49 protein-coding genes are annotated in these 57,671 nt (G+C 55.5%); 12 read left to right on the forward strand and 37 right to left on the reverse strand.

Features of this window, described 5'->3' with window-relative positions; genetic code table 11:
* Window positions 1–157: 157 nt before the first annotated feature.
* The 26 genes from QMG44_RS09265 to QMG44_RS09390 all read right to left on the reverse strand — a co-directional run bounded on the left by QMG44_RS09265 (window position 158) and on the right by QMG44_RS09390 (window position 29,383).
* A complete protein-coding gene (locus QMG44_RS09265; protein ID WP_224212625.1) occupies window positions 158–643 on the reverse strand; it encodes a hypothetical protein in 486 nt (161 codons plus the stop codon).
* Window positions 619–1,341 carry an ankyrin repeat domain-containing protein gene (locus QMG44_RS09270; protein ID WP_269835933.1) on the reverse strand — a complete coding sequence of 241 codons (723 nt, stop codon included), beginning with the start codon at window positions 1,339–1,341 and terminating at the stop codon, window positions 619–621. Before QMG44_RS09270 ends, QMG44_RS09265 begins: the two co-directional genes overlap by 25 nt.
* Before the next feature lie 35 nt (window positions 1,342–1,376).
* Window positions 1,377–2,795 carry a phospholipase gene (locus QMG44_RS09275; protein WP_086532389.1) on the reverse strand — a complete coding sequence of 473 codons (1,419 nt, stop codon included), beginning with the start codon at window positions 2,793–2,795 and terminating at the stop codon, window positions 1,377–1,379.
* A 36-nt stretch (window positions 2,796–2,831) separates the two neighbouring features.
* Complete coding sequence (locus QMG44_RS09280) at window positions 2,832–4,268, reverse strand: serine/threonine-protein kinase (protein WP_086532388.1); 1,437 nt, start codon at window positions 4,266–4,268, stop codon at window positions 2,832–2,834.
* Between the two features lie 24 nt (window positions 4,269–4,292).
* The gene (tssH, locus tag QMG44_RS09285) at window positions 4,293–6,908 is read right to left on the reverse strand and encodes a type VI secretion system ATPase TssH (protein WP_047356830.1); all 2,616 of its coding nucleotides are present in this window, start codon (window positions 6,906–6,908) and stop codon (window positions 4,293–4,295) included.
* Window positions 6,909–6,942: 34 nt separating this feature from the next.
* Complete coding sequence (gene tssG, locus QMG44_RS09290; protein ID WP_025203894.1) at window positions 6,943–7,986, reverse strand: type VI secretion system baseplate subunit TssG; 1,044 nt, start codon at window positions 7,984–7,986, stop codon at window positions 6,943–6,945.
* Entirely contained in the window at window positions 7,983–9,854 is a 1,872-nt protein-coding gene (gene tssF / locus QMG44_RS09295; protein WP_086532387.1) for a type VI secretion system baseplate subunit TssF, read from the reverse strand. The genes tssG and tssF overlap by 4 nt, the downstream gene beginning before the upstream one ends.
* 2 nt (window positions 9,855–9,856) lie before the next feature.
* On the reverse strand, window positions 9,857–10,420 hold the full coding sequence (gene tssE / locus QMG44_RS09300; RefSeq protein ID WP_086532386.1) for a type VI secretion system baseplate subunit TssE: 564 nt from the start codon (window positions 10,418–10,420) through the stop codon (window positions 9,857–9,859).
* Window positions 10,413–11,225 carry a type VI secretion system accessory protein TagJ gene (locus QMG44_RS09305; RefSeq protein WP_086532385.1) on the reverse strand — a complete coding sequence of 271 codons (813 nt, stop codon included), beginning with the start codon at window positions 11,223–11,225 and terminating at the stop codon, window positions 10,413–10,415. Before QMG44_RS09305 ends, tssE begins: the two co-directional genes overlap by 8 nt.
* Window positions 11,226–11,234: 9 nt before the next feature.
* The gene (locus QMG44_RS09310; protein ID WP_020883465.1) at window positions 11,235–12,221 is read right to left on the reverse strand and encodes a hypothetical protein; all 987 of its coding nucleotides are present in this window, start codon (window positions 12,219–12,221) and stop codon (window positions 11,235–11,237) included.
* Between the two features lie 16 nt (window positions 12,222–12,237).
* Window positions 12,238–13,035, reverse strand: coding sequence for a PP2C family serine/threonine-protein phosphatase (locus QMG44_RS09315; RefSeq protein WP_086532384.1), 798 nt, complete (start codon window positions 13,033–13,035; stop codon window positions 12,238–12,240).
* Window positions 13,032–14,834 carry a type VI secretion system-associated FHA domain protein TagH gene (tagH, locus tag QMG44_RS09320; protein WP_086532383.1) on the reverse strand — a complete coding sequence of 601 codons (1,803 nt, stop codon included), beginning with the start codon at window positions 14,832–14,834 and terminating at the stop codon, window positions 13,032–13,034. Before tagH ends, QMG44_RS09315 begins: the two co-directional genes overlap by 4 nt.
* 406 nt (window positions 14,835–15,240) lie before the next feature.
* Window positions 15,241–15,594, reverse strand: coding sequence for a T6SS amidase immunity protein Tai4 family protein (locus QMG44_RS09325; RefSeq protein WP_020883462.1), 354 nt, complete (start codon window positions 15,592–15,594; stop codon window positions 15,241–15,243).
* A complete protein-coding gene (locus QMG44_RS09330) occupies window positions 15,591–16,082 on the reverse strand; it encodes a type VI secretion system amidase effector protein Tae4 (RefSeq protein WP_032678400.1) in 492 nt (163 codons plus the stop codon). Before QMG44_RS09330 ends, QMG44_RS09325 begins: the two co-directional genes overlap by 4 nt.
* 59 nt (window positions 16,083–16,141) lie before the next feature.
* On the reverse strand, window positions 16,142–16,624 hold the full coding sequence (locus QMG44_RS09335) for a type VI secretion system tube protein Hcp (RefSeq protein ID WP_014884229.1): 483 nt from the start codon (window positions 16,622–16,624) through the stop codon (window positions 16,142–16,144).
* A gap of 377 nt (window positions 16,625–17,001) precedes the next feature.
* Complete coding sequence (locus tag QMG44_RS09340) at window positions 17,002–17,496, reverse strand: T6SS effector amidase Tae4 family protein (protein ID WP_025203891.1); 495 nt, start codon at window positions 17,494–17,496, stop codon at window positions 17,002–17,004.
* On the reverse strand, window positions 17,493–17,897 hold the full coding sequence (locus QMG44_RS09345) for a Rap1a/Tai family immunity protein (protein WP_223399073.1): 405 nt from the start codon (window positions 17,895–17,897) through the stop codon (window positions 17,493–17,495). The genes QMG44_RS09340 and QMG44_RS09345 overlap by 4 nt, the downstream gene beginning before the upstream one ends.
* Window positions 17,898–18,246: 349 nt before the next feature.
* Window positions 18,247–19,746: a type VI secretion system contractile sheath large subunit gene (tssC, locus tag QMG44_RS09350; RefSeq protein WP_014170549.1), complete on the reverse strand. Its 1,500-nt coding sequence runs from the start codon at window positions 19,744–19,746 to the stop codon at window positions 18,247–18,249.
* 3 nt (window positions 19,747–19,749) lie between these two features.
* Window positions 19,750–20,274, reverse strand: a complete 525-nt coding sequence (gene tssB / locus QMG44_RS09355) for a type VI secretion system contractile sheath small subunit (protein ID WP_008502644.1) — start codon at window positions 20,272–20,274, stop codon at window positions 19,750–19,752.
* A gap of 75 nt (window positions 20,275–20,349) precedes the next feature.
* The gene (gene tssA / locus QMG44_RS09360; protein ID WP_020883458.1) at window positions 20,350–21,366 is read right to left on the reverse strand and encodes a type VI secretion system protein TssA; all 1,017 of its coding nucleotides are present in this window, start codon (window positions 21,364–21,366) and stop codon (window positions 20,350–20,352) included.
* An 11-nt stretch (window positions 21,367–21,377) separates the two neighbouring features.
* A complete protein-coding gene (gene tagF / locus QMG44_RS09365; RefSeq protein ID WP_020883457.1) occupies window positions 21,378–22,094 on the reverse strand; it encodes a type VI secretion system-associated protein TagF in 717 nt (238 codons plus the stop codon).
* Window positions 22,095–22,110: 16 nt separating this feature from the next.
* Window positions 22,111–25,731, reverse strand: coding sequence for a type VI secretion system membrane subunit TssM (gene tssM, locus QMG44_RS09370; RefSeq protein WP_086532381.1), 3,621 nt, complete (start codon window positions 25,729–25,731; stop codon window positions 22,111–22,113).
* Between the two features lie 2 nt (window positions 25,732–25,733).
* Window positions 25,734–26,972: a DotU family type VI secretion system protein gene (locus QMG44_RS09375; RefSeq protein WP_014170554.1), complete on the reverse strand. Its 1,239-nt coding sequence runs from the start codon at window positions 26,970–26,972 to the stop codon at window positions 25,734–25,736.
* 17 nt (window positions 26,973–26,989) lie between these two features.
* On the reverse strand, window positions 26,990–28,333 hold the full coding sequence (tssK, locus tag QMG44_RS09380) for a type VI secretion system baseplate subunit TssK (RefSeq protein ID WP_040017749.1): 1,344 nt from the start codon (window positions 28,331–28,333) through the stop codon (window positions 26,990–26,992).
* A gap of 28 nt (window positions 28,334–28,361) precedes the next feature.
* On the reverse strand, window positions 28,362–28,865 hold the full coding sequence (tssJ, locus tag QMG44_RS09385; RefSeq protein WP_014170556.1) for a type VI secretion system lipoprotein TssJ: 504 nt from the start codon (window positions 28,863–28,865) through the stop codon (window positions 28,362–28,364).
* Between the two features lie 23 nt (window positions 28,866–28,888).
* Complete coding sequence (locus QMG44_RS09390; protein WP_014170557.1) at window positions 28,889–29,383, reverse strand: hypothetical protein; 495 nt, start codon at window positions 29,381–29,383, stop codon at window positions 28,889–28,891.
* A gap of 1,002 nt (window positions 29,384–30,385) precedes the next feature.
* Here QMG44_RS09390 and QMG44_RS09395 point away from each other — a divergent pair.
* Entirely contained in the window at window positions 30,386–32,674 is a 2,289-nt protein-coding gene (locus tag QMG44_RS09395) for an FdhF/YdeP family oxidoreductase (RefSeq protein ID WP_086532380.1), read from the forward strand.
* 23 nt (window positions 32,675–32,697) lie between these two features.
* A complete protein-coding gene (locus tag QMG44_RS09400) occupies window positions 32,698–33,600 on the forward strand; it encodes a LysR family transcriptional regulator (RefSeq protein ID WP_020883452.1) in 903 nt (300 codons plus the stop codon).
* A 12-nt stretch (window positions 33,601–33,612) separates the two neighbouring features.
* Here QMG44_RS09400 and QMG44_RS09405 read toward each other — a convergent pair whose 3' ends face one another.
* Together QMG44_RS09405 and QMG44_RS09410 are read right to left on the reverse strand one after the other, a co-directional pair.
* Window positions 33,613–34,365: a phosphate/phosphite/phosphonate ABC transporter substrate-binding protein gene (locus QMG44_RS09405; protein WP_086532379.1), complete on the reverse strand. Its 753-nt coding sequence runs from the start codon at window positions 34,363–34,365 to the stop codon at window positions 33,613–33,615.
* Window positions 34,358–35,329: a fatty acid desaturase gene (locus tag QMG44_RS09410; RefSeq protein WP_086532378.1), complete on the reverse strand. Its 972-nt coding sequence runs from the start codon at window positions 35,327–35,329 to the stop codon at window positions 34,358–34,360. Before QMG44_RS09410 ends, QMG44_RS09405 begins: the two co-directional genes overlap by 8 nt.
* 165 nt (window positions 35,330–35,494) lie before the next feature.
* Here QMG44_RS09410 and QMG44_RS09415 point away from each other — a divergent pair, with 165 nt between their 5' ends.
* Window positions 35,495–36,475, forward strand: coding sequence for a GlxA family transcriptional regulator (locus tag QMG44_RS09415; RefSeq protein ID WP_086532377.1), 981 nt, complete (start codon window positions 35,495–35,497; stop codon window positions 36,473–36,475).
* A gap of 78 nt (window positions 36,476–36,553) precedes the next feature.
* Window positions 36,554–37,564, forward strand: a complete 1,011-nt coding sequence (gene gap, locus QMG44_RS09420) for a type I glyceraldehyde-3-phosphate dehydrogenase (protein ID WP_040017756.1) — start codon at window positions 36,554–36,556, stop codon at window positions 37,562–37,564.
* Window positions 37,565–37,634: 70 nt separating this feature from the next.
* Here gap and QMG44_RS09425 read toward each other — a convergent pair whose 3' ends face one another.
* Entirely contained in the window at window positions 37,635–38,822 is a 1,188-nt protein-coding gene (locus tag QMG44_RS09425; protein ID WP_032678410.1) for an MFS transporter, read from the reverse strand.
* A 115-nt stretch (window positions 38,823–38,937) separates the two neighbouring features.
* Here QMG44_RS09425 and QMG44_RS09430 point away from each other — a divergent pair, with 115 nt between their 5' ends.
* Both QMG44_RS09430 and QMG44_RS09435 read left to right on the forward strand, forming a co-directional pair.
* Complete coding sequence (locus tag QMG44_RS09430) at window positions 38,938–39,894, forward strand: AraC family transcriptional regulator (RefSeq protein ID WP_086532376.1); 957 nt, start codon at window positions 38,938–38,940, stop codon at window positions 39,892–39,894.
* A gap of 362 nt (window positions 39,895–40,256) precedes the next feature.
* A complete protein-coding gene (locus tag QMG44_RS09435) occupies window positions 40,257–41,942 on the forward strand; it encodes an alpha,alpha-trehalase (protein ID WP_063156551.1) in 1,686 nt (561 codons plus the stop codon).
* Between the two features lie 70 nt (window positions 41,943–42,012).
* Here the strand turns inward: QMG44_RS09435 and QMG44_RS09440 are convergent, their stop codons facing one another.
* Together QMG44_RS09440 and QMG44_RS09445 are read right to left on the reverse strand one after the other, a co-directional pair.
* Window positions 42,013–44,115 carry a TonB-dependent siderophore receptor gene (locus tag QMG44_RS09440; RefSeq protein ID WP_086532374.1) on the reverse strand — a complete coding sequence of 701 codons (2,103 nt, stop codon included), beginning with the start codon at window positions 44,113–44,115 and terminating at the stop codon, window positions 42,013–42,015.
* A gap of 111 nt (window positions 44,116–44,226) precedes the next feature.
* Window positions 44,227–44,481 carry a GlsB/YeaQ/YmgE family stress response membrane protein gene (locus QMG44_RS09445; RefSeq protein ID WP_010432765.1) on the reverse strand — a complete coding sequence of 85 codons (255 nt, stop codon included), beginning with the start codon at window positions 44,479–44,481 and terminating at the stop codon, window positions 44,227–44,229.
* A 207-nt stretch (window positions 44,482–44,688) separates the two neighbouring features.
* Here QMG44_RS09445 and QMG44_RS09450 point away from each other — a divergent pair, with 207 nt between their 5' ends.
* The gene (locus tag QMG44_RS09450) at window positions 44,689–45,420 is read left to right on the forward strand and encodes a flagellar brake protein (protein WP_020883443.1); all 732 of its coding nucleotides are present in this window, start codon (window positions 44,689–44,691) and stop codon (window positions 45,418–45,420) included.
* Between the two features lie 37 nt (window positions 45,421–45,457).
* Here the strand turns inward: QMG44_RS09450 and emtA are convergent, their stop codons facing one another.
* Window positions 45,458–46,069 (reverse strand): membrane-bound lytic murein transglycosylase EmtA, encoded by a 612-nt coding sequence (emtA, locus tag QMG44_RS09455; RefSeq protein WP_014170571.1) that lies wholly within the window; start codon window positions 46,067–46,069, stop codon window positions 45,458–45,460.
* Between the two features lie 107 nt (window positions 46,070–46,176).
* Here emtA and ldcA point away from each other — a divergent pair, with 107 nt between their 5' ends.
* Together ldcA and QMG44_RS09465 are read left to right on the forward strand one after the other, a co-directional pair.
* On the forward strand, window positions 46,177–47,091 hold the full coding sequence (gene ldcA / locus QMG44_RS09460) for a muramoyltetrapeptide carboxypeptidase (RefSeq protein ID WP_014170572.1): 915 nt from the start codon (window positions 46,177–46,179) through the stop codon (window positions 47,089–47,091).
* Window positions 47,092–47,187: 96 nt separating this feature from the next.
* Window positions 47,188–48,921, forward strand: coding sequence for a potassium/proton antiporter (locus QMG44_RS09465; protein ID WP_014170573.1), 1,734 nt, complete (start codon window positions 47,188–47,190; stop codon window positions 48,919–48,921).
* Window positions 48,922–48,981: 60 nt separating this feature from the next.
* On the opposite strand, the gene dadX is transcribed toward QMG44_RS09465, so the two are convergent.
* Both dadX and QMG44_RS09475 read right to left on the reverse strand, forming a co-directional pair.
* A complete protein-coding gene (gene dadX, locus QMG44_RS09470) occupies window positions 48,982–50,052 on the reverse strand; it encodes a catabolic alanine racemase DadX (RefSeq protein WP_040017760.1) in 1,071 nt (356 codons plus the stop codon).
* Between the two features lie 9 nt (window positions 50,053–50,061).
* Complete coding sequence (locus QMG44_RS09475; protein WP_020883441.1) at window positions 50,062–51,360, reverse strand: D-amino acid dehydrogenase; 1,299 nt, start codon at window positions 51,358–51,360, stop codon at window positions 50,062–50,064.
* 321 nt (window positions 51,361–51,681) lie between these two features.
* On the opposite strand from QMG44_RS09475, the gene QMG44_RS09480 reads away from it, so the two are divergent.
* A complete protein-coding gene (locus QMG44_RS09480; protein WP_020883440.1) occupies window positions 51,682–53,214 on the forward strand; it encodes a SpoVR family protein in 1,533 nt (510 codons plus the stop codon).
* Window positions 53,215–53,281: 67 nt separating this feature from the next.
* Here QMG44_RS09480 and fadR read toward each other — a convergent pair whose 3' ends face one another.
* The gene (gene fadR / locus QMG44_RS09485; protein WP_025203875.1) at window positions 53,282–54,001 is read right to left on the reverse strand and encodes a fatty acid metabolism transcriptional regulator FadR; all 720 of its coding nucleotides are present in this window, start codon (window positions 53,999–54,001) and stop codon (window positions 53,282–53,284) included.
* A 201-nt stretch (window positions 54,002–54,202) separates the two neighbouring features.
* Between fadR and nhaB the strand changes: the two genes are divergently transcribed.
* Together nhaB and dsbB are read left to right on the forward strand one after the other, a co-directional pair.
* A complete protein-coding gene (gene nhaB, locus QMG44_RS09490; RefSeq protein ID WP_020883438.1) occupies window positions 54,203–55,741 on the forward strand; it encodes a Na(+)/H(+) antiporter NhaB in 1,539 nt (512 codons plus the stop codon).
* A 143-nt stretch (window positions 55,742–55,884) separates the two neighbouring features.
* Window positions 55,885–56,415 (forward strand): disulfide bond formation protein DsbB, encoded by a 531-nt coding sequence (gene dsbB / locus QMG44_RS09495; protein WP_020883437.1) that lies wholly within the window; start codon window positions 55,885–55,887, stop codon window positions 56,413–56,415.
* 27 nt (window positions 56,416–56,442) lie between these two features.
* Here dsbB and QMG44_RS09500 read toward each other — a convergent pair whose 3' ends face one another.
* Both QMG44_RS09500 and QMG44_RS09505 read right to left on the reverse strand, forming a co-directional pair.
* Window positions 56,443–56,886 (reverse strand): YcgN family cysteine cluster protein, encoded by a 444-nt coding sequence (locus QMG44_RS09500; protein WP_020883436.1) that lies wholly within the window; start codon window positions 56,884–56,886, stop codon window positions 56,443–56,445.
* 93 nt (window positions 56,887–56,979) lie between these two features.
* A complete protein-coding gene (locus QMG44_RS09505) occupies window positions 56,980–57,639 on the reverse strand; it encodes a fumarylacetoacetate hydrolase family protein (RefSeq protein WP_020883435.1) in 660 nt (219 codons plus the stop codon).
* Between the last annotated feature and the right edge of the window lie 32 nt (window positions 57,640–57,671).

A 57,671-nucleotide genomic window follows, 5' to 3' on the forward strand; every position in this document is an offset into this window, starting at 1 on the left:
CATCGCCTCGCGACCTGTGAGTTTCCAGAACAGAAGCCCCTCCACCGGGAGCTGAACGGTAATTCGGTTGAGCATAACTTTATTCCATATGGCTTATGCGATGCAAAGACTCACGGCACTAAATGTGTCATGGTAATACTATGCAGTGTCAGATTGGTTATTTAGCGCGAACTGTTTTGATTATATATATGAGAGAGCCAATCTTTAATATTTCCGATAATATAAATAAAGCAATATTAATGGAAATAACGCTCAATCCTAAACCAGCGATCGCCATAGGGAAAAGTGTCACTGAGCAACTGAAGATGATAACGCGCAGCACTTCTTGTATAAGAGCAAAACCGACCGCATATCGATGTTTTGTGAAAAAAAACCAGGCAGAAAAAAGCAAGGAAACTGGCATGAGGAGATAAACAAGATAAAAAGCACCTGTCACTATTCCGTTTACGCCACCTGCTATCAGCATAAAGATAATTACACCCGGATTTCCTCCGGTGGAAACCCACCATGACTCAAGTAAATGGTATGGACCAATCGAATAAAACACAATCCCGATGACATCCATAACACCCCAGAAATAGAAGATTTTATTTTTCGCGGTCATGTTCGCCCTAACCTTTACTTGACTGGTGCTGGCGGCCATTTACCACCATGTTGAATAAGCGTCTCTTTGATTTCAGTTAGTTTTTTATATTCTTCACTGCCTTCTTCTGTTCTGTTCAGATAACGTTGCAGTTGATTGCCCATCGTCCAGCCATTAACAGTCTTAATCTCAGGGTTAGTACCGCGTTTCAGCAAAAGGAGCACGTGATCGTAAGCGTGGTAATCCAGCGCGGCTACTAACAATGTACTACCCAGTGAGTCGGTAATATTAATATCCGCTCCGCCGTCAAGCATCGCCTTGAGTGTCTCGGTATTTTTCGCTTCGATACTTTCGAATATTATAGGCTCACCAAACGTTTTGTCTTTCGCATCTGGAGATAATCCGCCGTCCAGCATCGCCTTTATCCACACGTCGTTGTCCGCTTTTAATACTAATTCTGCAGGCGAACTTTTTCCCTGCGGCCTCGGCTGCAGCGGATCTGCGCCAGCCTTAATCAGAGTAGTGATAATTTTTAAATGTTCAGGCGTTTTTTTATCGTTAAGTGAATTCATCACCGCCCAAAACAACAGGGTCATGTCCTCTTTACCGGGTTTGTTTAAATCAGTTTTCGAAGCTAGCTTTTTCACCTCATCGCCGTCACCATTCTCAATTGCGCGCGCTAATGTGAGCTGGTCACCATTAAAGTAATTATCTGGTTGTAAATCCATATTTTGCTTGCACCCCTGAACCATAAACATTAAACAAAGCGCTACCCAGCCAATAATAAGTGATTTCACGCGCGGCTCCTGATAATAGAGATATCCTCATCCTTCTGTTGTTCAATACAGTTTATCGCTTGATCTATTCCATGTCGGTCAAATGCACTCCCCATTCCACCAGGAAGGTCGTGAGCTATTCCGGCAGCATTGGGCATAATGGCAGAAATCTCTTCTTTCGCTATAAGTGCTGGCACGTGCCCTTTTACCATTTTAAAATCTTCCCAAACATTTATTTCCTGAGCCCTGGTCAGCAGTTCACCCTCGACGCGGTAAGCCTGAATGTTATCCGTGCTGCCCAATATGCTTCCGCCATATTTCTCGACGGTACCGGAATTTAGGCCAGAAGCATTAAACGTCCATCCCGCCATACCGCTTGCCATAGAGGTGGCTGATGCTAAACCTCCCCCAAGAGAGTGCCCCGCAATGTCTATTTTTTGACCTGATTTGGCGAGCTGCTCGCCCATACTTACAGCTCTTCGGTAATAATCCGACTCCAACCCAAGCCCCTGCGCACCGTTATTTTTCCAGTCAGTCATGTTCTTCATGGGGAAAAACTCTGGTTGCCTCGACCCTCTGAACACCAGCGTAGGGTTCATATCGCCACCAAAAACGTCAGGGTCAGGCTGATAGACGCGTGCCAGAAAATCAGGATCCTCACTCTTGTCATAAAGCGTTTTACTTTTAAGACCTAACTTCTTTAGCACCGATGCATCGTTGCTTATATCCTTCCAGCCCTCTGGCACTCCCGGCGTTGTCTCCAGCGGATTCACTGTCTTATAAACATTCTCAGCAAGCTTCGCTTTCTCCACCGCAATATTATTCGCCGCCAGTCGTTTAGCGGCGATCTGCGCATCCGGGTAAAGGCTATTACGACCCTTCGCGATCAGATCCTTACGCGCCTGCCAGCGTTCCGCCTTGGTCATCTGCTGTAGCTGCGAAGCATAGGTTTTACCGTCTTTGCCCGGCGTGGCCTCATCCGGCACCTGTGCCGCTTTGGATTTCACCACCTGCTTCGGCAGTACCGTCGGCGCAGGACGGGCACCGTAGGTTCGCACCATGGTTTCGTAGCGATCGACGATTGTGCTTACCGGATACCAGCCCAGACCGGTAAGCGAGGCCGCCTGCAGTCGGCCATCGGCATTGATATAAAATATCTCCGTTACCGATGACCAGTTACGGAAACTCTCGTCGATGGCAACGATCCTGCCGATATCGAGATCCTGCACGATCAGCTTACGGGTATCGCGTCCTGACTGATAGGGATTCGCCCCGGTGATGGAATGCAGCAAATCGTAACGCGTAAACAGCGAGCGCAGCGAATTGTCGGGAACTGACATTATCCACTGCCCGGCTACGGACGGGCGGATAATTTTCGCGAAAAGCGCTGGCGAGACATTCTCGCTGAAAAGATAGACAAACTTGAGGTTATACATTCGCTCCGTCCTGTTACCAGTCCCTGCTTACCTTACTTACGGATTCACCAGCCAGGTGCCAGGCTTCGCAATATCCAGCGTCTGGGTACGCGTTTTCCCGTTGCCCTGCAGTTCAATTCTGGCCTCGCCCGCAGGTAGCTTGAGCGATGCATAACCGTTATTTGCCGGACGCAGTGTTTTTGGCTCACCGTTCACTTTCAGGGTCTCACCGTCAAGAATACGGATATAGACCAGTGCAACCGGGCTGGCATCCACCGGCGGGGTGGCCGGTTGCGCTGTCGCAGTCGGTGCAGCCTGTTCACTGGCTTTCGCCGTTTCCGGTTTCACTTCCGGCGCGTTCGATGCGGTTTCAACGGGGCGCGTCTCAGCGGGGGCCTGCGCCGCCTGCTCTGGCGCATCATGGTCGCCACTGCTAAACAGCATCGCTCCGGCGACGACGCCAACCAGCACGCCCGCAGCAACCATTGCCGGGATTTTGTACCGGTGCCAGTCCAGTGCAGAAGCCGGTGCCTCTTCCTCTACCGGTACCAGCATCGTGCCCGGTTTTTTCGCGCTCAGTACATCGTCGATACCCGCTACCGGCATCTCAATCAGCGCCGCGAATTCATCGATGGACTGCGGTCGGTCTTCCATGTGCAACGCCAGCGCCCGGTCAATGGCCTGCAGCAGCGAGAGTGAATAGCCCTGTGGCTGCAGTTCCACCAGCGGTTTGCAGGTGTCCTGGATTGAGCGCACCACGCTAACCGGCGGCGGTGAGCCGACAATCAGGGTGCGCAGCACGGCGCCGAGGGCATAAATATCCGTCCACGGGCCCTGCTCGCTTTCGTTGTCGTCAGTGTACTGCTCGATCGGCGCAAAGCCCGGGCGCAGCATGGTTTCCGTCTCATCAGAGAGATTACCAATGGTGCGGCGCGCTGAGCCGAAATCGAGCAGAACCGGCAGGCCGTTGTCCTGAATCTGGATGTTATCCAGAGAGATGTCGCGGTGCAGATAGCCTTCGTCATGAATTGTTTTAATGGCACCGAACAGCATGGGCAGCATACGACGGATCCAGGCTTCGTTAATCAGCTCCGGTTTTTGTTCGCGCAGGCGGGAGAGCGTGGTACCGCTATAGAACAGCGTTCCCATATAGGCCGTATCGTTTTGCACCCAGAAACGCAGCACGTGAAGCAGGTTCGGGTGGTTGAAGCGCGCCAGCAGGCGGGCTTCCTGAATGAAGCTGTTCAGGCCGGCGGAAAACGCTTTGCCAAAACGTTCGCTGCGCAGTACCAGCGTCATATCGTCGCCGCGCACGGCGAGCGAGGCAGGCATAAATTCTTTGATAGCGATAGTGCGTTCGAGCTGATGATCCCACGCGCGATAGACGATGCCGAACCCGCCGCCGCCGATCACCTCTTTAATTTCAAACTCGTTGAAGCGATACCCGACCGGGAGCGCGTTTGGGACAGTCCGATTGTTATCATTATCCGTCATCTTTTACAGTTCTCTTGATGATTATTACGCGGCAAACTGACAGTGAAACTCGCCCTGCTCACAGGTGACGTGCAGACGTCGGTACTGCTCATCGCTGCGGCTGGCGGTAAGTAATATCTGGCTCATCTGAGGCAGCAAGGTGTTTGTCAGAATAGCGTCCACCATGCGGCCGCCAGACTCCACCTCGGTACAGCGCTGAACAATTTGTTCCACCACGCTGTCATCAAACTCGGAAATAATATTGTGATTCTCTTGCAGACGACGCTGAATGCGTTTGAGCTGCAGGCGGACAATCTGCCCCAGCATCTCGTCGCTCAGTGGATAATACGGCACCACCAGCAGACGGCCCAGCAGCGCCGGCGGGAAGACCTCCAGCAGCGGCTGACGCAACGCGCCGCTTAACGCCTCAGGCTCAGGCATCAGTTCCGGATCGGCACACATGGCGCTGATCAGATCGGTGCCGACGTTGGACGTCAGAATAATGATGGTGTTACGGAAATCAATATGGCGGCCCTCGCCATCTTCCATCCAGCCTTTATCGAAGACCTGGAAGAAGATTTCATGTACATCCGGGTGCGCTTTTTCAATTTCGTCCAGCAAGACCACGCTGTACGGGCGACGGCGAACGGCCTCGGTTAACACCCCGCCTTCACCATAACCCACGTATCCTGGAGGCGCACCTTTTAAGGTCGAAACGGTGTGGGCTTCCTGGAATTCACTCATGTTGATGGTGATAACGTTCTGCTCACCACCATAAAGCGATTCCGCCAGCGCCAGTGCGGTTTCCGTTTTCCCCACGCCGGACGGGCCACAGAGCATAAATACGCCAACAGGTTTGTTCGGATCGTCGAGTTTTGCCCGCGAGGTTTTCACGCGACGGGCAATGAGATCCAGGCCGTGACGCTGGCCGATGACGCGCTGGTTGAGGGTATCAGCCAGGTTGAGCACCGCATCAATTTCGTTTTTTACCATCCGGCCCAGCGGGATACCGGTCCAGTCAGAGACCACCGCCGCCACCACATTTTCATCCACCGCCGCAAACAGCAGCGGCTCGTCGCCCTGTAAAGCGTTGAGCGCCTGCTGCTGTGCGTTAAGCGCGCTGCGCAGTTCGCCGGTCTCGTCATCACCCGCGGCAAACAGCGCGGCACGCAGGCGGATGATTTCAGTCACAAGAGCACGTTCCTCTTCCCAGCGCTGGGTCAGGGCTTCGCGCTTTGTTTCGTATGTATCGCGCTCGGCGGTCAAGGCTGCGACGCGCTCCGGATCGCCGGCACCCACGCGCGCTTCGCGTCCGGCAATCTCGATCTCCACATCCAGGGCCGCGAGATGGCGCAGGCAATCTTCCAGCTGTGCCGGTGGCGCGCTCTGGCTGACCGCCACGCGAGCACAGGCAGTATCAAGCAGCGCAACGGCTTTATCCGGCAACTGACGCGCCGGAATATAACGATGTGAAAGTTTGACCGCCGCGCTGACCGCTTCGTCGAGAAGCAGTACCTGGTGATGCGTCTCCAGCGGTGACACCGTGCTGCGCAGCATCAGAATGGCTTTGGCTTCGTCCGGCTCGTGAACCTGTACCGTCTGGAAACGACGGGTCAGCGCCGGGTCTTTCTCGATGTATTTTTTGTATTCCGCCCACGTGGTGGCACCGATGGTGCGCAGTTGCCCGCGCGCCAGAGCCGGCTTTAACAGGTTAGCGGCATCACCGGTACCCTGCTGGCCGCCTGCGCCAATCAGGGTGTGGATCTCATCGATAAACAGAATGACTGGCGTAGCGCTGGACTGCACTTCATTAATCAGGGCCTGTAGACGCGCTTCGAACTCGCCTTTCATGCCTGCGCCGGCCTGCAGCATGCCGATATCCAGCAGCCAAAGCTGAATATTCTGCAGCGGTGCCGGCACGTCGCCTTCGGCGATACGCAGCGCCAGCCCTTCCACCACCGCCGTTTTGCCAACGCCAGCTTCCCCGGTCAGCAGCGGGTTATTCTGGCGACGGCGCATCAGAATATCGACCATCTGGCGGATCTCTTCATCGCGCCCGACAACCGGGTCAATCTTCCCTTCACGGGCGCGCGCGGTCAGGTCCTGACCATACTGGGCCAACGTCCCCTGTGCGGCAGGCACCGTACCGGCTGGCGTATCCGCGGCAGCGGCCGCCTGCTGCGTCTCTTTGCTCTGAGCGCAAATCGCATCAAACTGCTCGATCAGCACGTCGACGTTAAGGCGGGTGAACTGCGCCGAGATGCTTTTCAGCACGTTAGCCAGATTCCAGGTTTTCAGGATGCCAATCAGTAAATGTCCGCCGCGAATACGGCTGACGCCATACTTCAGCGAGCCAAACACCCACGCGCGCTCCACGGCGCTGTCGATATGTTCTGACAGATCGGAAACAGAACTCGCGCCACGTGGCAGCGCATCCAGTGCGGCCACGATATCGCGCGTCAGCTGCTGTTCATCGAGGGCAAAATGACGAATCACCTGTTGCAGATCGCCATCCTGCTGCTGCATCAGCTGATGCAGCCAGTGCACCAGCTCAACATAGGGGTTGCCGCGCAGCTTGCAGAACGCGGTGGCGCTTTCCAGTGAGGTAAATAACAGCGTATCCAGTTTGCCGAAAAGCACGGCACGGCTGATTTCTGACATGTTCGGTTCCGTTGATAACAATGCGTTAGAAAAATTATCGCTCTGCGCGATACACCAGATCGCCACGTGGGACAGGCTGAGGCTGAAGGCCCAGCCAGGTGTTGTAACCTAACCGCCCGGCGCTACCGAGCGAGGCACCCTGCACCGCGTCGGCGCGCAGAATAACCCGAGTTTCCCATTCAAATTCTACCCCTGCGTACTGGCGTACCCAGTCGCGCAGTTCAGTGACCCACGCTTCGCCTGGCAGAAAGCGGTTGTACTCTTCCGCGCTCAGTGGGCCGATTTCGATACGAAACTTGTGCTGCACGTCGCGCACCGCAACGCCGAGAAAAGCGGATTCTCCCATCCGCGGCAGTCGACGCCCTTCACCCAACTGCGCCTGTTCCCGCGGCGAAAGCGGCATCCACTGCGCCACGTTCGTGACCAGTTTTACCGGGGCGTGAAAATAGTTGCGCAGGATCTTCTCCAGTCCTTCCGGATCCCGGGCGTGACGTGTCAGGTGTCCGGCGTGAGTAAAACGGGCATGTGCGCTCAGGCTGCCTTTGGTCATCTGCCCCGGTTGGCCCATGCCGATCAAGGATGCCAGATACCCCTCAAAGCGTTTATTGTCCGCGCGGTCAAGAGAGACGGCGGGCTGCGCATCAGCCCAGGCACGGTAAAACAACAGCGTCAGGCGATGATGGAACAGATCGGCAAACGCGCTCAGGCTGGTGTCCTGATGATGATGAATACGCTCCCGGGCGTACTCTGTCATATGGACGGGCAGCGGCCCATTTGGACCAAACAGACCGAAGCTGAGGATAGACACCTCGTGCAGCCCGTTCTCTTCACGCTGGCGCACCTGCGCGAGGGTTGACGGCGCAAAGCTCATCGATGGCTGCTGACCGATACGTAACGGTTCAAATTTCGGCAGCGGCGCGCGCCCCAGCGGATAACGTTCACCGCCCTGGGCATCAATGCGTCTTAATAGCTGGAACAGATCGTAGCGCCACGGCGTCTCTCGAACGCCGCGCCAGAAAGCGTCCGGCAACGGCGTCAGGCGATGGACACGCAGCGGCGCGGAGGCGACTTCGCTCATAGTAGTGCCCTTTTCCCCATACGCGGTGCCCAGTAGCCAATCTCACCGCGCTGCTGACTCTTCAGCGTGAATTCAGTAAAGCTGTTGATGGACACCAGACGGGCAAACAGGCGTTCCAGCACGCTGCCGAAAAGCCAGGGGCTGGCGCCGGAAAACGCACGCTCATCCACCGTCAGAGTAATGCCGATCCCGCGCGCAAAGACCACCGGACCCGGCTCCGGGACGCGACGGTGAACCGGCTCCAGCACGCAGTGGCGAACGCCCTCAACCTGACGCGCAACCGGCGTCTCCGCCAGGTTAGCATACAGCCCTAACAGCTGACGCAGGGCGGCGGCGCCCTCTTCGTTTTCGCTGTCCATCAGGCTGAGATAGTTCATTTGAAGCTGGCTGATCAATCGCCAGGTGCTAAACCCTTCGGCCAGAGCCGGACGCGGCGGCGTTGGGCCTTTTCGTAGAGTCAGGGATTTCACCGGCATGGAATCGGCCATGATGAACTGTCCGAGCTCCTGCTGAAGCATCAGCGGCAGGTCGCGGCTGGTGCACAATACTTCCGCGGAGATATAGCGCAGATTTTCCTGCCAGGGTGCATGCTGTTCATCCACCAGCGAAACAAAGACTTCGGAGCCGATATAACCGGTGCGGGTGCCGTAGCGCAGGGCATGCTCAGAGAGCACTCGCTGCTCGCGGCGCAGGGAAAAATAGGCGCCGTAGTTGCCCGCATCACCGCTCCAGGTGCTCCAGAAAGGACGGAATGTCTGGTCATCACGCTGGCCGTCGGCACTGCCGAAGATTTTGTTTACCGCATAAATTTCATAATCCAGGGGACGGATGTTATCCACCACCAGATGATATTCATGCTGGCTCTCGCTCAGCTTCTGCCGCGCCGCCACTTTCGGGAAAAGGTTGATCACCGGCGTGCAATGCATCGCCAGATGGCTGGCATCAACCACCCGCTCCAGCTGCTCATCGCTTTTATCCAGCAGGATGAAAATATCGAACGCTTTTTCATTTTCACAGCGCTGGATAAGCTTGCCCAGACCGCTGAGGCTGATAAAGCGGAACCGTGCCGGAAACGCAAAGTATTCCTGCAGCAGACGATAGCCGTCAAAGTTGCGCAGGTCGTCCGGAAGCAGCGCCTGGTCCGGCTCAAACCCTTCCTGTCGCAAGGCATCCGCAGAGAGCAGCTGTCGCTGCGGGAGCTTGCTGACGGTCTGGCAGACAATCCCGGCGTGGTGCTCCATGACCAGCTCAAGCAGCTTGAGCGCCTCAATATCCGGGCCGCTAAGGAAAAACTCCAGACGGTCAAAATCCAGATGCCCAAGATGCTGCGGGCCATCGCAGGCAATACGGATCCGTAACGCGCTGTTGATCCCCCGCTGGCTCAGGCCCAGCTGCGCCAGCGGCAGATCGGCAGGCACACCGCCCAGCTCGACCTTATCGATTTTCAGCGGCAGCAGATTAACTTCATGCGCCGTGGTGTAGCTGCAGGTGACCCCGGTCTTTTTCAGCGCCAGGCTGTCCATCATGGTGCCGCGCGGCACCTTAAAACCGTTGCTCAGATCGCCACGCGTGCTGTCGGGCTGGATTTCAGCAATCGCCATTGAGGGGGTTGGCGCGAGATAGTTTGGCGCAATCATTTCCAGCAAACGCTGGGAGAAGCGCGGGAACTCCGCATCCATTTTCATTTGCACGCGGGAGGTCAGGAACGCGAACCCCTCCATCAGGCGTTCTGTATACGGATCCGCCACTTCGATGCCGCGCATGCCCAGTCGACCCGCGACTTTGGGATAGCGCTCGGCAAATTCAGCGCCCATTTCACGCAGATAGGCCAGTTCACGGTTGTAATATTCGAGCAGTTTACTTTCCATGATCACCCCGCATCTTTCAGTTCAAAATGGCCGTTTTCCAGATCGACATCGGTGCGAAACAGAAACTCCAGCGGGTACGGCACACACCACAGACGCCCTTTTATCTCAATGGACAACACGTTGTGCAGATCCAGTGACGAGGTGTCTGACACGCAGCGGACCTGCAGTCCCTGCGGCAAAATACGCGGTTCGAAGTTAATGATGGCCTCGGTAAGCTTGCGCTGAATGTCGTGCCATTCAATGTCTGACATTCTTTTCCCGGCCAGCGGCGCGACGCCAAAATTAACCACCGAGCGGTTCACATGCGGCAACGCGCTCAGGTCACCGGATGCGTCATGGTTGATGGTGTTAAACAACCACTGCAGATCCCGCAGCACGTTGCGGCGCAGGGCGGCGTGGGTAATCAGATTACTGCTGGCGGACTCGCGTTTTTTTTCCGGATCGTTATCGGTGAGGCGATCCAGCAGCGAGGGCTGCATTTTATCGCGCGCCCCCACCTTCTCCTGCTTGCTGCGGGCTTGCCAGCCGCTGCGCAGCAGATCGCCTTCGCCAGCGGGATTACTCATGGGCTCCATCCGCAGCAAACGTCACCAGGTTCAACGACAGCAACGGGCTTTCGCTTTGCTCGCTAAGCCAGGCTTTCTGCCCCATGCCTTCATACAGCGTGCCGTCATTGTCGAGCGGCAGCCATTCGGTGGTGCGCGCGAGCTTAACCGCGTCAGACGCATCCGCTGCGAAAGGATAGCGCGCCGGGATCTGGCAAACCTGTTCGGTACCGTCCGTCAGGCGCACCAGCGCATGACGCCACACCAGGTCAGTCACGCTGGCAGGCGCCTGGAAACGGATCTCGGCGATGGCGTTAAACGGCAGCCAGAAATAACGGCCGTTGACGATGGTTTCACACACGGGCCCCAGACGAGCATCGCCGTCCATCAGCCATGCGAATGCCTGCGTCTCGTCATTATCAAGCGTGATTTGACCCGCCGTTGCCTGCGCCTGCTCAAGGGCTTCCAGACGCAGCGCCTGAGCACGCTCTCCCGCGTCATTAAGCGCGGCGGCAAGCGTGGTAAGCCACGGCCACTGGGTTTCAGGCATGGCAGGACGAGCCTGCCCCGCCATCACCTGCGCGCGCTGCAGCTCACCCAGGATGGACTGCTCCAGCAGGGTAACGGTTGGTTTAGCCTGGGGCTTAAGTGCCAGCCAGCTTTTCAGCTGAGTCAGGGCACGCGTCCAGTTACCACTGAGGGTCAAAAACTGCACAAACGCGGCACGGAGATCGGCATCGGCCGGACGGGCTTTGATCTCAGCTTCAAGACGCACCAGCGCGTCACTCAGCGATTCACCCGCCAGGTGTTGATAGAGCGTATTCATAGCCATTCCTTAGTTTGCCGCGCGCCAGGCGCCGACTGCCGGATCGCGCAGCTGAGGGCGCAGGGTGTCAATCAGGACGATATTGAGCGTTGTGCCAGGGGTAACCCAGGCGCCCCAGATTTTTTTCACCGCGGCGATACGCGCCTGCAGTTTTGCATCGTCGCTGGCGGTCTCACGTGAAATCTCCACGGCCACCGTGCCGTTGCTTTTCCAGCCGTTGAGGCTGCTGTCGTAAGGCAGGATCATCCAGCTCTGGTCGCTGTTGGAGGTGCTGAAAACCATGCGCTCTTTGTTGACGGAGGTGATCAGCGCGTTTTCCGGATCGGCACTTTGATTCAGTCCCATGACCGGGAAGCCGTGAATGTAGGTCACCGGTATCTCTTTTTGTCCACCATTACGGGACTGGGAGATAACCGTGTGACCACTCAGCCAGCTCCCGTTTCCGCAGCGGGTGGTGTCTGAATCTGGAATAAAGAGCGCCGGAGCAGATGAGCCCCCTTCCCAGAAGGTACGCAGATGGCAGCCGTCCTGAAGGGTAAATTCCTGCCACGGCGTGCGATCGGCAGCAACCGTGTGGGTTTCCGCGTTCTGGTCCGGCGGCAGCAACGCACCGCTGGCCGGAGTACTCACTGGCGCAGTCTGCTGCTGTTTTACCACCAGCGCCCAGTCCTGCGCTTTGCCTGCTGTCCCCTGAGCAAGCGTCGTCCCGGACGGATCGTTCAGCGTCCAGCTCAGTTTACTGACTTTGCTGCACTGGTGTTCCAGCAGCGAGCCCAGACGCGGGACAAAGTTCTCCAGAACCGAAACGTCTTTGTTGCCGTTCGCCACGATACGCAGCGCAATCTCAGACTTACACCAGCTCTGTGGGGTGTTGTCTTTGATGTTATCAATCCAGATATCCAGCTTCTGCGCAGGAGACTGCACGATGCGGAAATTCTCAGCCTGCGCGGTGGACGCCACCGCCAGAAGTGCTAAACCCGATAGCCAAAGTTTCATATCGTTCCTTGTGTGTCTAATCAGTTCCGCAGGGAAGAAATTGTGCTGCGTCAGAAAGCGTATGCAGCAAAGTGGTGTCCTGAGGGTTGCCCATCCATACCGCCAGGGCGGTATAGTTATCCTGAGCATTCCCCTCCTGTTCGCCATTCTTTTGGATGATTTGGTTCATTAAAGTCAGCCACTCTTGTGGCGTGTTAACCATGTGCAGCGACTGTTTCATCTGTTCTTCGCTGACGCCGTGCCAGAAACCGTCTGTACAGAGTAGAAATGCATCTCCGTCTTCGACCTGCACCACATCGCTGTAGCTCGCTTCCGGCCCACCGTTTTCAATACCCAGCGCCAGATAGAGCAGATTGCTGTTGAGGTTATCGGTGTCGTGCCCTGCATCTTTCATCTGCTGAACCAGGCTGTGATCGGTGGTGACATGCCACAGCCAGCCCCGGCGAAACAGATACAGGCGGCTGTCCCCGGCATGTGCCCAGTAGGCCAGCCGGTAATCTCTGTCGATAAACAGACTGACCAGCGTAGTGCCCATTCGACGATAATCCTGAACCGCCTGCTGTTCGCTGAGAATGGTGCGATTCGCCGTTTGCACATAGTCGCGAATATGCTGCGCGTTCAGGTGCTTGTCGCCATCGAAGCGGGAGATAATACTGTTGCGGGCCAGTTCAGCGGCCACATCACCGCCCGGCAGACCAGCGATACCATCACAGACGACAAAGCAGGCTGAACGTTCCCCTATGGTTTCTCCCGTCTGATCCTGGTTGCTGGCGCGCGTCCCCTGGCGGGAGAGAGAAGCCGTTGCGATATTCATTTTTCTTCCGATCCGCTCTGTGAGTCTTTGTACTGATTTACCTCCATGTCATAAGCATGAAGGAAGGCTTCGCCAAACAGGGTGTGGAAGTCATCCTCAATCTCGCCTGCCGTTTCACCGTAGCTGCGGACAAAGTAGTCCCACAGTGCGGCTTTGCGGCTGCCCGGCAGCGCCAGTCGGGAGGTCATCCCGTTCTGCTTCGCCTGCTCTTCCAGCTGTTCCGGGTTGAAGGATTGCAGCATGGCGGCAATGATGGCGCGGATACCGGAGATCATACCCAGCTGATGCGCCTGCAGATCGATCAGCGCGTCACGCACGGATTTTGTCGGCGGCATAAAGCCCGGCATTGGCGTACCGAACATCTGGATCAGAACGGTTTTCCCGGTCGGCAACAGTTTGAACGGGTTGTTGGCATCATCAAGTACCATGGTCATATCGGCTTTTACGCCGCGCTTGAGAATGGAGCGCGAAGAAAGCAGCGCCACGGTGCCCTGAGAGAACATGCCCAGAATTTGCCCCAGCTGACGCATATTTTCGCGGTCAAACTGCGGGACGGGCTGCATTTCGCTGAGCCCCATCCCTTCCAGCAGTGCCTCAAGTAATTCGCCCTGGAGTACTTCACCCTTTTCGCCATTATGGGCTGCTGGCGACGCCGCGTTTTTGACCGGGTCAATACGCAAACGCCCTTTAGGTGCCTGGGCATTACTGCGCGCCACGGCCTGCGGGGTTGGCATGGTGAAGCCGGCATAATCCGGTCGCGCCGGCTCTTCTTCTTCCGCGCGCGGCGGCACCTGCGGCTCAGGAGCAAACAGCGGAGAAGCGGCAAGGACGTCCTCTTCCTGTTCTGCTTCCGGCTCTGGCGTCAGTTCTGGCTCAACGACGGCCTCTGGCTTATCGCCGGTCTCTGGCTTATCGCCGACAATCTCATCCGCATGGGTTAACGGCGCCCCGCCCATCAACCCGAGGGGGTCATCATTTCGTGCGGCAGGTGCGCTGGCACTCCCGCCAAACAGTGCCAGCGGATCGAGTTCATCCGTCTGCTCTTCTTGTGGCTGTGCAGGTTTAGCTTCATTGGGCGGCACCAGCGTAGACGGAGTGACGTCGTCAAAAATGCTCTCTTTTTTGAACAATGCTTCGTCACTGAACAGCGTGTCCGGATCCACGTTCTTACGCTCAAGCTTCGGATCGCTGTCATTGAACATCGCCAGCGGATCTTCAGCGTTACGCTCAGGTGCGACAGGCTGGGAGAACGGATCGTGCGACGCTGCCGGCTGCGGCTTCGCCCGAGAACTGGAAATGCTGTCGGAGATAGAGAACTCCTGCATCAGGCTATCCCAGATTTCCGACGGCACAGCAGTCGGTTCCGCCTTCCCGCGCGGGGCGGCGCTCGCAGGCTTCGGCTGCGGGGCTGCCGCAGGGGCCACGGCTGGACGCGCCTGCTGCTGCATGGTCGCCGCCATGCGGCTGACTGGCTGCGTATCATGAATCAGTTCGGTCACTTCGATACGGTAATCATCAATACCGAGAATGTCCCCATCCTGCAGCTCAACCTGGCGCCCGCGCTCAAGCGGAATGTCATTCAATACCACGCGGGTGACGCTGCCACGGTTAGTGACGCGGCATTCGCCCTGGGCGTCAACGTGAACAATGGCCTGCAAACGCGAGATGGTGCGGTCATTGTCCGGCAATACCAGATTGTTATCCGTACCGCGCCCAATGGTGCCGCCCGGGGCATAAAAATCACAGCTGCTCTGCGGCGGCTGATGACCGGGTTTTGTAGAAATAATCGTGAATCGCATGGCGTATTCCTGCTGGTATGATTAGCGCTCAAACGCTGCCGCTCTCGGGGCGAGAACGGCGGCGTTTGAGCGTAAAGTTAATTAGAACTGAGATTCCATTGTTACTTGCCAGAATTAAAATCATTTAAAAATAGCCACCGTAAAAATAATCTTTTTGTTATACGAAGAGATCCAGACCATTTCAGAATCAGACGAAATGCCATTACACTTATGGAAATTACTTTTCGTAGCAACCCAGCTTGCGTTAATGGCTGATAGACTCACGAAACCTCGCTGTAATGGTTTCGACAATCAATATAAAAAGTCATCACCAGAACAAAAGAAAAATTTCAAAAGTGGAGAACATATTCGAACTCACGTTCTTCTCCACGTAATATTAAATTATTCATTTGCCCACCAAATGACTCTATTTTTGGGTGTTTAGCGTTCGAATTGCGTCGCTGTTGGTGATTAAACTGCACTTCAATACCTGATAATGGCCCGGTTCGCTACCGCCGACCTTCTCTTTAAGTAAGGAAACAATAATGTTGTCCGCTTTTTCAAAATTCTCTGCAGGTAGATTGCTTGCTTCGAGCCATGCGGCAGCGCTGGCCTCTGCATCATCTTTTAAACTCTTACTGTCCGCAATCTTACTGATGCAACGATTTTGCACCCAGTTTTCAAAGATTTGTTGTTGAGTAAAAGCACTGACATCAGGCAATGTTTGAGCATAAACAACGGTGGCATTTAACGCTAATGCGAGCAGTAATAAACGTTTCATTTCAGGCTCCAGAATGTTGCATTCGTAGGAATAAACGAACCATTGCCGGGTGATCCAAGGAAATGGCAATCATCCGAGCAAATATTTCCATTCCAGAGTGTTACATGTCCGGTTGCATCACTCCACCCATGGCCGGTAAAGATAATAATGCCTTGCTTGCCTGAAAATTGTGCTGGCGTAGGAGAGGCGACTGACATATCTGCATGACCCAGAACAGTAGGAAGAAATGCAATCATATCTTTAACGCGGAACATATAGCGTTTTTTGTCATTTCCGGTCACTGTCGCGTATTTGCTATTAGACGGAATAGGTATACCACAATAATTCAAAACATAGCTCATACGTATGGGACAGGCATTTTTAAAAATACCAGCATCGATATTATGCTGAACTTTTCCACCCAATAATTTGCCAACCTGTTCCACATTAACGTTAACTTCTCTGAATCTGTTCCAGGCAGCACCAAAAGCAGGACGCATAGCAGACATTCTTCTTTCTCCATCCTAAGAAGGTCACGTAAAAGTGAGCCCTTTCGGGCCCACTATCATTACGCTTCTTTGTTTTCTTTAATGTTCCAGCCAGCGCTGCTTTCAGCACCTTTACCACCAGCAGTGGTCTGCTCCCAGTACTGCTGTTTCACTTTCGCAGCCTGGAATGCATAGGTCACACCAACGGTGTCGCCGTTGTCTGCACCGGTGTACTGAACAGAAGTTACTAGCACATCCTCCAGCGTGATGCGGGTATATTCTACTTGCTGACCACCCGCTTTGCACACGGACAGTTCAACTTTAGTCAGGTGCTTACCGCTTGCGCAGTGTTTGAGAATTGCTGTAGTGGATTTGTCGATCAGAGCGTTAACGTGCAGATCGTTAAAGTTAACTTTACCGGCACCGCCGCCGCCACCAACACTCATATTACCTGGCTGGGAAGCGCCCCAGGAGAAGGAGGTAATATCAGTCCAGCCGGTGTGGTTAGAATCTTTAGATTCGCCCGTAACACCCTCGACCTTCAGAAACATATCAATAGCCATAATATCTACTCTTCGTGGATGAACAATATTGCTTTCGAAAAAGCACTTATATGGCAAACAGGAAAGCATGGGGCTGAATAAAACCGTCCATATTTTACCTCTGCCTCATATCAAATGACCCGTGTCATTTGACAGTCTTGACATTCCCCCTGAATGAAAGGAAAGAATGTGAAGTCTTTACTACTGCGGGTTATTCTGAATCCAGGTTCGCTCAGGATTCCCAGTAATTAATTGTGGAATTTGCGCTCATAGCCGTGTCGGCAGGTAATTGACCTTTTTTATCAGCCCCCAGGACAAGCAACGTGCCAGTGTGAAATCTTTATGTCCTGCCGTGCTATTTTCTTTACCGTCATGATATCTTAATGCATAGAAGGAAGTTATTTCAGCTCCCAGAACCATATTTCTTTGCAGTCGGTATAACAGTCTGAGTTACATTGCATCATGTTATCCCCAACGGGCTCCAGCAGGTCGATGTGACCACCATTATAATTAGTGATTCGGTTAAAGAAGATCACACCTTTTCGATTACGGAGTTTTTCACCCGCCTGACGAATATCAGTATAAATCTCTGCCTTGCCAAATACACTGGCTTTATAGAGTTGATCGGCCAAGAGCTTTGCCCCCGGCTCAATTTTTCTCCCCTTATAGGGGCCACTTTTAATAGTCAGTCGACCTTCAAAATTGACATCACATTTTAACAGGGCAAGGCTCATACGGACCGCGCAGGTGTTCATATAACCCGGATTGGATTTGATTAACACACTGGCGTCGTAACCTATTTCGTTAAAAAGATCGTCACGCGGTACATAACCTGGACGTGATTCGTTTGAGGAATAATGGTGGGTTTTTAATTGCGCATAAAGTGGCTTCACGATTGTGCTCCTTTCTTGCACGGTAGATCCTGTGAAAGGGCTTCTGTAATTAATGCCGAAGCGGCCTCTTTTTTACGATCCTGAGGCAATTTTTTGAAGTAGTTGTAGATACTCTCTCGTAATGAACCAGGTAGCGCGACGCTATAACCACACCATGCCTTATTTTCTGTCGCATCCATTACGCCAAGAAGATACATATTGGCTTTAAGCTGTTCTTGTTCGTTATCTTTTGCTAGCCACGCTGCAATAAATTTCTCACCACTCATTCGCACGTCATTGCGGGACAGTGTATTAGGGTTACGCAGCAGATTTGATGAATCGTCCTGGCCACTGTCAGCCCAGAGGTAAGTTGCGCCAAGTAGACCAGCAACTAACAACGTATATCGGGTAAGTAACTTCATAGTTTCTCCTGCCCAAGTGAGATCTCATTATCAAAATATATACAATTGACGAATCGCCGTTTAGCTGCGCTCTTTCATTTTTTCCGCGACAGCATAGATAGCTATCGAGAGTGCAATCAGTCCGAATAGTAAGAAACCATGCACCGTAACTATCAGGGCGCCCTTTGACCAGTCAAAGATAAAGAGATAGTAACCGGATGCGCTAAAAAACAGCATAAACGAAATCAACAACAGTAAATATGCTACAAAATAACTAATGAATTTCCTCGTCATCATTTTGCTCGCTAAATTCATTAGCTGTCTCGCCATTAAACCAATATTACCGGCCCCGAAGGACCGGCAACACACATTACGCGTCTTTCGTCTTCAGTGACGGCAGTTTAGAAACCAGACGCAGAGAAACGGTCAGACCTTCCAGCTGATAGTGTGGACGCAGGAAGAATTTCGCGGCGTAGTAGCCCGGGTTATCTTCAATTTCCTGCACCTGCACTTCGGCAGCCGCCAGCGGTTTACGGGACTTGGTCTCCTGTGAGGAGTTAGCCGGGTCACCGTCCACATAGTTCATCACCCAGTCGTTCAGCCAGCGTTCCATCTCTTCACGTTCACGGAAGGAGCCAATTTTGTCGCGCACGATGCACTTCAGGTAGTGGGCAAAGCGGCAGCAGGCGAACAGGTACGGCAGACGGGATGCCAGACGCGCGTTAGCGGTCGCATCCGGGTCGTGGTACTCAGCCGGTTTCTGCAGAGACTGCGCGCCGATGAAGGCGGCAAAGTCAGAGTTTTTGCGGTGAACCAGCGGCATAAAGCCGTTCTTCGCCAGCTCGGCTTCACGACGATCGCTGATGGCGATCTCGGTCGGGCATTTCATGTCCACGCCGCCGTCGTCGCTCGGGAAGGTGTGACACGGCAGGTTTTCAACCGCCCCGCCGGACTCCACGCCGCGGATTGAAGTGCACCAGCCATACTCTTTAAAGGAGCGGTTGATGTTGGCAGCCATGGCATAAGCGGCGTTCGCCCAGGAGTAGCTGTTGTGGTTCGCGCCATCGGTCTGCTCTTCGAAATCGAAGCTGTCGACCGGGTTAGTGCGAATACCGTACGGCAGGCGCGACAGGAAGCGCGGCATCACCAGGCCAAGGTAGCGTGCATCTTCGGATTCACGCAGTGAACGCCACGCGGCATACTCGGTGTTCTGGAAGATTTTGGTCAGGTCGCGCGGGTTCGCGAGTTCCTGCCAGGACTCCATCTGCATCACGCCCGGTGCGGTACCGGTGATAAACGGACAGTGTGCCGCCGAGCCGATACGCGCCATCTCGCCCAGCAGTTCAACGTCCTGCGGACTGTGGTCGAAGTAGTAGTCGCCGACGATGCAGCCAAACGGCTCGCCACCAAACTGACCGTACTCCTGCTCGTAGATTTTCTTGAAGATTGGGCTCTGGTCCCAGCCCACGCCCTTAAAGCGTTTCAGGGTACGACCCAGCTCCTGCTTGGAGATGCTCATAAAGCGGATCTTCAGCATCTCGTCGGTTTCAGTGTTGTTCACCAGGTAGCTCAGACCGCGCCAGGCGCTCTCCAGCTTCTGGAACTCTTCATGGTGAATAATCTGGTTCACCTGCTGAGACAGCTGCTCGTCGATACCGGCAATCAGGTTCTGAATGGTGCGGTAGGTGTCACTGGAGAAGGTAACGGTATTTTCCAGCGCCTGCTGCGCCAGCGTTTTTACCGCACTTTCCACCGCGGAGCGCGCCTGATCGGTTTTTGGGCGGAACTCTTTGTTCAGCAGCGCGCTGAATTCATCCTGGCTGAACGCCTGACCACTCTGCTGCTCGTGTTGTTGAGTCTGGTTGCTCATCGATTATTCCTCGCTACCTTTCGCACTTTCGTCATTTTTCGGCAACTGGCTCAGAGATTTGAGCAGCGTCGGATCCTGCAGAATTTTAGCGATCAGCTCTTCCGCGCCGTTTTTGCCATCCATATAGGTCAGCAGGTTGGAGAGTTGAGTACGTGCTTCCAGCAGCTTGTTCAACGGCTCAACCTTGCGGGCTACCGCGTCCGGCAGGAAGTCGTCCATGCTGTCGAAGGTCAGATCAACGTTGAGCTTACCTTCGCCGGTCAGCGTGTTATCCACCTGGAACGCCACGCGAGGTTTCAGCGCTTTCATGCGCTCGTCAAAGTTATCAATGTCGATTTCGAGGAATTTACGCTCATCGACTGCCGGCAGGTTTTCCACCGGTTTGCCGACCAGATCGGCCATGACGCCCATCACAAACGGCAGCTGAATTTTACGTTCTGCACCGTAGATCTCTACGTCGTACTCGATCTGCACGCGGGGGGCACGGTTACGTGCGATGAATTTCTGCCCACTGTTACTCATTGCCATGATGTTCTCCATCAAAGATGCGCGGTGAAGGTGAAACGGCAGGCTCCATGCCTGTCGTCATAATGCCAGGACGCGTTATTCGCGGCGTCCAAAGATGTTTTCCAGTTGGTTAACGCCGTCTGGCGCCAGGTCGCGAATAATGTCCATAAAGTTAAGTTCTGACAGCCGCTGCACCCGTTCAATCATCAACGGTGCGGGGTGGCTCGGTTCGTACTGCGCAAAATACTGTTTGGCTTTCTCCAGCATCAGCTGTGCATCGGCGCGGCTGGTGACCTGCACGCTGCGCCAGTCTGTAACCTGCTGAACGGGTTGTGCGACCGCCGGTTGAGGTTCAGCGCTGAGCTCAGCCTGTGCCTCCCGGTTGGGCAGCAGCTTGCTGATGTCGGTCACCTGACAGGCGCTGGCGACCAGCCCGACGGTTTTCAGCAGCTGTTCCATCTCCGGAACGCCGCTTTCACCAAGATGGCCGGTGAGCAACTCGCGAATGGCCAGCAGCCGTTCGTTAATCACTATCACCGCCGACGTGCCCGGCTGATCGCCGCGGGCCAGCTCGTCAATCAGTCTTGGACGGCCACCGGGGTAATCCGGACATTCGGTTTTACTGCCATCCAGCAGTGCCTGAGCGTCGCGAAGTGAAATTTCATCGCCATTTGATCGCAGCAGTGAGGCGTTACGCACGGCGACGGTCAGGTCAGACTTATCACTCAGCCCGGCCAGGGCGTTAATGCGGTAAAACGGGTCGGTTTCGCCATACTCTTCCAGCAGCGGATAGAGCGGCTCCCAGTAACGCGTGATCGCCTCCTGCACCAGTAACAACCCGTCGGCGTAGCCCGCAAGGCCGCGGCGACGTGTCCATGCATGCGTTAACGCCAGCATGACGCGCAGATCTTTGGTGCGGCTCAGCAGGCTGGTGGCGAATTTTTCCACCGTATTCCAGTCAGCAGGTTCTGCCGGAATGATGGTGTCGCCAAACTGCTGCTCTGCTTTGCCCTGGCTGGCCTGATTCATGAGCTGGAAATCAGCGTCATACTCCAGGTTTTCGCCACAGGGCTTGTCGGGGCTTATTGGCGCGAGAAATTCTTCGATATTCATAAGATCCCTGCTTATTCAAACATAGGCGGATAGAGACCGTGACGACCCGGGCGGGCGCCACCTGCCGGGTCGAACAGCAGCGTAAAGAGCTGCCCGGTGAAGTTCCCGCTGTGAACATGGGTGTAGAGCGGGTAGCCGTCGCAGCGGTTGGTCCACCAGTAGCTGGTCTGGCGAAGCGGGTCAAAGCACTCTGCTGCCTGAGGCCAGCCCAGCGTGCTCTGACCGTCTTCGTCATAACCAATCACGTCGAGAATATCTGAGCGCTTTTGCGGCTCGACGGGCTGCGGTGCCGGAATGGACATCAGCATGTCATCGAGCTGTGAGGCAGAAAAACTGTTACGTACCGCATGCAGGCCCAGACGGCCAATCTGCTGATACCAGCTTTCAGCCTGACTGAGCAGACGTGATGACCAGTCCGCGGGGGCAAAGCTGAGCTGAATGCAGACCGGATATTGTCGACCAACGCTGTCGCGTCCCGGCAGCAGGCAGCCCATCTGAATCATCTGGCTGCCCAGCATCGGCGGTACGACAAAATTCCAGACCGGCGCTTTGTTAAACGGGCGCTCACCGCTGCGCTGCTCTTCCTGCTGCCAGGCCAGCAGGCCGACCTGGAACCAGTGTGACCACTGGCGTTGCAGGGTGTCAGGAAAGCGACGCTGCAAAAAATCTCCGGCGCTGGGCAGTTTGCCATACCAGCTGTAGCGGTTCATCGCAGGGGTATTCGTCATACGGCTGTCCTTGCGGTTATGGGCATGAGAAACGGGGAAGCTGGAACGGGTTACGAATACTGTTTGGCGCAAATTCCAGCGTAACCTGATGTCCGTCTACGTTGAAGGTCGCCTGGCGACTCAGACTTCCCGCCCCCGGGCTGGTACGCGCTTTATCGAAAAAGCGGTTCAGCGCCCAGGAACCGTTCGTCACCAGCGTAGCCGTGCTGCCGTTAGCCAGACCCAGCTGCATACGCACCTGGTTGGTCCCGCCCGGCCCCGGCCAGTTCATGATCTGCACAGCCTGTGGACCGTGGCTGTAGCGCAGCAGTTGACCGTCAACATCCAGCGTCAGGTTAAGGATCGTGTTATCCATTCTGACGGTACGCACCGTCACTTTGTAAGATGGCGTGGTGGCACCGTTAGCAAAGAAAGCATCGCGAATGGATTGCGCCTGCTGGAACGGTCTCAGGAGCCCTTCACTTCCCGGCAGCGTTTTTCCATCAATGCCCGGCATAAAGCGCCAGTTCGCCTGCGTGGTATCGACTTTATTGGTCAGGTTGTCACGAAAGAAGGTGTCCATCAGCCCGGTGCCTGGCGCAAACATGCGCGCGAGATCGTCCGGCGTGACCTCCGTACTGGCGCTGCGCACCAGCGGGTAACGGCCAGCGATTGCCTGACGGCAGAAACCACCGACTTCGACGTTAATCCGCTTACGCACGTTTTCGAGGTCGCGACGCTGGGTATCACTGCTGGCCCCCACCGCCATATTGCTGAACATGGTTTGCAGACCGCCCGGCAGACGACCGGCACTGGCCTGCAGACGGCTAATCGCCTCGCCTCCCGGAGCAGGCATGCCGCTGTTGGCCGCGTCCTGAACGGCAGTCAGGTAGCGGTAAAGTTCATCGACCTGCTTGAGAAAATCATCAAAGACGATGGTCTTCCCGCCCTTCTCCAGCGGCTGCGCCAGCTCAATCATTGGAGCATAGTGATCGGTTACCAGCTGTTCAGGTGCCTGAGTTACCACCGCGGCCTGCGTCGGGGCATTGTCATTATTACTGAATAACGCTTCGAGCGTGCGGGTGGCACGGTTGCTTTGCGCTTGCGCTTTACCGGCATCGTCCGGGGCTGGCGCATTACGTGAAAGCGTCAGGACCTGGCTCAGGTTCAGCACCAGACGGCGCAGCGGCGAGTTTGCCCCGGAGAGCAGACGCGCGGTATTGATGCGCTGGGAGAGATCGGCGCTGTTATTAAGCTGAATGTCGGCGAGGAAACGATCCCAGTTGGCGATAAAGTCGCGCATGTAGAGCTGGCGCACGGCGTTATCGATCTGCTGTTTATCTTCCTGGGCTGAGGTCGCCCCCAGCACCCACGCATCGTCTTCATGCAGGGCAGTGGTGACGCTGTCAATCTGGCCGTTGAAGCTTTTCCAGTAACCGTCCGGGGTATAAAGACCCGGTACGCCTTCACTCACCGGCTTGCCGCTTTTGCGTGAAAACACCAGCTCGCTCTGCGGACCGCCCAGGTCGGAGAGCGACACCGGTTTCAGGTTTTCATCATGCTCCAGCAGACGCTTCAGACGACCATACACCCGGGTGGAAAGTGGCTGCTGGTTGATTAGCGCCCTTTCACGCGCGACCAGGGATTCATCCTGCGCGTACGGCGAGGCCTGAATTTTCGGTTCAAGCAGCTGTGTCAGGTGCCACTCAAGCTGCTGAAGCTGCGCCTGAGTCACGTTCTGCGGCAGGTTGCGCTGCAGATTGAGCATTACCCAGAAGTGCAGGAATTTGCCGTCATAGTGCTTCGGCTGATAGAGCATCTGGTAGGCCTTCAGCGCTTCATAGCTGTATTCCACATCGCTGCCGTTATCGTTGCGCAGCCAGGTGGTGATATGCATCGCCACGGCAGGGAGCAGCATCTGGTCCAGCGCTTTCTGGTACAGAGACTGCGATGCATCGCTGACGTCATCCCCACGATAGAGCCCCATACGGCGTGAGACAGGCGGATCGTTAACATCAAACGCGTCACTTTTCGGCAGATCGACCAGGCCATTCAGCAAGGGCAGAAGGTCAAACAGATCGCGCTGAGGCTGATTCTGCAGCGCCTTGCTCTGCTGATCCAGCAGCGGCACCTTTGCGTCCACCTCTTCCAGATAAGCCTTGTTCCTGGCATAGCTGGTCAGCCACAGTCCACCAAGGATCACCAGCAGGGCCAGCAGCGCCGCATAGCCGGACCAAATGACGGCGCGGTTACGCAGTTCCCACCAGCGGTTTTCCCCGGCGATGCCAGCTTCCTGGAAAATGACGTTTTGCAGCAGGTTCTTGATGAAGAAGCTCTGCCCTTTCGCCCCCGGAATCGGAGCCTCTTTGCTGACGGAGTCCCAGCGATTTCCCTCTTCACCTTCCGGCAAGGAGAGCGCACGGTTAAGTTCGCCCATCACCCGGTCAAACGGCATACCTTCCTGGGTACCACTGGCGAAATAGATCCCGCGCGGGGAGAATTCGGTTTCAAAGTTAGAGCGGGCAAAGACCGTGCTCAGGTAGTCAGCCAGCAGCGGACGCAGTGCGGCAAACTCCTGCGGGAAGAGATACGCTTCCGCGCGCGCTTTTGCGTCATGCTCCTGCAGCAGGGTTTCTGGCAGTCCGGCATCCAGGCGCTGCTGTAAGAGGGAAAATTCTTGCTGGAAGTTACCCATCAGGTCGTAATCAGCGTGTTTGGTTTGCTCCCACGGCAGCGTGAAGCCCCAGATCTGGTCGCGCTGCGCTTTGTCGTAATCGGCAAACCAGGCACGGAAGCCTTTAAGCAGGTCAGCTTTGGTCACCATGACATACACCGGGAAGCGAATACCCAGTTGCTCATGCAGCTCAGAGAGACGCTGGCGCAGGTTGACCGCCTGCTGGCGTGACGCTTCAGGCGAGAGCGTCAGCAGATCAGAAATGCTGATGGTAATAATCACACCGTTGATCGGCTGGCGACGGCGATACTTACGCAGTAACCCCATAAACTCAAGCCATTCACCGGCGTCCTGAACCTGTTCGCTCTCCTGGGTGGTATAGCGACCCGCGGTGTCCAGCAGTACGGCCTCGTTGGTGAACCACCAGTCGCAGTTACGCGTGCCGCCGATCCCGCGCAGCGCGGTCTTACCGAAGCGGTCGGCCAGCGGGAATTGCAGTCCGGAGTTGACCAGCGCCGTGGTTTTACCGCTGCCCGGCGCGCCGATGATGACGTACCACGGCAGTTGATACAGATATTGCGTGCTAAAGCGCTGCGTCCACTGGGCACCCTGTCCCGCTTTGCTGAAGTGCGCTTTTTTCAGCATCTGTGCGGCTTCGTCAAAACGGCTGGCGAGGATCTGCTCCTCGTTGTTCAGTCGCTTCTGCGGATCCGCTGCTTCCGGGCTGGTGGTGTTCTCATTGAGTTTGTCCATCAGCTTGCGGTTCAGCCAGGCATTGTACAGCCGCGGCAGAATGTGGCCCTGCGCCCAGAGCAGATAAACCACCGCAATACTGATGATGCGGTTCTGTTCAGATTCGAGCGGTCGGGTGTCCACGATGGACAACAATGGGCCAATCATCCAGATAACCGCCGCAAGCGCAGTGACGCCCAGGAAGCTCCACAGAATGCGATTGGTCAAAATGGAAAGAAGAGTAGTCAGCATCCTTAGTTTCCTTGCGGCAATCCGTTCAGCTCAGCCTGGGTATTTTCAGGCGACACCAGCAGAGTAATTTCCACCCGGCGGTTACGGGCACGGTTTTCCGGCGTATTGTTAGGTGCCACTGGATTAATCTCGCCGCGGCCTTCCGCTTTCACACGTTCAGGTTGAGAGAGGCTTCCCTGCAGCATTTTCTGAACTGACCGGGCACGTTCCAGTGACAGTTCATAGTTAGAGGCAAAGCGCGCGCTGCGAATTGGCACGTTGTCGCTGTAGCCCACCACCAGAATTTTACCGCTGACGTTATTCATGGCCTGTGCAATACGGTTTATCACCGGCTCATAACGGTCACGTACCACGGTTGAGGCGGAAGCAAACAGGCCGTCCCCTTTCAGGATCACCACGCTACGGTCCGCTTCATCTTTTACCGCAACCAGACCGGCTTCAATTTCCGGCTTCAGGAAACCACGCAGGTTCAGCACCGCAGGCAGCTGGCGGGCAGGTTGCTGGATAGTCGTTTCGGGAAGCTGTGACTGATAAATTTTTGCTAATACCGGGTTGGTACTATCGCCAAGCCGCCAGTTAAGCACGATATAGAACAGGCAGGCGATAAACCCGGCCAGCGCCACGCAGGCCCACAGAGGTACCATGGGTCGCCATAGCTTGCGCAGTACCGGACGATCTTCCGGATGCGGAGAGAGCTGTGGCGGGTAACTGCCACGCACGCCGCGAATCATCTGCCACAGCCGTTGCTTGATGGTTTCAAGCTGGGTGCGGCCATTATCCAGCACTCGATAGCGCCCCTCGAAGCCGAGCAGCAGGCAGTAGTTGATCATCTCCAGCAGCAGAATATGTTCGCGCGGGTTTTGCGACAGACGCGCCAGCAGCTGGAAGAACTTTTCGCCGCCCCAGGTTTCGTTATGAAACGTCACCAGCAGACCATTGCTGGACCAGACGCCGCTGCTGCCCCAGGGGGTAAGCGCAGCGGCCTCATCAAGTGCCGTACACAGGCAGTAACGTGCCCCGACGATCACCTCATAGGCCAGACCGGCCTGCTGACAGCGCACTTCGAACCGGCGGATCTCATCGATCAGGCGCTGGCGCAACGCCACCTGATCGTCATGTGATACCGAATGACGGATTTGCGGAATCGCATTGAGCAGCGGATTGGCGGCCGCCACCAGCTGATTGTTGCTACTGGCTCCGGTAAACGCGGCATCACTGCCGGTATCCTGTCGTTCCTGCATATTAAGCGCTCGCTTTATTATTCAGTCGGGCTACGGATGGCCCAAAACTCCATATCAAGTCCCGGGAACTCGCCTGCGAGATGCAGGGCGAAAGCGCCGGACTTATCCATCTCGTGCCACAGCTCGCTCCCCTTCTCCAGCTCGAAGTAGCTGTAGCCTGCATGCCAGGGGATCTGCGGCGGTGCGACCGGCATGGCGCGCAGCATAATGCCAGGCAGTTGCAGCTGAACCAGATCGCGAATTTTCGAGACCGGCGCCACTTTCATCTGGGCAGGGAAATGGGTTTGCAGGTGTTCGCCCGGCACGTTGGCTTTGACCGCCAGCACGAAACCGAACTCACGCACCATGCTGGTTTCCGGCACGGTCGCGATGTTCAGACCGTGGGAACGCTCGTTAAGCGGCAGCTGAATGGCATGGTCTTCCATCACCAGAGATAGCCCCTGACGCAGCAGCATCATCAGTTTGCTGAAGCAACCCGCGAGGTCGTCGTGATCGTAAATCGGCAGCACGCTTTCAGCGGTACGCTGAGACGCCCAGGTGGCGAGCTCGGTCGCAAACGGCAGCCAGCTGCGCCAGAGTGTTTCCGGATGCAGCAGCGGAAGCGTTTTTAAATGCGAAACCTCGCCCAGATGACGGTTCACCAGTGAGAGCAGCGTGAATTCAATCAGTTCCGAGGTATTAAAGCGGCCAGGCTGGCGCAGACGACCGCCAATTTGCTGGCTGCGCTGCACCAGTAAGCCGTGCAGATCGTTAATCATGCTGTAGATCTGCGGGCTGTTATTGGCATTCAGCATCGGCGGAATGTAGCTGCTATCGAGACGCACGTGGTTATCGTTGCGTTTCTCGGTCACAAACGCCACGCCGATAGCGGTCCACTCTGCCGTTACATCTTTTTCCAGCATCAGGGTCAGACGCAGACGGCCAAACTGCACGGTGGCATCGCCTACCGACATGGCGTTGTCGTCTTCCACCTCTTGCTCAAAGGCGATGAAGCGCGCCAGCGAGGCTGGCTCGTCACTGAAGATCACCTCTTCTCTCTCTCCACGGCGAACCGGCAGTGCGAGCACCACCTTTTCATTGGTGAGATTGTCAGGGATTTTCAGCGGCACCGGACCATTGCGGCCATTGCGCACCTGGAAAAAGGTTCCGTCAGGCAGCAGTCCACTGCAGTAGCTCAGGGCAATGCATCCCTGGCGCAGCATCGCTTCGTCCAGCTCAACGTCGAGAAAGCCCCAAAGGTATGAACGCTGCAGCGCACCCCATTCACGAACGTGGTTGAGCAGATAGCTTTCAGTCCGCTGAAAATGGTGTGGGCGCAGGAACATGCCTTCGGTCCAGACGACCTTTTCTGCTTTCGTCATGATGATGTAATTCCTGTTATGAAGCGCGTTACTGGCTGATGACCCGGATGCCATTCACGTCGAGAAACACGTTGGCCTGGAGTTCATCCGCTGACCATTTCCAGAACTGGTAGATATGGTTTTCGCCTGGCACAGGCAGAGGGAGTGAAACGCGCCATTTTTTGCCATCCAGCATCTGATATTCCGCCATCACACCAATGTAGCGGGCGTCGGGAGAGCTCTGTCCACTCAGGGTTTTCGAGAGCTGACCCGGCATCAGGAAGAAAACATCGCTGTTCAGCAGATTCGCGCCAAGCGTGGCTGACGCGTTGTTCTGCAGGGAATAGAAGTCGCTGGACATGAAATCCGCATCGGATTTCAGCAACAGCACTCTGACTTTTAGCGGCGCAGATTCATTGATTTGTGGATGAGCCTGAAACTGCAGATTGTAGCGGGAAGGGTCGCTGTGTGAAGACGACGTACAACCACTGACAAGGGCGAAAATCGCCGCGTAAAAGACGGACCACAACCAATGAAAATTTTTATTATTCATAAAAATACGCTCTGGGACGCGGTTTAGTTCAGGATCCAGGTACCGTTAGCGCTGTCTTTGCAGGCTTTGCTGTTACCGTCCACATCAACACAGGTTGCCTTCTTACGCACTTTCGCACGCTGGGCCTGCTTACGGACGGTCGCTTCGTACTGATCGGCTTTGATCACTGCGCGCATCGGGACGTAGCCAATCAGCTGATCATTTCCCTCATCGGCAAGCGCCATCCAGTAGTGCTCAACCTGACCCAGGACCACATACGTTTTACCGGTTTCCAGGGTACGGATTACCTTTCCGCCGAAGTCAGGACGGCTCATCAGCGAGGCCGGATACATGGCACGATACGGCTCATTGAGCTGAGTAAACTCTGCTGGAGGTAAAACAGCATGACGGTGGGTTAACGTGACGCCATTGACCTGGCTGGTCACGATCGTGTCGTCGTTGATCACAGGTTTCTGCGGCGCTTTACAGCCCGCCACCGCCATTACAAACAGAAGTGAAAACAGTACGCGCATTTTCATATGCTTTTCCGTAGCGATATTTCGATGATGGAGATAAAGGGGATGAAGTTTGACTTAGGTGCTATTGTTAAAATAGTCAGTATATTTTCGGGGCGTTACTATTTAAGGGCATAGCTACCGCACGAGCCCTTCAGAATAAGGCCCAGCGTCTTCCTGACATATTTTGACAAACGGTAAGCAAGTTTACATGAGCTTGCCACCAATTCAATATTTACCGCTTCATAACTGATGGTTAATGAAGCACTCGAGACATTATAGGATTAATCTGAGAAAAAAATACGATTTAGCTAAAATCGTCTATTCCCCTCAAGCAAAAATCACATATCTATCTGATTTAAAATAAAATTCCACAAAAGAGAATCACTTTCATTAACGCAATAACCCTATTACTGCTACTACCATAATTAGTAGAATCTGGCTTTATGCGGGGCGAAGAAAATATATCCAATATGAATTATTTGTTGCATTATCGAGGTAACTTTCAATTTCAGCCAGACCTGTCTCAATATATGAAATTGTTTCAGGGAAACTGAGAAAAGTTAATTTTACACCTCAAAATAAGTTTGTCTTTTAATCTCCTTTTCGGATTTAATCTGGTAATTTTCCGATATTAACAATTAAGCACAGCTACATATTTCTGGTTAAAGCGACGATTAATTTGCACCGATTCCTCCTGTCTGCAGGGGTCTTCGTCGCCCTGCCCTTCAGCCACCTTCATCTGAAATTTAACGCTGACTTCATCATCGCTTCGCTTTCGCCATAGCGCAGAGTGAACAGGTGATAGATAAGATTTATTATAAAAATGATAAAATTTCGTTATAATTTCTTTAAATGTTTACGCCGATTAGCTTGTAAGCCACTGTAAAATATCGCCATTCAATTCAATGCATTTAACTTTGCTCTGGCCTCTGGTAACAGACGCCATCATTGTTTTCGCTTATTGGCAAACCCGGTGGTTTATGGGCGCAGGTGATGTCATGACCGCACAAGTCAGGAGTTGGTATGAATAAGAAAAGACGCTCAGTTCCCGGTATCAGGCACTATGACGGCCCAGCCGGTGGCTGGGGGGCGTTAAAGGCGACGGCCATTGCGGTACGTACCCAAATGGATACGCTGGATGCCCCCGCAACCCTGCTGCGCACAAACCAGCCTGACGGTTTTGACTGCCCTGGCTGTGCGTGGCCCGATAAAGAACACAAATCCACGTTCCAGTTCTGTGAGAACGGGGCGAAAGCCGTCACCTGGGAAGCCACCAATAAACGCGTCACCACGGATTTTCTCGCCAAAAACAGCGTGTCCTCGCTGCTGGCTAAATCTGATTTTGAGCTGGAAGGTTACGGTCGTCTCACCCATCCCCTGCGCTATGACCGGGCAAGTGATACCTTCCAGCCAGTGGAATGGGACGACGCTTTCCAGCGTATCGGTGAGGTGCTGCGCGGGCTTGAGCCTGACCAAGTCGAATTTTATACCTCCGGCAGAGCCTCGAACGAAGCCGCGTATCTGTTCCAGCTGTTCGCCCGCGAGTACGGTACCAATAACTTCCCCGACTGCTCGAATATGTGCCATGAAGCCACCAGCGTCGGTTTACCCCGTTCCATTGGTATCGGGAAAGGGACCGTCTCACTTGATGACTTCGATAAAACGGAGCTGGTTATCTCCATTGGTCATAACCCTGGGACCAACCATCCGCGGATGATGGGCACGCTGCATGAGCTGGCTCGCCGCAACGTACCGATTATCGTTTTTAATCCCCTGCGCGAGCGCGCGCTGGAACGTTTCGCGGATCCGCAAAGCGTTATTGAGATGGCAACCTACAGCTCTACCGATATCGCCTCCACCTATTTCCAGGTGAAAGCCGGGGGCGATGCCGCTGCGTTAAAAGGGATCGCAAAACACCTGCTGGAGATGGAGAACGAACGCGGAAACGTGCTCGATCGCGCCTTTATTGCTGAACACACCCAGGGCGTTGAGGCGTTTGCTGCGGACATTGCGCAAACCGACTGGGAGGCCATTGAGCGTGAATCCGGGTTGAGCCGGGCAGCGCTCAAATCCGTGGCCGAGGCCTACGCAAAATCGAATGCCACCATCATCACCTACGGGATGGGCATCACCCAGCATAATAAAGGCACCGCGAATGTCCGCCTGATCGCTGATCTGTTGCTGTTGCGCGGTAACATTGGCAAACCCGGCGCGGGGATATGCCCACTGCGCGGCCACTCGAACGTTCAGGGTAACCGCACCGTGGGTATAAGCGAGAAACCGACACCGGCATTTCTCAACCGCCTGAAGGAGGTATTCGGTTTTGAGCCCCCTGCTCACCACGGCCATGATGCGGTGCAGGCAACGCAGGCCATGATCGACGGACGTGCAAAAGCGCTGATCTGTCTGGGGGGAAATTTTGCGGTGGCGATGCCCGATCACGAGAACGGTTTTCCGGCAATGAATACGCTGGATCTGAGCGTGCACATCGGTACCAAGCTCAACCGCACCCATTTGCTGGTGGGTAAAGAGACCTTTATTTTGCCGTGCCTCGGTCGTACCGAGCTGGATATCCAGGCCACCGGACGCCAGTCCATTACCGTGGAGGACTCCATGTCGATGGTGCATGCCTCTTCCGGCAAGCTGAAACCCGCCTCTCCGCGCCTGCGCGCTGAGCCGGCCATTGTCGCCGGAATGGCGCAAGCCACCCTGCGGGAGACCCGCGTGGACTGGATGACGCTGGTTGAGGATTATGACCGTATCCGCAACCTGATTGAGCAGACCATTCCGGGCTTCGAGAATTACAATGAACGGATCCGCATTCCCGGTGGTTTTCGCATGCCGCTGCCGCCCACAGAACGTATCTGGCCAACGGCGACGGGCAAAGCGATGTTTTCGGTTTTCGACGGCGTCAATGAGAACGCCAGTGGTGAAGGCGATAATGTGCTGCGCCTGATCACGCTGCGCAGCCACGACCAGTACAACACCACCATTTACGCCCTTGATGACCGCTACCGCGGCGTCTTTGGCCGTCGCGATGTGCTGTTTATGAATGAAGATGATATGGCACAGTCAGGCCTGGAGCATGGCGATCGCGTGGATATCGAAACCGCCCTGCCGGGGAGCGTTCAGCGTCTGGAAGACATTACCGTTGTGGCCTACAGCATTGCGCCGGGTTCCGTCGGAGCCTACTACCCGGAGGCCAACGTACTGGTTCCGCTTGATTATCTGGATAAGGACAGCGGTACGCCGTCTTATAAATCGGTTCCGGTCCGCCTCATCCTGCGTTCGAAAGAGATCCGCGTGCTGTAAGGCTTTCAACGCAGAGAAATACGATGGATATAAAACAGTTAAAGTACTTAATCGCACTCGATCAGACCCGGCATTTTGGTAAAGCAGCCTCGCAGTGCAACATCACCCAGCCGACCCTCTCCATGCGTATTCGCAGCCTGGAAGAGGAGCTGGGGCTGGTGCTGATTACTCGCGGGCAACGTTTTGAAGGCTTTACGCCCGAAGGCGAACGCATTCTGGCATGGGCGCGCGCGGTACTGGCCGCTCACGACGGCCTGCAGGCCGAAGCCTCGCTGTGCAAAGGGCAAGTGGTGGGTGAATTGCGTCTGGGAATGGTGCCGCTGGCCAGTGTGGATCCGATGATCTTTATCCGCCAGCTGACGCAAAAATACCCGGAGCTGACCTACAGCCTCTACTCAATGTCCTCGCAACAAATTGCCGACGGCGTCAGCCGGAATCAGCTTGAACTGGGGATTTGCTACCTGAACAGCATTGACACCCGTCCGTTTGACATTATCCAGCTGCCAAAAACCGAAATGGGTTTGCTGCACGATATCCGCCATTTCCAGCTGGATCAGGAGACGCTGACCTGGCAGGAACTGATGGCATTTCCGCTGGGGTTTCTGACCAAGGGGATGCATTATCGTGAGCATATGGAGGTGAGCTTTAAATCTGCTGGCATTAATCCCGAGTCTGTCTTTGAAAGCGACTCCACTTTCCAGATCATTCAGGCGGTACAAAGCGGCGTCTGCTGTGCCGTGATGCCGCTGAACAACGGGCTGGAGAACCTGAACAGCCACTTCCGGATAACCCCCATAACCGACTCGAACATCGAAGCCCCGATCGGCCTGATCATGCGTCGACAGGCCCCCGTCTCCTCACTGGCACTGCGCTGTTTCACCGACGCGCAGGCGCTTTATCTTGCAGAGAACAACGGCATTGAGTGAGGTGATAACGCGTCAGTCGAGCAACACCGAATAAGACTGACGCGTCACCACACTGAACCCGCCGATCAGCACCGCCTTGCAAACGTCCCGGTATTGCGGGGCATTCACCAGCGTGTTCAGCGCATCACGGAGAGCGTTAAGCGTTTCAGGGGATGTGTTGTGCGCGGTAATCAGCGGTAACCCGGGTGTCAGGGGAGTACTGTCGATCGCCGCCAGCCCGTCGAGCAACGCCGGTTCATGACGCTGCAGTAACGCGTACGTCACGCAGTCGATAGCGGCGATATCGCCCTTACCCTCTTTTAGATCAATCAGCGACTGGCGATGGCTGCCGCTAAAGGTCGTCCGGGCAAAATAATGGCCATCGGGTGCAAGTGGCGCCACTTTTTTTCGCAGCGCGTGATAACCGGACTGCGAATCCGCAGAATTGCATACCGCCCATCGGCCGCGAAAATCAGCCACTGTCCGGGTACGCTTCTGGGCGCGCGTCACCAGAAGGCTACGGTAATAAAACGCTTCGCAGCCCGGCGCCTGGTAGTGAAAACAGCCCACGACCTGTACGTCCGGCAATTGCGTCATCAGCGGGTAGCCGCAGGTCTGGCTGAGGACAAGCCCGGGCTGCTGCCAGTGGGCCAGCAGAGAATCATCGGGTACGCCCTCGCTCACCGGCACGCCGCGTTCGGCAAGCAGGTGCTGTACCGCTCGCCAGAGGGCATCGGTGTCGGCGCGATTGATGGCATACATCGGAAACGCCAGCGGGTTACTCATGACTTCCCTCGTGTTGACGCCCTGGGTGAGCGGTGACGTTGACCGCCCGCCCCCAGAACTGTCGCATCCATTCACTATAACCCCTGACCACAAAACCATGGTTACGCTTCTGGTACGCCGCCCGGTTTTGCAGATAGACGCTTTTTAGCCCATACCACGGAACACCCGGTAAATCGTGATGGACTGAATGGTAGTTAAGATTTAAAAACAGCCCCCGCCAGAACAGCCCTGCTTCGTTGATGACAGAACGCGCCAGCGGATCATCCGCCGCGCGATGTTCATAAAAGGAGCGCACTTTAGTCAGCGCCAGCGCCGGATAACTTACCGCCAGCACAAACCAGACGGGCGAGAAACCGTTGTGCATCATCCAGGCAAACAGCGCTGCCAGCAGCGACGCGTGGACGAGCCACATTGCCATTGCGCGCAGGTGAAGATGGCGAAACGCCGTCACGGCGCTGGCCAGGGTCTGCAGAATATCCAGCAGCGGTGCCAGCAACAGCCGGCCGCAGAAGGTATTCCGTGCATGGATCACGCGCTTGTGCCAGGGCGAAAAGCGTGCCCAGCTCTCCTCGGTAAAATAGTACGACTCCGGGTCATCCACCGGGATCGTCAGGCTATCGTGGCGATGATGGGCAAGATGAGAGTCCCGGTACAGACCATACGGATACCACACCGCCAGCGGAAGCGTGCCAAACAGCGCGTTAAGCCAGGCAAAGCGCGTGGGATGGCCGTGGATCAGTTCATGCTGGAGTGACATATACCAGGTGGTAAATCCGATGAGCAGCAGCGTAGCGGGCAGCAATCCCAGCGTTTTCCAGTACGCCAGCGTGGCAAACCAGCCACTGTAAAGGGTGATGATGACGATCCACGTGGGCAGTTCGCTTCGCCACAAAAACCCCGAGGCGAGGTGGTGAATTTGATCGCGTTGTTGCGGATGTAAATAGAGGGAGCTTCGTTTACCCATGCCTTCAGACGCCGTTTCGCCAGAGAGAATGCCCTGACGATCGGGGAAAACGCCGGAAATAACAAAGAACTTATATCGCTTTGCTTTGCCAGAAACGCGGGCAGCGCGAGATCTCCCTCTCGTTCGCAGCTTGACTTATTTTGCAATAAAGGTACTTTTCAGGACATGAAGAAGATCCTGATTATCGTCCCTGACGGCGGCATGCTGTTTGAAGCCGCCGGTATCGCAGACATTCTGATGCAGGCGAACCGGCTGCATCCGGAAGGCCTTGCCCATCCCTGTTACCGCATTATCATCGCCACCACCCAGCCTCACCAGGTGATCCACGGCCAGTCCGGCCTGAATCTGCTGGCGGATTATCGCCTGCCGGAGCTGGATCCGCGTGAACCGCTTGATACGATTATTATCACCGGCCGCGGAATGAACGAGCAGGAGAGCACGGCGGTGGTGGACTGGCTGCACCTGGCTGCGCCACACGCGCGGCGGATAGCCTCCATTTGCGGCGGCGCGATGCTGCTGGCCCAGACCGGCCTGCTTGATGGACGCCGGGCGACCACCCACTGGCGACTGCTGGAGAACCTGCAAACCCAGTACCCGGCCATCCATGTGGAAGGTGGCCCGCTGTATATTCAGGACGGTCCCATCTGGACCTCCGGTGGGGTTAGCTCCGGGTTTGATTTAACCCTGGCGCTGGTGGAAGACGATTACGGTTTTACCCTCGCTCGCGAGGTGGCGCAGGATATGGTGATGTATCTGCGCCGCCCCGGCGGGCAGCTCCAGTTCAGTCGCTATAATCTTCAGCAGCCCGGCACATCCGGCCCGATGAGCGACCTGCAAACCTGGATCCTGGAGAACCTGACCGCTGACCTGTGCGTGGAAAATCTGGCGCAAAAAGCGGCGATGAGCCCGCGCAATTTCACCCGCGTGTTCACCCGTGAAACGGGCGCCTCTCCGGCGCGTTATGTCACCGAAGCACGCCTTGCCGCCGCCCGGCAACTGCTTGAACAGACCAGCAACCCTCTCGAACGCATTGCTGAGCAGAGCGGGTTTGGCAGCAGCATCAATTTGCGTCGCGTCTTTGAGAAACAACTCCACCTCACGCCTGGCGAGTATCGTCAGCGCTTCCACTGTCGCAAAATGGCATAATGTGATCCTTTTTTGTCGTTTACGCCATCCGGCCTGACGCCTACAGTGACTCCAGACAACAGAGATAAGGAGTGCACTATGGTTAAGGTCGGCATTAACGGTTTCGGCCGTATCGGACGTAATTTCCTGCGCGCGGCACTGGGTAACCCGGATGTGCAGATTGTGGCAATTAACGATCTGACGGACAGCAAAACCCTCGCCCATCTGCTCAAACATGATTCCCTTCTCGGCACGCTGCCGGCTCCCGTTGAAGCCGCGGATGGTGCGCTGCAGGTCGATGGCCAGCGGATCGTCGTCTTTAGCGAACGCGATCCGGCGAATATCGCGTGGCGTGACGCCGGCGTTGACGTGGTTATAGAAGCCACTGGCTTCTTTACGGAGCGGGAAAAAGCGGCCGTGCATATCACGCACGGTGGGGCTAAGCGCGTCATCATCTCCGCCCCCGGCAAAAACGATGACCTGACGGTGGTCATGGGCGTCAACCATGAACAGTACGATCCGGCTCAGCATTACGTGGTGAGTAACGGCAGTTGTACGACCAATGGTCTGGCCCCCGCCGCTCAGGTTCTGCATCAGCAGTTCGGTATTGAGCATGGCCTGATGAACACCACGCACGCTTATACTAACAGTCAGGCACTGCACGATCAGCCAGAGAAGGATCTGCGCGGTGCACGTGCGGCAGCGCTGTCGATTGTGCCTTACTCCAGCGGTGCGGCGAAAGCGCTGGGGAAAGTGATCCCCTCACTTGACGGTAAACTGACCGGGTATTCCCTGCGCGTGCCGGTTCCGGTGGTGTCGATTGTGGATTTGACGGTAACCCTGAGCCGTGATGTTACCGCCGAGGAGGTGAATGACGCCTTCCGGAAAGCCGCTGCCAGTGGCCCCCTGAAAGGCATTCTGGGTTACAGCGATGAACCGCTGGTTTCCAGTGATTATCAGGGCGACCCGCGCTCGTCAATTATCGACGGGCTCTCCACCCTCGTGATTGGCGGCAAAATGGTGAAGATCCTGGCGTGGTATGACAACGAATGGGGATTCTCAAACCGTCTGGTGGATCTGGCGGTGCTGATGGATAAGAAAGGGTTGTAATCTTCCCCCTGCACCCACTCTGAGTGGGTGTCGCTGCCCGGTAGCCTTTCGCTGACCGGGCACGCGTTCGTCACTCTGCTTTGACTTTCACGCCCATAAACACAATTACCATGGCCGTCACCAGCAGGAAACCGCTGCCCGCGAAGACGCCGCTGGCACCGTTGAGGTCGAATACCGCCCCGCCCACTGCCGCACCGGCGCTTATCGCCAGCTGGATAGAGGCCACCAGCAGACCACCCGCACTTTCGGCTTCATCCGGCACGGTGGTGGCAAGCCACGTTGACCAGCCCACCGGTACCAGACCAAACGCAAAGCCCCACAGCGCAACCAGTAACCCGTCCAGCATCGCCAGATGACCAAACGCCACCATGGTGAGAGCAAGCACGCCCATCGCGAACGGTACCAGTGCCAGCGTCAGGCGCAGGTTACGCGCCAGCAGATGCCCGGCGACGGAGGTGCCGATGAAGTTGGCAATCCCAAAGCCCAGCAGGATCAGCGAGATGCTCTCCACGCTCGCCTGCCCCACCGTTTCAAGGAACGGACGCAGGTAGGTAAAGAAGGCAAAGTGGCCGCTGAAGATAAGAATGGTCGCCAGCATGCCGCCAATCATCCCCGGACGACGCAGCACGCGGAACAGCGTACTCAGGCTGCCGCTGCTTTCCGGCTTCATGGACGGCAGTACCCAGAGCTGCCACAGCAGCGCCAGCATGCTCGGCAGAATGCAGAGAATAAAGACGTTACGCCAGCCAATCAGGCTACCCAGATAGCTTCCCAGCGGCGCCGCCACCACCGTCGCAATCGAGACGCTGGAGAATATCACCGCCAGCGCTTTCGGCACTTTATCGGCGGGCACCAGGCGCATCGCCGTGGCGGTCGACATCGCCCAGAATCCCCCGATCGCCACACCCAACAACAGCCGGCCCATCAGCAGGACGTGCAGCGTGGGCGCAAAGGCCACCAGCAGGCTGGAGATGATCTGCAGCACCGAGAAGAACATCAATACCCAGCGACGGTCGATATTTTTGGTGGCCGGCGTGATGAGCAACCCGGTGACCAGCGCCACCAGCGCAGTGGCCGTCACCGCCTGTCCGGCCATCCCCTCGGACACCCCCAGGCTCGCGGCCATCGGCGTCAGCAAACTGGCGGGCAGGAATTCTGCTGTGATCAGGCCGAATACGCCAAGCCCCAGTGAGTAGACGGCTCGCCAGGCGGGTTTTGCAGGCGTGACCGCCTCTCTCGCCACGACACATGAATTCATCTGTTGTTCTCCCGTTATAAAAATGTGACAACTGTCGCAAAAGCATAGTGGGTTCACCCTGGACGATCTATGACATATAATCTCCACTTATTGATTATTCGTCCGGAGTTGCGTCATGACCGCTCAGTCACCCGATTTGATCAGCGAACTTTTGCGGGGCATGCGCCTGTCGGGCGTGAAATACCGTCGGATTGAGGCCAGCGCGCCGTTTGGCGTGGCGTTTCACCAGGCGCCCGGCAAAGCCCAGTTCCATTTTGTCAGCCACGGCAGCGCCCTTTTGCGTATGGAGAGTGGCGCCACCTTCACGCTGAATGGCGGTGACGCCCTTTTTATCCCGAACGGCAACGCCCATGCCCTGCTCTCTGACGAGCACGCCAGCATTACCCCGGTCAGTGCATTCCCCAGCGAGCCTATCTGCGGTTCGGTCTGCGCGATCACCTGTGAGCCGTGTCCGGAAAGCGAGAACATCATCATCTTCAGTGGATGCATGGATTTTGAACTGGGTGGGATGCAGCCGCTGATCAAGGCGATGCCGGAAGTGATGATGGTGAGCCGGCTGATGTCCACATGGCCGGAAATTCATCCGCTGCTGGCAGCGATGGAGCGGGAATCAATGACCCGCCAGGCCGGATTCGCCGGGATCCTCGCGCGACTTGCCGACGTGGTGGCCGCGTTGATCGTGCGTGGCTGGGTTGAAGGAGGCTGCGGCAAAGCTACCGGCTGGGTGCAGGTATTGCGCGACCCGCGTTTGAGCCGGGCCATTTACGCCATGCATCAGCAGCCAGGCCTGAACTGGAGCGTGGCGGATCTGGCGAAAGAAGCGGGCACTTCCCGCTCCGTGTTTGCTGAACGTTTTCTGGCGGCCACGGGAACCACACCGGCAAAATATCTCAGCGAACTGAGGATGCGGCTGGCCATTCAGTACATCCGCCACGAAAACCAGCCCATTGAAACCGTCGCGTTGCGTCTGGGGTACGGTTCACTGGCCGCGTTCAGTCGGGCATTTAAGCGCATTATTGGGCATGCGCCGGGCACGTTGCGCGAGACCAGCCAGACCCCGGAAGAGGTCTGAGCCAGGCGTTAGCGCTGCGTATTTTTTGCCAGTCGCCTTTCGCGATTTAATTATGGGGCGTGCTAAGGGAGCACCTTGCGCTATTCCGGAATAAAAGAGCATTCCGCGCATTTTATTATCGCGCCATGATTTGCGCCCGTTGATTAAATTAAAAGCAATATAATTATTTATCATAAAAAAGAATTATCTTTCATCGAGATAGCAAATTCTCCCATTCCCTTCCGGCGCATAACAAGACGGTAAATTGTCTGGTTATGCGCAAAATGGGATATTCGACACGCGAAGCGGCCAATATTCGTCTAAGGTTTTCAGGTGATTGATAACAGCGGCAACGCTGCTCAGCGAATACAGGAGATGAACCGATGATAAGACCTCGTACACTACGCCCTGCTCTTTTGCACCTGGCTTTGGGCGGCGCGTTACTCGGTGTGACAACATGGGGTTATGCGGAAGAACACCTCACCACCCAGACAAGCTCCCCCGATATTTTACTTGGTCCTCTCTTTAATGATGTGCAAAGTGCCAAACTGTTTCCCGATCAAAAGACCTTTGCTGACGCCGTGCCGAAAAGCGATCCGCTGATGATTCTGGCGGATTATCGGATGCAGCGCACTCAGTCTGGCTTCGATCTGAAGCACTTTGTGGAAATGAACTTTACGCTGCCAGCGGAGGGTGAAAAATACGTCCCGCCTGCCGGGCAAACTTTACGTGCACACATTGATGACCTCTGGCCCGTGCTGACCCGCACCACCGATAAAGCGAGTAATAAGTGGGATTCCCTTCTGCCGCTGCCTAAACCCTATGTCGTACCTGGTGGACGTTTTCGCGAGGTCTACTACTGGGACAGTTATTTCACCATGTTAGGTCTGGCTGAGAGTGGCCACTGGGACAAAATCAGCGATATGGTGGACAACTTCGCTTACGAGCTGGACAGCTGGGGACATATCCCGAACGGCAACCGCAGCTACTACCTGAGCCGCTCCCAGCCTCCGTTCTTCGCGCTGATGGTCGAGTTACTGGCGACCCATGACAGCGATGCGCTGAAAAAATACCGTCCGCAAATGGAGAAAGAGTACGCCTACTGGATGGAGGGGGCCGACACGCTGCAGGCCGGACAAGCCAACAAACGTGTAGTGAAGCTGGACGATGGCTCAGTACTCAACCGCTACTGGGATGACCGCGATACGCCGCGTCCTGAATCCTGGCTCGACGATATAACCACCGCTAAAAGCAATCCTAACCGACCGGCCACGGAGATCTACCGCGATTTACGCTCAGCGGCCGCCTCGGGGTGGGACTTTAGCTCCCGCTGGATGGACGATCCGCAAAAACTGGGCACGATCCGCACCACCAGCATTGTGCCTGTCGATCTTAACGCCCTGATGTTTAAGATGGAAAAACTGCTGGCCAGGGCAAGCCAGGCATCCGGCGATACCTCCGCTGCCAGCAAGTATGACGCGCTGGCGACCGCGCGTCAGAAAGCGATCGAGAGCCATCTGTGGAATGATAAAGAGGGCTGGTACGCGGATTACGATCTTAAGAGCAAAAAGGTGCGTAATCAGCTTACGGCAGCCGCACTTTATCCGCTCTATGTGAAGGCGGCTTCGCAGGATCGCGCTGATAAGGTCGCTGCAGCGGCATCGTCACGCCTGCTCAAACCGGGCGGCATTTCCACCACCACCATCAACAGCGGCCAGCAGTGGGATGCACCTAACGGCTGGGCACCGCTGCAATGGGTGGCGACGGAAGGGTTGCAGAATTACGGACAGGATAAGGTGGCAATGGATGTGACCTGGCGCTTCCTGAAAAATGTTCAGCATACCTATGACCGCGAACAGAAGCTGGTAGAGAAGTATGACGTTTCGAGTACCGGTACAGGGGGCGGTGGCGGTGAATATCCGCTGCAGGATGGCTTCGGCTGGAGCAACGGCGTGACGCTGAAAATGCTGGATCTGGTCTGTCCGAAAGAGAAACCGTGCGACAGCGTGCCGGAGAATCAGCCGGCGGCAAACGATGCTGTCGCACCGGCGAAAAGTACGGCGCAATAAAGCGGCCATTCCCTCACCCTCTCCTACCAGGAGAGGGTGAATGGGCCGACTTACGGGGTTTAACAGGGCGTCAGAAGCTGTAGCTCGCGCCTAACTGATAGGTTCGGTCACGCCCAATCCAGCAGTTGGTCGCATCGTAACAGGTCAACGTCTCTTTATTGGTGATGTTCTGCGCGCTCGCTTTGAGGGTCAGCCCTTCGAGCGAAGGCAGAATTTCACCCATCCGATAGGATGCCGCCAGATCGTACTGCGTGGTGCCACCGAGTTTACCCGCGTCGTTCGCCGGTGAAATCTCCATCGGCCCGGTGTAGCGCGCCCCGGCTCCCAGCATCAATCCTTTCAGTGGCGTATTCTCAAAGGTGTAATCCCCCCACAGGTTGAATGCATTTTCCGGCACCTGCGTAGGGCGTTTGCCCTGATACTTATCGTCCTGCGTATTGATGGCGTGGGTGTATGCATAGTTGGCAATCAGGTTCAGATTGTCTGTCGGACGGCCAATCACAGACAACTCCGCCCCTTTAGACTCCACTTCGCCGGTCTGACGATAGTTCAGGAAGCCGGGATCGGAAGTGACGACATTCTTCTGGCGAATACTAAACACCGAGGCGGTAAAGGTGGTGGCGTATTCTGCCAGCAGATATTTCACCCCGCCCTCCACCTGCTTGCTGGTGGTCGGCTTGACCTCTTTCGCCGTCAGGGTTCCCTGCGGCGAGACCGGGGCAAACCCTTCTGAATAGCTGATAAACGGAGAGAGACCGTTGTCGAAGGCGTAGAGCGCGCCCAGTCGTTTGGTAACACGATCCTGCGATACCCACGCCTTGTCGCCGTTATGCAGATAATCGGTGGTGACGGAGCGATAATCATCATAGCGCAGGCTGCCCAACAGATTTAAGCCGCCAAACTCCACTTGATCCTGCAGGTAATACCCATTCTGCTGATAGCTCAGACGGTTTTTCTGCGCGGTATACAGCCCCAGCGCATCCTCATGGACCTGTGAATAGTCCGGATTGCGCATATCAATCCCCGGTGTTGTCGAGGCATAGCGGTAGTGGAAGTGGGAATTCAGCTTTTGGTAATCAAACCCGGCCAGCAGATGGTGTTTCCACTCACCCAGCGCAACGGTTTTGGTCACCTGATTATCAATGTTGAAGCTCCGGAGATCTTCATCCGTGGTGTAGGCAAAGCGGTTAAGCTGATTGACTTCACTGCCCGGCCCGGTTGCATAAATACTGCGCTGGTGGGTATCGATGTCAAAATAGCGTGCCTTCTGGTTAAAACCCCAGCCGCTGTCAAATTCATGTTCAAAGCTGTAACCCAGCATCCACTGGCGCTGTTTAAACCCGCTCCATTCGTCGCCGGCATAATCCCGCTTGCCCGCATATTTCGAACGCAGCCAGGCGAGCGGCAGCGGGTTAGACGGCGTCAGGCTTGGAGAGTTTTGCGCCAGCGCATCAAGGGTGAGGCGCGTTTTGTTGTCCGGTTGCCAGGTGACAGACGGCGCAACCAGGTAGTTTTCATACCGGGAGGTGTGCGGCTGATCGTCACTCTCCGTCGCTTTCCCCAGCAGACGGTAGTTCCAGTCGCTATTGGCAATTTGCCCGGTCGAATCCAGATACCCCTCTTTCAGGTTGCGGTTGCCGGTGTTAAAACCCAGTTCGGTCCGTGCGGCTTGTTGCGGTTTTTTACTCTGAATATTCACCAGCCCACCCGGCGAGGCTCCGCCGTACAGTACCGATGAGGGACCTTTGAGGATATCAACGCTTTCAACCAACAGCGGATCGATGCGGGCTTTGGTATTGCCGGTGACGTTATAGGGTAACTGCAGCCCGTTGTAGAACTCCTGATCGACGGTAAATCCGCGAATTTTATATTCGCTCATGTAGGAGGTGTTTCCGCGCACCTCGGTCGACACACCCGGTGCATAGCGCAGGATCTCATTCACGGAGTTCGCGTGACGTTTATCGATTTCCTGTGCCGACAGGGTATTGATCACCTGCGGGGTTTTACTCTCGGCAACGGCTGATTTTGTTGCGCTGTTCGTCCAGCCGGGCAGTACGCTGCCCTGCTCTGAGCCCGTGACTACGATGGTTGATTCTTCGGCAAACGCCTGTACCTGCAATGCCAGCGTCACGGCTCCTGCCAACGCGCATAACGTGAAACGAGAGGGGTTCATAAAGTCGTCTTGTGATTAAATGTAATCAGGAACGACAATTATTATCATTTCGATTAGCAAATCAATATGCACGTAAAAAAACGGCCCTCCTTGAGAGCCGTTTTAGTGAAGTTATGCCCGTCGCAGTAACCTGAAAATGCCCAGCACCACAATGGCACCCACGACAGCCACCAGGAAACTGTGCAGGTCAAAACCGCTGATGCTGCCACCAAAGCCAAACATCGTCGCCAGCCAGCCGCCTACAACCGCCCCCACGACACCGAGCACACACGTCAGTATGAAGCCGCCGCCATCATTTCCCGGCATGATAAGTTTAGCGATAGCGCCAGCAATTAGACCAAAGATAATCCAGGCGATAATACCCATAGCGATGCCCTCTTGCAGGTTTAATGCATGCGCAGAAAACCTTCTGCGCAGGTAACTTAAGTATAGGTCATCCCTGGAAAACTAATTTCATCTCACCGACTTATCTTCTCTGCAATCTGAAAAAAAACTCATCGGTTTGTATTAAGTTTCATTGTGCAGTGCCGATAACGCAAAGACAGTCTGTCATCTATCAAGGAGCCATCCGGCGTGAGTAATTACAGTGAGCAGTTCCTCAAGCAAAATCCGCTGGCTGTATTAGGGGTATTGCGTGACCTGCAAAAAGGTGAAGTGCCGCTGCGCATCAGCTGGTCAAACAATCAGTTCATCAGCAAGATCCTCGACGTCTCGCAGGAGCGACTGGTTATCGATCTGGGCAGTCAGGAGTATGAAAACCGCGCCGCACTGAAAGCAGAGAAACTCGCGGTGATGGCAGAGACCCACGGTGCAAAAGTGGAATTTGTGCTCCCGCGCCTCGAAATGAGCGAATACCAGGGTCTTCCCGCGTTTGTCACACCACTGCCTGCCAACCTGTGGTTTGTGCAGCGCCGGGAATATTTCCGCATCAGCGCCCCCCTTCACCCTGCCTATTTTTGTAAGGCTAAAATGCCGGACAAAAAAGAGCTCCGCTTCCGCCTCTTCGACCTGTCGCTGGGCGGTATGGGCGCGCTGATGGATACGCCGAAACCTGACGGACTGGTCGAAGGCATGCGATTCTCGCAAATTGAACTGGATATGGCCGGCTGGGGACGGTTTTATTTTGATGCCCAGTTGATTGCCATCAGCGAGCGGAAGGTGGTGGACAGCAAAAACGAAACGATTACCACGCCGCGTCTGAGTTTTCGCTTCCTGAACGTCGGACCCGGTTCAGAGCGCGAACTGCAGCGCATTATCTTTGCACTGGAGCGCGAAGCACGGGAACGTGCGAATAAAGTTCTGTGAGGAAAACGGGCAGCGTGACCGCCGCCCGCCTGCGGCATTACATGGCATCCATCGCTTTCTGTACTTTCCAGATGTAACGCGGAGCCTGTGGTGCCGGATGATTTTTCGCCACATGTTCAACGAATTCATCTTTGTCCATGCCGTTAATCTCTTCTATCGCCTCTTTACGGTCAGAGGAGAAGGTTCGCAACAGCGCCCCGGCCCCGTTGACGTAAGAGACCACCAGCGCGTATTGCATCACTTCCGGGTCGTCGATGCCCTTCAGTACGCCATGCTCCAGAATGCTGAGATAGGCTGTCCCCATGGAGATATTACGCTCCGGGTTCTTCAGCTCGCTGGTCGACGGCTGACCGCTCCAGCCCATGTAGCGGTAGACCTCTTTACCTGCGGTAGACGCTTTAAGCTGCATCAGCCCCACTGCGTTTGATTTGCTGACAAGCGTGGGATTACCGCCGGATTCAACGGCAATGATCGCGGTGATAAGACGCGGACTGACGCCCCATGCCTTCCCGGCTTGCTCGCTGATCGGCATCCACTGCATGGCCCGTTTCACCGGCACTTCCGGGTTCCAGGGCGGATTTTGATAGTCATGTCTGGAACTACAGCCCGCAAGCAACACAATCAAAAAAGCAAACCATCTCAATTTCACGTCATCTATCCTTATAGCCGGTCATCGCAGTGCGCTGCCCCTTGAAGCGGGCAGCGTATAAGCGGCATGATATAGACAATTAGTTTCTCATTCAGCAAGGAATTGCCATGTCTCAGTTTCATCTTATCGCACCGTCGGGCTACTGCATCAATCAGGACGCGGCACAACGGGGCGTTCAGCGCTTACTGGGCTTCGGCCACCAGGTAGAAAATCAGACGATTATCCCTCGCCGCCAGCAGCGTTTTGCCGGAACCGAGGCCCAGAGACTGAATGATATCAACAGCCTGGTGAACCTGAAGGGTGAGGATCGGATCGTGCTTGCGGTGCGGGGGGGCTACGGCGCGAGCCGGTTACTGGAGAGCATTGACTGGCAAGGTCTGGCACAGCGTCAACAGCAGGACCCGCTGCTGATATGCGGCCACAGCGATTTCACGGTCATCCAGCTTGGGCTGCTGGCACTGCATAACGTCATTACCTTCAGCGGCCCGATGCTGGCCGGAAATTTTGGTGCGCCGGCGCTCGATGCGTTTACCCTTGAGCATTTCTGGCGCGCCCTGCGAAACCCAACCTACAGCATAACGTGGCAAGGCCAGGGGCCGCACTGGGCCTGTGAAGGCCAACTCTGGGGTGGTAACCTGGCAATGCTGGTCTCGCTCATCGGTACGCCGTGGCTGCCGGACATCGAAGACGGCATTCTGGTGCTGGAAGATATTAACGAACATCCGTTCCGCGTCGAGCGCATGTTATTGCAGCTTTATCATGCCGGGATCCTTGAACGTCAGTCAGCAATCGTGCTGGGCAGTTTTAGCGGTGCGGCACCCAATGATTACGACGCCGGTTACTCCCTTGAAACGATGGTTGATTTCATCCGTTCCCGTCTCGATATCCCGGTTATCACCGGTCTGGATTTTGGCCATGAGCAACAAACCGTAACCCTTGCGCTGGGGGCACATGCGTCCCTGATACATGATGATTCAGGCAGTCGGTTAACTATAAGCGGTCATCCGGTCATAAAGGCATAAAAAAGCCGTTAAACCCCTTAATAAAACGCTGTTGCCGTGGTTAATATGTTAGGGTTTTAGTAACAGCGTTAACATTGAGGTGGGAGTAAGACAACATTGGATGCCGCAGCGATAATCAGCCTTTTCATTCTGGGTTCTGTGCTTGTAACCTGTAGTATATTATTAAGTTCATTTTCATCGCGTCTCGGCATACCTATTCTCGTTATTTTCCTTGCTATCGGCATGCTGGCTGGCATCGATGGCATCGGCGGTATTCCTTTCGATAACTACCCTTTCGCCTACATGGTGAGTAACCTCGCGCTGGCAGTGATCCTGCTGGACGGCGGGATGCGCACTCAGGCGAGCTCGTTCCGCGTCGCCTTAGGGCCGGCGCTGTCGCTCGCGACCGTAGGCGTATTAATCACATCCGGCCTGACTGGGATGATGGCCGCCTGGCTGTTCCATCTCAATATCATGGAAGGCTTGCTGATTGGCGCTATTGTCGGTTCAACCGATGCGGCGGCGGTCTTTTCCCTGCTTGGCGGTAAAGGGCTTAACGAACGTGTTGGCTCCACGCTTGAGATTGAATCCGGCAGTAACGATCCCATGGCGGTGTTTCTCACCATCACGCTGATTGAGATGATCCAGCAGCACGAAAGCGGGCTGAGCTGGATGTTTGCCTGGCATATCCTGCAGCAGTTTGGTCTGGGGATTATTCTTGGCCTCGGCGGCGGCTATCTGCTGCAGCAGATGATCAACCGGATTTCACTTCCCGCCGGGCTTTACCCTCTGCTGGCGCTGAGCGGCGGCATTCTGATTTTTGCCGTCACCACCGCGCTGGATGGCAGCGGCATTCTTGCCGTCTACCTCTGCGGCTTCCTGATGGGTAACCGCCCTATTCGCAACCGTCACGCCATTTTGCAGAACTTCGACGGACTGGCCTGGCTGGCGCAGATTGGCATGTTCCTGGTGCTTGGCCTGCTGGTTACCCCTTCAGACCTGCTGCCTATCGCCGTGCCGGCGCTGATGCTGTCGGCGTGGATGATCTTCTTCGCCCGTCCACTGTCGGTGTTTGCAGGCCTGCTGCCGTTTCGCGGCTTTAACCTGCGCGAGCGTATCTTTATCAGTTGGGTGGGTTTGCGCGGCGCGGTGCCGATTATCCTTGCCGTGTTCCCGATGATGGCGGGTCTGGATAACGCCCGACTGTTCTTCAACGTCGCATTCTTCGTTGTTTTGATTTCACTCCTGTTCCAGGGCACGTCACTCGGCTGGGCGGCGAAAAAGGCAAAAGTGGTGATCCCCCCCGTTGGCTGGCCCGTCTCCCGGGTGGGGCTGGATATTCATCCGGAAAACCCGTGGGAACAGTTTGTGTATCAGCTTAGCGAAGACAAATGGTGCGTGGGCGCGTCGCTGCGCGATCTGCATATGCCCGCCGAAACGCGGATTGCCGCGTTGTTCCGCGACAATGTTCTGCTTCACCCTACCGGCAGCACCCGTCTGCGTGAAGGGGATATTTTGTGCGTAATTGGCCGCGAGCGCGACCTGCCCGCGCTGGGTAAATTGTTCAGCCAGTCGCCACCGGTGGCGCTGGATCAGCGTTTCTTCGGCGATTTTATTCTGGAAGCGAGCGCCAAATTTGCGGATGTTGCCTTGATTTACGGTCTGGATGAAGGACTGGAGTATCGCGATAAGCAGCAAACGCTGGGGGAAATTATCCAGCAACTGCTTGGCGCAGCACCCGTTGTCGGTGACCAGGTCGAGTTTGCCGGGATGATCTGGACGGTGGCCGAGAAAGAGGATAACGCGGTACGCAAAGTCGGCGTAAGGCCGATGGAAGAAGAGTCAGAGTAGTTTAGGTTTCGTGTCTTACTGGCCGGGGAAGGCGTTATCGCCCCCCGGCACATCGCATAGTTACACCGTCACAACCGGTACGCGCGGCGCCAGAGCGCACATCAGCTCATAGCCAACGGTCCCTGCAGCAGCGGCCACATCGTCAATTTTAATTTCATTTCCCCACAGCTCAACCGGTGAACCAATCCCCGCCTGCGGGCACGGCGTGAGGTCTACCGCCAGCATATCCATTGAGACCGTCCCCACGGTACCCGTGCGAACGCCATCCACCCACACCGGCGTGCCGGTCGGAGCGATGCGCGGGTAGCCGTCGGCATAGCCTCCCGCCACAATGCCAATTCGCTGTTCGCCTGTCGCCCGGTAACGGCTGCCGTAGCCCACCGTGGAACCGGCCTTCAGCGTTTGTACGCCGATGATTTCGCTGCGCAGGGTCATCACCGGTTTCAGGCCGCTGTTGGCAATATCCTGCCACTGCCCTGACGGTGACGCGCCGTACAGAATGATCCCCGGGCGTACCCAGCTGTAGTGCGCCTCCGGGTGCCACAGCGTGGCCGCCGAGTTAGAGAGCGAGCGCGAACACGCCAGACCTTCAGCCGCCTGCTCAATCCGCACCATCGCCTCGGCGATGCCATCGGGTTTTTCCGCGTCGGCAAAGTGCGCCATCAGCGTCATTTCGCCCACATTCCTGATGCCGCGCAGCTGTTGCCATACCGTATGTACCCGCTCAGGCTGGAAGCCCAGGCGGTTCATGCCGCTGTTCACCTTGAGATAAATGTCGAGCGGAGCATGCAGTCTGGCGTCCTGCAGGGCTTTAACCTGCCAGTTGCTGTGAATGCTGGTGGTCAGCCGGTACTTATCCAGCAACGGCAGATCGTCGGCATGGAAGAACCCTTCCAGCAATAATATAGGGCCTTTCCAGCCACGCTCGCGCAGCAGAATGGCCTCTTCCAGATTCAGTAACGCAAAACCGTCGGTCGCGCTGAGCGCGCTCCAGATGCGGTCAATACCGTGGCCGTAGGCGTTCGCTTTCACCACCGACCAGACGCGTGAACCTGGCGCAGCACGGCGAACAATCTGCAGGTTATCCTTCAGGGCCTGCAAGTCCAGCTGAGCCAGAACAGGACGGGACATGACAACTCCTTAGTTATGCGCGCCGTGCAGGTGCTGTGGACGCGAGGGGGTGAACCCAGATTGATAGCGCGCGGCACTTAAATCGTCAAACGGAATTGCCGGGGTGCGCCCGGAAATCAAGTCGCTCAACAGCTGACCTGAGCCACAGGCCATTGTCCAGCCGAGGGTGCCGTGTCCGGTATTCGTCCACAGGTTTTTGAACGGGGTGCGGCCCACAATCGGCGTGCCGTCTGGCGTCATTGGACGCAGACCGGTCCAGAACGTGGCCTGCTCGACAAAACCGCCGCGCGGGAAGAGATCGCCCACGACCATCTCCAGCGTTTCACGACGCGGCTGCAGCAGCTCGGTGTTGAAGCCGACAATCTCCGCCATGCCGCCTACGCGGATACGGTTATCGAAGCGAGTAATGGCGATTTTATAGGTTTCATCCAGAATGGTGGAGACGGGTGCACCGCTGTCCTCTTTTACCGGGATGGTCAGGGAGTACCCCTTCAGCGGATAGACCGGAATGTCCAGAATACCCTTCAGCATGGCGGTGGAGTAAGAGCCAAAGGCCATGACGTAGGCATCCGCTTTGATCACCTCTTCGCCGCATTTCACGCCGTAAATATTACCGCCTTCCGACAGCAATTTATCGACGGGCGTGTTAAAGCGGAATGTTACCCCTGCCTGCTCGCACATCTGCGCCAGACGCTGGGTAAAGAGCTGACAGTCGCCGGTTTCATCGTTGGGTAAACGCAGGCCGCCCGTCAGTTTGTGGGACACCTCCGCCAGCGCTGGCTCAACCTGTCCCAGCTGGCTGGCCTCGAGGAGTTGGTACGGAACACCGGCATCTTCCAGCACGGCGATATCGCGGGTGGCGTTTTCGTACTGTTGCGCCGTGCGGAACAGCTGCAACGTACCGCCCTGACGACCTTCGTACTCAATGCCGGTGGTGGCGCGCAAGGTTTTCAGGCAATCACGGCTGTATTCCGCCAGACGCACCATACGCCCTTTGTTTTCCATGTAATGGCGGGTGTCGCAGTTGCGCAGCATCTGCCACATCCACTTAAGCTGGAACTGCGTGCCGTCGAGGCTAATGGCCAGCGGCGCATGGCGCTGGAACATCCATTTAATCGCCTTCAGTGGCACGCCGGGAGCCGCCCACGGTGCCGCATAGCCCGGAGAGATTTGCCCGGCATTCGCCGCGCTGGTTTCCAGCGCAGGGCCTGGCTCACGATCGATAACGGTTACGTCATGCCCCGCCTGACTTAAATACCAGGCGCTGGTTACGCCAACCACACCACTTCCCAGTATGACAACACGCATAGCCACTCCATAATGTGCAAAAGAACAATCTTCTAATTACAGATTGATAACCTAGTTGAAAATATTATTCAACATACGACTTTTTTATGGTGACTTATCTCACATCTTCCCCTACTGGCGGGGAAAGGACTTATTTGGGATCTCCTGCTGCGCGTTATTTTTAACCAGCATAAAATTCTGCGTGAACCGCTTTTTTTACCGTATTGAAAACGGGAAATCGTAAAGAAAAAATTTCTGCTCCAGCACGCTTTTTAACACGTTGATCTATGCTTGAAAGGAGGCTCTCCAGACAGAGAGAGCACCCACAACGAGGGCGCGCTAATGGCTACTATTGATTCCCTGAACAAGGACAACACACGTCTCAGCGATGGACCCGACTGGACTTTTGAGTTGCTGGATGTCTACCTCGCTGAAATCGACCGGGTAGCAAAACTCTATCGCCTGGATACCTATCCTCACCAGATTGAAGTCATAACCTCCGAACAGATGATGGATGCCTATTCCAGCGTCGGGATGCCGATCAATTATCCGCACTGGTCGTTTGGTAAAAAATTTATTGAAACGGAACGGCTGTATAAACACGGCCAGCAGGGGCTGGCGTATGAAATCGTCATCAACTCCAACCCGTGTATCGCTTACCTGATGGAAGAGAACACCATTACCATGCAGGCGCTGGTGATGGCGCATGCCTGCTACGGGCACAACTCTTTCTTCAAGAATAACTATCTTTTCCGCAGCTGGACGGACGCCAGCTCGATCGTCGATTACCTGATCTTCGCCCGTAAATACATTACCGACTGCGAAGAGCGCTACGGCGTCGATGAAGTGGAGAAACTGCTCGACTCCTGCCATGCGCTGATGAACTACGGCGTAGACCGTTACAAACGGCCGCAGAAAATTTCCCTGCAGGAGGAGAAAGCCCGGCAGAAAAGCCGCGAGGAGTATCTGCAAAGCCAGGTGAATATGCTGTGGCGCACCTTGCCTAAGCGTGAAGAAGAGAAAGCTGTCGCTGAGGCGCGCCGCTACCCGTCTGAGCCACAGGAAAACCTGCTCTACTTTATGGAGAAGAATGCGCCGCTGCTGGAGTCATGGCAGCGTGAGATCCTGCGCATTGTGCGTAAGGTCAGCCAGTACTTCTATCCGCAAAAACAGACGCAGGTGATGAACGAAGGCTGGGCGACATTCTGGCATTACACCATCCTCAACCATCTGTATGACGAGGGGAAAGTTACCGAGCGGTTTATGATGGAGTTCCTCCACAGCCATACCAACGTGGTGTTCCAGCCGCCTTACAACAGCCCGTGGTACAGCGGCATCAACCCGTATGCCCTCGGCTTTGCGATGTTCCAGGACATCAAACGTATCTGCCAGTCGCCAACGGAAGAGGACAAATACTGGTTCCCGGATATTGCCGGTTCGGACTGGCTGGAAACGCTGCATTTTGCGATGCGCGATTTCAAGGATGAGAGCTTTATTAGCCAGTTTATGTCGCCGAAGATCATGCGCGATTTCCGCTTCTTCACCGTGCTGGATGATGACCGTAACAACTTCCTGGAAATTTCAGCGATTCATAACGAAGAGGGATACCGGGAGATCCGCTCTCGCCTCTCTTCCCAGTACAACCTGAGCAATCTTGAACCCAATATTCAGGTATGGAACGTGGATCTCCGCGGTGACCGCTCTCTGACGCTGCGCTACATCCCGCACAACCGTGCCCCGCTGGATAAAGGGCGCAAAGAGGTGCTGAAGCATGTGCATCGCCTGTGGGGCTTTGACGTGCTGCTGGAGCAGCAGAATGAAGACGGTAGCGTGGAGCTGCTGGAGCGCTGCCCGACGCGGATGAATACGCTGTAGTGCCTGCCTGAACCGAAACGCCCGCGTCAGGGCGAAAAAAAACCTCTCAACTGAGAGGTTTTTTCTTTTAGCGGGTCTGGATGGCCAGGTCACCCGGCAGCGTTTTTTGCATCCGGTGCCAGATTTCACCGGAGTCGCGGCCGTAGCGGCGCACAGTTTCATACACCTGATCGTGCTGACCGGTGGAACAGAGCTCGCTCAGCTTGTGGTAAAAGCCCAGCGCCAGACTGCGGGCTTCCGGATTGGCAAAGTAGTGACGACCGATACGGGTATAGAGCCCTTTCATGCCGTTAAGGATGAGGCCGTAAATCGGGTTACCGGAGGCAAACGCCAGGCCGCGGAAGATGTTGTAATCAAGGGTGGCAAACGCATCCGCATGATCTTCCACCTGGTTGGCACTGGCCAGAACCTGGAGCGCATCTTCCGGGTGCTGACGGAAAGCCGTACGAATAAAGATGGTAGCGATATTGGTACGCACGGAGAGCAGATTATCAATCAGCTGCGGCACGCTTTCATGATCGAGGCGCGCCAGCGTTTCAAGAATATTCAGCCCGGAGGTTTCCCAGAAATTGTTTACTTTTGTTGGCTTGCCATGCTGAATCGTCAACCACCCATCACGCGCCAGTCGCTGGAGCACTTCCCGAAGCGTGGTGCGAGTGACGCCAATCAGTTCAGAGAGTTCGCGTTCAGCCGGAAGAATGGACCCTGCAGGGAAACGATTATTCCAGATGCTTTCAATGATGTACTCTTCCGCGAAACCCGCCGGGCTCTGCGCCTTAATGACCATAGTGAGATTTCCATTACACAGCTTTAGCAAATTGCACTCATCATACCAGAGGCTCGCAGAGGCAGATAGCGCAGCAGTGAGAGAAAAGAGGGATCGCCGTTTCATTTTTATGAAATTTACATTGCAGCCGAATCCCCCTCCAGACCGTGATTTTTGCGTATACTGATGTTTTGTTTTACTTCACGGGGAAGAACGTCTGTCGTGGAAATTTCTTTTGGGCGCGCGTTGTGGCGCAATTTTTTAGGCCAGTCTCCCGACTGGTACAAGCTGATACTTCTGGTGTTCCTGGTTGTTAATCCTCTCATCTTTATTGTGCACCCGTTTATTGCCGGGTGGCTGCTGGTCGCGGAGTTTATCTTCACCCTGGCCATGGCGCTGAAGTGCTATCCCCTGCTGCCTGGCGGTTTGCTGGCCATTGAAGCGGTTGTCATTGGGATGACCAGCGCCGAGCATGTAAAAGCAGAACTGGCCTCAAACCTTGAAGTGCTTCTGCTGCTGATGTTTATGGTGGCCGGTATCTACTTTATGAAACAGCTGCTGCTGTTTATTTTTACCCGCCTGCTGCTGAGCATTCCTTCAAAAACGCTCCTGTCGCTGGCTTTCTGCGTGGCTGCGGCATTTCTTTCAGCCTTCCTGGATGCGCTGACGGTGGTCGCCGTGGTGATAAGCGTCGCGGTCGGGTTTTATGGTATTTATCACCGGGTGGCCTCTTCACGTCCCGGCGATGACCTGCTTGATGACAGCCAGGTCGATAATGACCACCGCGAGGTGCTGGAACAGTTCCGCGCCTTCCTGCGCAGCCTGATGATGCATGCCGGCGTCGGGACCGCCCTGGGCGGCGTGATGACGATGGTGGGTGAACCGCAAAACCTGATTATTGCTAAAGCTGCGGGCTGGCATTTCGGTGATTTCTTCCTGCGAATGGCACCGGTGAGCATACCGGTTCTGGTGTGCGGTCTGGCGACCTGTGTGGTGGTGGAGAAATTCAGCCTCTTTGGCTATGGCGCGCATATTCCGGCACCCGTGCGTCAGGAGCTGCAGAAATTCGACCAGCAAAGCCGTAGCCAGCGGACGCGTCAGGAGACGCTGCGTCTTATTGCACAGGGCGTCATTGGCGTCTGGCTTATCGCCGCGCTGGCGTTTCATCTTGCCGAAGTCGGTTTAATTGGCCTGTCGGTGATTATTCTCGCCACCAGTTTTACCGGCGTGACGGATGAGCATGCGATTGGCAAAGCCTTTACGGAAGCCCTGCCCTTTACCGCCCTGCTGGCCGTCTTTTTTGCGGTCGTCGCGGTGATCATCGACCAGAAGCTTTTCGCGCCGATCATTACCTTTGTCTTGCAGGCGGCACCGGATGCTCAGCTTTCGCTGTTTTATCTGTTTAACGGGCTGCTGTCGTCTATCTCGGATAACGTGTTTGTTGGCACGGTCTACATCAACGAGGCCAAAACGGCCATGGAGCAAGGCGTCATCAGCGCCGGACAGTTCGAACTGCTGGCGGTGGCAATTAACACCGGGACCAACCTGCCGTCGGTGGCGACGCCCAACGGTCAGGCGGCGTTCCTGTTCCTGCTGACCTCTGCGCTGGCTCCACTCATACGTCTTTCTTATGGGCGAATGGTCTGGATGGCGCTTCCCTATACGCTGGTGCTCACGCTTGTAGGATTGCTTTGCGTCAAAATTACCCTTATTCCCTGTACGCAATGGTTGATACAAGCGGGTATACTTGCCGCGCAGTAAACCTGATATATCGGGCAGCTTGCTGCCCGTTTACCTTTTCGCACGATAAACATCCAATTACGTTTTATTTCGTCAGGTACAGGTGGCGCGAAAAACGAATTCGTTTACACTGCGCTTTCTAAGCATGTTCCAGGGAAATGATTATGTTGAGATTTTTAAACCAGTGCTCTCGCGGTCGCGGAGCGTGGTTGTTAATGGCCCTGACCGCCTTTGCGCTGGAAATGGTCGCGCTGTGGTTCCAGCATGTGATGGGACTTCAGCCTTGCGTACTCTGTATTTACGAACGCTGTGCATTGTTCGGCATTATGGGTGCGGGTCTGGTGGGCGCGATTGCCCCTAAATCGCCGTTACGCTATGCCGCAATTGCCATCTGGCTGTACAGCGCCTGGAAAGGTATTGAGCTCTCCTGGCAGCACACCATGATGCAGCTGCATCCGTCACCTTTTATGACCTGTGATTTCGCCGCCCGCTTCCCGAGCTGGCTGCCGCTTGATAAGTGGCTGCCGCAGGTGTTTGTTGCTTCCGGTGACTGCTCTGTGCGCCAGTGGGAATTCCTGAGCCTTGAGATGCCGCAGTGGCTGGTGGGGATTTTTGTGGCCTACTTCATTGTGGCGCTGCTGGTGCTCATCGCACAACCGTTCAAACCCAAGAAACGCGACCTGTTTGGCAGGTAAAAAAAACCCGCCTCGGCGGGTTTTTTCTTATCCACGGTTGGGATGATTCATGATGTGATCTTCCCAGTCCTGTACCTCTGACTCTTTCACCGCAATATGACGCACAGAGATGCGTTCACCGTGCATCGCCGCTTTGGAGCCCGTCAGCAGCGGGTGCCATTTTGGCAGGTCTTTGCCTTCCGCCAGCAGACGATAGGCGCAGGTATGCGGCAGCCATTCGAAGGTGGGCAGGTTCTCACGGGTTAGCTTGATGCAATCCGGCTCGTACTCGAAGCGACGCTCATAGTTGCGACACTGGCAGGTTTTGATGTTCAGCTGCTTGCAGGCAACGTTGGTGAAATAGATTTCGTCCGAATCTTCATCCATCAGTTTATGCAGGCAGCACTGCCCGCAACCGTCACACAACGATTCCCACTCCACGTCTGTCATTTGGTCGAGAGTTTTGCTTTGCCAGAAAGGAATGTTGTTCATCAGGATGTCCACACGTCAAAAGAGAGCGCACCTTATAACGAGTCTGGCACGTTGTTGCAAGTTTTGCCGCCCTCTTCAGGCGGCAAGATGCTTTTACAGCACGCGAGTTTTCAGTGACAGGCCGTTAAAACTGACGTCCAGTTCGTCACCGGCCTGCAACGGGCCGACACCTTCTGGCGTACCGGTGAGGATCACATCGCCCGGTTTCAGGGTAAAGAAACGGCTCATGTAGGCAATCAGCGGCACAATTTTATGGATCATATCTGCCGTGGTGCCCTGCTGGCGGATCTCGCCGTTAACCTTCAGGCTAAGCGGGGTGTTCTGCGGATCGTCGGTAAATTCACTTACCGGAATAAAACCGGAGATCGGGCAAGCGTTATCAAACCCTTTGGCCTTTTCCCACGGCTGCCCCGCTTTCTTCATTTTGCCCTGAACATCACGCAGGGTCAGGTCGAGCGCGACACCGTATCCGGCAATCGCCTTTTGCACATGCTCTTCGGAGGCCTGACGCAGCGTCGCGCCAATCAGCACGGCCAGTTCCACTTCATGATGCACCGACCCCAACCCCTGCGGCAGCGCCAGCGGCTGGCGAATGTCGCACAGCGCGGTTTCTGGTTTGATGAACAGAACCGGCTCGTCTGGCGTCGCGCTGCCCATCTCCTGAATATGTTTGGCATAGTTACTGCCTACGCAGACCACTTTGCTGACGGGATAATCCAGTAATGCACCTTGCCAGTTATGATGTTGATACATGTACGACCCCTAAACGGTTGATGTGTTAACCC

It is taken from the genome of Enterobacter sp. 200527-13, assembly GCF_027924865.1.
Classification (GTDB): domain Bacteria; phylum Pseudomonadota; class Gammaproteobacteria; order Enterobacterales; family Enterobacteriaceae; genus Enterobacter; species Enterobacter ludwigii.

Coding starts and splice junctions, on each gene's coding strand:
- QMG44_RS09330 (WP_032678400.1), bottom strand. CDS start 16,082: ATGTCTGCTATGCGTCCTGCTTTTGGTGCTGCCTGGAACAGATTCAGA.
- QMG44_RS09500 (WP_020883436.1), bottom strand. CDS start 56,886: ATGAACAACATTCCTTTCTGGCAAAGCAAAACTCTCGACCAAATGACA.
- QMG44_RS09400 (WP_020883452.1), top strand. CDS start 32,698: ATGGATATAAAACAGTTAAAGTACTTAATCGCACTCGATCAGACCCGG.
- QMG44_RS09480 (WP_020883440.1), top strand. CDS start 51,682: ATGGCTACTATTGATTCCCTGAACAAGGACAACACACGTCTCAGCGAT.
- QMG44_RS09430 (WP_086532376.1), top strand. CDS start 38,938: ATGACCGCTCAGTCACCCGATTTGATCAGCGAACTTTTGCGGGGCATG.
- QMG44_RS09375 (WP_014170554.1), bottom strand. CDS start 26,972: ATGCAGGAACGACAGGATACCGGCAGTGATGCCGCGTTTACCGGAGCC.
- QMG44_RS09275 (WP_086532389.1), bottom strand. CDS start 2,795: ATGTATAACCTCAAGTTTGTCTATCTTTTCAGCGAGAATGTCTCGCCA.
- tssA (WP_020883458.1), bottom strand. CDS start 21,366: ATGAATATCGAAGAATTTCTCGCGCCAATAAGCCCCGACAAGCCCTGT.
- tagH (WP_086532383.1), bottom strand. CDS start 14,834: ATGCGATTCACGATTATTTCTACAAAACCCGGTCATCAGCCGCCGCAG.
- QMG44_RS09475 (WP_020883441.1), bottom strand. CDS start 51,360: ATGCGTGTTGTCATACTGGGAAGTGGTGTGGTTGGCGTAACCAGCGCC.
- tssE (WP_086532386.1), bottom strand. CDS start 10,420: ATGAGTAATCCCGCTGGCGAAGGCGATCTGCTGCGCAGCGGCTGGCAA.
- QMG44_RS09410 (WP_086532378.1), bottom strand. CDS start 35,329: ATGGGTAAACGAAGCTCCCTCTATTTACATCCGCAACAACGCGATCAA.
- tagF (WP_020883457.1), bottom strand. CDS start 22,094: ATGACGAATACCCCTGCGATGAACCGCTACAGCTGGTATGGCAAACTG.
- QMG44_RS09305 (WP_086532385.1), bottom strand. CDS start 11,225: ATGAATACGCTCTATCAACACCTGGCGGGTGAATCGCTGAGTGACGCG.
- QMG44_RS09445 (WP_010432765.1), bottom strand. CDS start 44,481: ATGGGTATTATCGCCTGGATTATCTTTGGTCTAATTGCTGGCGCTATC.
- QMG44_RS09265 (WP_224212625.1), bottom strand. CDS start 643: ATGGCCGCCAGCACCAGTCAAGTAAAGGTTAGGGCGAACATGACCGCG.
- QMG44_RS09325 (WP_020883462.1), bottom strand. CDS start 15,594: ATGAAACGTTTATTACTGCTCGCATTAGCGTTAAATGCCACCGTTGTT.
- QMG44_RS09440 (WP_086532374.1), bottom strand. CDS start 44,115: ATGAACCCCTCTCGTTTCACGTTATGCGCGTTGGCAGGAGCCGTGACG.
- QMG44_RS09310 (WP_020883465.1), bottom strand. CDS start 12,221: ATGAAACTTTGGCTATCGGGTTTAGCACTTCTGGCGGTGGCGTCCACC.
- tssK (WP_040017749.1), bottom strand. CDS start 28,333: ATGACGAAAGCAGAAAAGGTCGTCTGGACCGAAGGCATGTTCCTGCGC.
- QMG44_RS09270 (WP_269835933.1), bottom strand. CDS start 1,341: ATGTTTATGGTTCAGGGGTGCAAGCAAAATATGGATTTACAACCAGAT.
- QMG44_RS09425 (WP_032678410.1), bottom strand. CDS start 38,822: ATGAATTCATGTGTCGTGGCGAGAGAGGCGGTCACGCCTGCAAAACCC.
- QMG44_RS09335 (WP_014884229.1), bottom strand. CDS start 16,624: ATGGCTATTGATATGTTTCTGAAGGTCGAGGGTGTTACGGGCGAATCT.
- tssM (WP_086532381.1), bottom strand. CDS start 25,731: ATGCTGACTACTCTTCTTTCCATTTTGACCAATCGCATTCTGTGGAGC.
- tssJ (WP_014170556.1), bottom strand. CDS start 28,865: ATGAATAATAAAAATTTTCATTGGTTGTGGTCCGTCTTTTACGCGGCG.
- tssG (WP_025203894.1), bottom strand. CDS start 7,986: ATGAGCGAAGTCGCCTCCGCGCCGCTGCGTGTCCATCGCCTGACGCCG.
- QMG44_RS09345 (WP_223399073.1), bottom strand. CDS start 17,897: ATGAAGTTACTTACCCGATATACGTTGTTAGTTGCTGGTCTACTTGGC.
- tssH (WP_047356830.1), bottom strand. CDS start 6,908: ATGTCAGAAATCAGCCGTGCCGTGCTTTTCGGCAAACTGGATACGCTG.
- dadX (WP_040017760.1), bottom strand. CDS start 50,052: ATGTCCCGTCCTGTTCTGGCTCAGCTGGACTTGCAGGCCCTGAAGGAT.
- QMG44_RS09405 (WP_086532379.1), bottom strand. CDS start 34,365: ATGAGTAACCCGCTGGCGTTTCCGATGTATGCCATCAATCGCGCCGAC.
- tssB (WP_008502644.1), bottom strand. CDS start 20,274: ATGGCAATGAGTAACAGTGGGCAGAAATTCATCGCACGTAACCGTGCC.
- ldcA (WP_014170572.1), top strand. CDS start 46,177: ATGTCTCAGTTTCATCTTATCGCACCGTCGGGCTACTGCATCAATCAG.
- QMG44_RS09280 (WP_086532388.1), bottom strand. CDS start 4,268: ATGACGGATAATGATAACAATCGGACTGTCCCAAACGCGCTCCCGGTC.
- QMG44_RS09505 (WP_020883435.1), bottom strand. CDS start 57,639: ATGTATCAACATCATAACTGGCAAGGTGCATTACTGGATTATCCCGTC.
- fadR (WP_025203875.1), bottom strand. CDS start 54,001: ATGGTCATTAAGGCGCAGAGCCCGGCGGGTTTCGCGGAAGAGTACATC.
- dsbB (WP_020883437.1), top strand. CDS start 55,885: ATGTTGAGATTTTTAAACCAGTGCTCTCGCGGTCGCGGAGCGTGGTTG.
- QMG44_RS09390 (WP_014170557.1), bottom strand. CDS start 29,383: ATGAAAATGCGCGTACTGTTTTCACTTCTGTTTGTAATGGCGGTGGCG.
- tssF (WP_086532387.1), bottom strand. CDS start 9,854: ATGGAAAGTAAACTGCTCGAATATTACAACCGTGAACTGGCCTATCTG.
- QMG44_RS09415 (WP_086532377.1), top strand. CDS start 35,495: ATGAAGAAGATCCTGATTATCGTCCCTGACGGCGGCATGCTGTTTGAA.
- gap (WP_040017756.1), top strand. CDS start 36,554: ATGGTTAAGGTCGGCATTAACGGTTTCGGCCGTATCGGACGTAATTTC.
- tssC (WP_014170549.1), bottom strand. CDS start 19,746: ATGAGCAACCAGACTCAACAACACGAGCAGCAGAGTGGTCAGGCGTTC.
- QMG44_RS09395 (WP_086532380.1), top strand. CDS start 30,386: ATGAATAAGAAAAGACGCTCAGTTCCCGGTATCAGGCACTATGACGGC.
- QMG44_RS09315 (WP_086532384.1), bottom strand. CDS start 13,035: ATGAATATCGCAACGGCTTCTCTCTCCCGCCAGGGGACGCGCGCCAGC.
- QMG44_RS09435 (WP_063156551.1), top strand. CDS start 40,257: ATGATAAGACCTCGTACACTACGCCCTGCTCTTTTGCACCTGGCTTTG.